50 protein-coding genes and 2 pseudogenes (1 of these 52 cut by a window edge) are annotated in these 57,073 nt (G+C 68.9%); 25 read left to right on the top strand and 27 right to left on the bottom strand.

All coding sequences use genetic code 11. The features are described from left to right. The 5 genes from ACIQD6_RS08540 to ACIQD6_RS08520 form a co-directional block, all read left to right on the top strand. On the top strand, positions 1-1,246 hold the 3' portion of the coding sequence (locus tag ACIQD6_RS08540; protein ID WP_401879824.1) for a jacalin-like lectin. It extends 155 nt beyond the left edge of the window; the window shows 1,246 of its 1,401 coding nt (coding positions 156-1,401); the start codon falls outside the window, past its left edge; it ends in the stop codon at positions 1,244-1,246. A gap of 401 nt (positions 1,247-1,647) precedes the next feature. Then, on the top strand, positions 1,648-2,133 hold the full coding sequence (locus ACIQD6_RS08535) for a lamin tail domain-containing protein (protein WP_401879821.1): 486 nt from the start codon (positions 1,648-1,650) through the stop codon (positions 2,131-2,133). Between the two features lie 143 nt (positions 2,134-2,276). Next, on the top strand, positions 2,277-3,155 hold the full coding sequence (locus ACIQD6_RS08530) for a phosphotransferase (protein WP_401879819.1): 879 nt from the start codon (positions 2,277-2,279) through the stop codon (positions 3,153-3,155). A gap of 398 nt (positions 3,156-3,553) precedes the next feature. Then, complete coding sequence (locus tag ACIQD6_RS08525) at positions 3,554-3,787, top strand: alpha/beta fold hydrolase (protein ID WP_401879816.1); 234 nt, start codon at positions 3,554-3,556, stop codon at positions 3,785-3,787. A 157-nt stretch (positions 3,788-3,944) separates the two neighbouring features. After that, entirely contained in the window at positions 3,945-4,346 is a 402-nt protein-coding gene (locus ACIQD6_RS08520) for a DUF6221 family protein (protein WP_401879813.1), read from the top strand. Between the two features lie 102 nt (positions 4,347-4,448). Here ACIQD6_RS08520 and ACIQD6_RS08515 read toward each other — a convergent pair whose 3' ends face one another. Then, positions 4,449-7,721, bottom strand: coding sequence for an amidohydrolase family protein (locus ACIQD6_RS08515; protein ID WP_401879810.1), 3,273 nt, complete (start codon positions 7,719-7,721; stop codon positions 4,449-4,451). A gap of 283 nt (positions 7,722-8,004) precedes the next feature. Between ACIQD6_RS08515 and ACIQD6_RS08510 the strand changes: the two genes are divergently transcribed. Beyond that, positions 8,005-8,082: a 50S ribosomal protein bL37 gene (locus ACIQD6_RS08510; protein WP_370443954.1), complete on the top strand. Its 78-nt coding sequence runs from the start codon at positions 8,005-8,007 to the stop codon at positions 8,080-8,082. Between the two features lie 179 nt (positions 8,083-8,261). Here ACIQD6_RS08510 and ACIQD6_RS08505 read toward each other — a convergent pair whose 3' ends face one another. From ACIQD6_RS08505 to ACIQD6_RS08490, 4 genes are all read right to left on the bottom strand, one after another. Further along, a complete protein-coding gene (locus tag ACIQD6_RS08505) occupies positions 8,262-8,849 on the bottom strand; it encodes a nitrile hydratase subunit alpha (protein WP_401879807.1) in 588 nt (195 codons plus the stop codon). Continuing rightward, entirely contained in the window at positions 8,846-9,211 is a 366-nt protein-coding gene (locus tag ACIQD6_RS08500) for an SH3-like domain-containing protein (RefSeq protein ID WP_401879805.1), read from the bottom strand. Before ACIQD6_RS08500 ends, ACIQD6_RS08505 begins: the two co-directional genes overlap by 4 nt. Next, entirely contained in the window at positions 9,208-9,519 is a 312-nt protein-coding gene (locus ACIQD6_RS08495; RefSeq protein ID WP_401879803.1) for a hypothetical protein, read from the bottom strand. Before ACIQD6_RS08495 ends, ACIQD6_RS08500 begins: the two co-directional genes overlap by 4 nt. Positions 9,520-9,781: 262 nt before the next feature. Then, positions 9,782-12,910: a glycoside hydrolase family 2 TIM barrel-domain containing protein gene (locus ACIQD6_RS08490; protein WP_401879802.1), complete on the bottom strand. Its 3,129-nt coding sequence runs from the start codon at positions 12,908-12,910 to the stop codon at positions 9,782-9,784. 217 nt (positions 12,911-13,127) lie between these two features. Here ACIQD6_RS08490 and ACIQD6_RS08485 point away from each other — a divergent pair, with 217 nt between their 5' ends. After that, entirely contained in the window at positions 13,128-13,721 is a 594-nt protein-coding gene (locus ACIQD6_RS08485; protein WP_401879799.1) for a hypothetical protein, read from the top strand. A gap of 93 nt (positions 13,722-13,814) precedes the next feature. Here ACIQD6_RS08485 and ACIQD6_RS08480 read toward each other — a convergent pair whose 3' ends face one another. The 7 genes from ACIQD6_RS08480 to ACIQD6_RS08450 all read right to left on the bottom strand — a co-directional run bounded on the left by ACIQD6_RS08480 (position 13,815) and on the right by ACIQD6_RS08450 (position 21,385). Then, positions 13,815-15,602, bottom strand: coding sequence for a nucleotidyltransferase family protein (locus ACIQD6_RS08480; RefSeq protein WP_401879796.1), 1,788 nt, complete (start codon positions 15,600-15,602; stop codon positions 13,815-13,817). After that, complete coding sequence (locus ACIQD6_RS08475; protein ID WP_401879794.1) at positions 15,599-16,843, bottom strand: hypothetical protein; 1,245 nt, start codon at positions 16,841-16,843, stop codon at positions 15,599-15,601. Before ACIQD6_RS08475 ends, ACIQD6_RS08480 begins: the two co-directional genes overlap by 4 nt. A gap of 7 nt (positions 16,844-16,850) precedes the next feature. Then, positions 16,851-18,356, bottom strand: coding sequence for a hypothetical protein (locus ACIQD6_RS08470; protein ID WP_401879791.1), 1,506 nt, complete (start codon positions 18,354-18,356; stop codon positions 16,851-16,853). Positions 18,357-18,851: 495 nt separating this feature from the next. After that, a complete protein-coding gene (locus ACIQD6_RS08465) occupies positions 18,852-19,574 on the bottom strand; it encodes an HAD family hydrolase (RefSeq protein ID WP_401879788.1) in 723 nt (240 codons plus the stop codon). A 187-nt stretch (positions 19,575-19,761) separates the two neighbouring features. Beyond that, complete coding sequence (locus ACIQD6_RS08460) at positions 19,762-19,944, bottom strand: hypothetical protein (RefSeq protein WP_401879785.1); 183 nt, start codon at positions 19,942-19,944, stop codon at positions 19,762-19,764. Positions 19,945-20,230: 286 nt separating this feature from the next. Further along, on the bottom strand, positions 20,231-20,389 hold the full coding sequence (locus tag ACIQD6_RS08455) for a hypothetical protein (RefSeq protein WP_401879783.1): 159 nt from the start codon (positions 20,387-20,389) through the stop codon (positions 20,231-20,233). 45 nt (positions 20,390-20,434) lie between these two features. Next, positions 20,435-21,385, bottom strand: coding sequence for a DMT family transporter (locus tag ACIQD6_RS08450; protein ID WP_401879781.1), 951 nt, complete (start codon positions 21,383-21,385; stop codon positions 20,435-20,437). 68 nt (positions 21,386-21,453) lie between these two features. On the opposite strand from ACIQD6_RS08450, the gene ACIQD6_RS08445 reads away from it, so the two are divergent. Both ACIQD6_RS08445 and ACIQD6_RS08440 read left to right on the top strand, forming a co-directional pair. Beyond that, positions 21,454-22,062 carry a TetR/AcrR family transcriptional regulator gene (locus ACIQD6_RS08445; protein ID WP_401879778.1) on the top strand — a complete coding sequence of 203 codons (609 nt, stop codon included), beginning with the start codon at positions 21,454-21,456 and terminating at the stop codon, positions 22,060-22,062. 331 nt (positions 22,063-22,393) lie between these two features. Continuing rightward, positions 22,394-25,156: an ABC transporter substrate-binding protein gene (locus ACIQD6_RS08440; protein ID WP_401879775.1), complete on the top strand. Its 2,763-nt coding sequence runs from the start codon at positions 22,394-22,396 to the stop codon at positions 25,154-25,156. A gap of 106 nt (positions 25,157-25,262) precedes the next feature. Here the strand turns inward: ACIQD6_RS08440 and ACIQD6_RS08435 are convergent, their stop codons facing one another. The 4 genes from ACIQD6_RS08435 to pabB form a co-directional block, all read right to left on the bottom strand. Then, on the bottom strand, positions 25,263-25,781 hold the full coding sequence (locus tag ACIQD6_RS08435; protein WP_401879772.1) for a DUF1203 domain-containing protein: 519 nt from the start codon (positions 25,779-25,781) through the stop codon (positions 25,263-25,265). Between the two features lie 151 nt (positions 25,782-25,932). Beyond that, positions 25,933-26,304 carry a hypothetical protein gene (locus ACIQD6_RS08430; RefSeq protein ID WP_401879769.1) on the bottom strand — a complete coding sequence of 124 codons (372 nt, stop codon included), beginning with the start codon at positions 26,302-26,304 and terminating at the stop codon, positions 25,933-25,935. A 154-nt stretch (positions 26,305-26,458) separates the two neighbouring features. Beyond that, positions 26,459-27,124, bottom strand: coding sequence for a maleylpyruvate isomerase N-terminal domain-containing protein (locus ACIQD6_RS08425; RefSeq protein WP_401879767.1), 666 nt, complete (start codon positions 27,122-27,124; stop codon positions 26,459-26,461). Positions 27,125-27,308: 184 nt separating this feature from the next. Beyond that, positions 27,309-29,540, bottom strand: coding sequence for an aminodeoxychorismate synthase component I (pabB, locus tag ACIQD6_RS08420; protein ID WP_401879764.1), 2,232 nt, complete (start codon positions 29,538-29,540; stop codon positions 27,309-27,311). Between the two features lie 682 nt (positions 29,541-30,222). On the opposite strand from pabB, the gene ACIQD6_RS08415 reads away from it, so the two are divergent. From ACIQD6_RS08415 to ACIQD6_RS08400, 4 genes are all read left to right on the top strand, one after another. Next, positions 30,223-30,774 carry a carboxymuconolactone decarboxylase family protein gene (locus tag ACIQD6_RS08415; protein ID WP_401879761.1) on the top strand — a complete coding sequence of 184 codons (552 nt, stop codon included), beginning with the start codon at positions 30,223-30,225 and terminating at the stop codon, positions 30,772-30,774. 4 nt (positions 30,775-30,778) lie between these two features. Next, positions 30,779-31,630 carry an RNA polymerase sigma-70 factor gene (locus ACIQD6_RS08410; RefSeq protein WP_401879758.1) on the top strand — a complete coding sequence of 284 codons (852 nt, stop codon included), beginning with the start codon at positions 30,779-30,781 and terminating at the stop codon, positions 31,628-31,630. A 414-nt stretch (positions 31,631-32,044) separates the two neighbouring features. Next, a complete protein-coding gene (locus ACIQD6_RS08405; RefSeq protein WP_401879755.1) occupies positions 32,045-32,839 on the top strand; it encodes a hypothetical protein in 795 nt (264 codons plus the stop codon). Between the two features lie 244 nt (positions 32,840-33,083). After that, complete coding sequence (locus tag ACIQD6_RS08400; RefSeq protein WP_401879752.1) at positions 33,084-34,700, top strand: MFS transporter; 1,617 nt, start codon at positions 33,084-33,086, stop codon at positions 34,698-34,700. 72 nt (positions 34,701-34,772) lie between these two features. On the opposite strand, the gene ACIQD6_RS08395 is transcribed toward ACIQD6_RS08400, so the two are convergent. Beyond that, on the bottom strand, positions 34,773-36,173 hold the full coding sequence (locus ACIQD6_RS08395) for a hypothetical protein (protein WP_401879749.1): 1,401 nt from the start codon (positions 36,171-36,173) through the stop codon (positions 34,773-34,775). A gap of 636 nt (positions 36,174-36,809) precedes the next feature. Beyond that, a complete protein-coding gene (locus ACIQD6_RS08390; protein WP_401879746.1) occupies positions 36,810-37,424 on the bottom strand; it encodes a dihydrofolate reductase family protein in 615 nt (204 codons plus the stop codon). A 212-nt stretch (positions 37,425-37,636) separates the two neighbouring features. Here ACIQD6_RS08390 and argG point away from each other — a divergent pair, with 212 nt between their 5' ends. Both argG and ACIQD6_RS08380 read left to right on the top strand, forming a co-directional pair. Beyond that, complete coding sequence (argG, locus tag ACIQD6_RS08385) at positions 37,637-39,085, top strand: argininosuccinate synthase (protein WP_401879743.1); 1,449 nt, start codon at positions 37,637-37,639, stop codon at positions 39,083-39,085. A 187-nt stretch (positions 39,086-39,272) separates the two neighbouring features. Further along, positions 39,273-39,815 carry a GNAT family N-acetyltransferase gene (locus tag ACIQD6_RS08380; protein ID WP_401879740.1) on the top strand — a complete coding sequence of 181 codons (543 nt, stop codon included), beginning with the start codon at positions 39,273-39,275 and terminating at the stop codon, positions 39,813-39,815. A gap of 167 nt (positions 39,816-39,982) precedes the next feature. On the opposite strand, the gene ACIQD6_RS08375 is transcribed toward ACIQD6_RS08380, so the two are convergent. Then, entirely contained in the window at positions 39,983-40,903 is a 921-nt protein-coding gene (locus ACIQD6_RS08375; protein ID WP_401879737.1) for a trypsin-like serine peptidase, read from the bottom strand. A gap of 544 nt (positions 40,904-41,447) precedes the next feature. After that, on the bottom strand, positions 41,448-42,488 hold the full coding sequence (locus ACIQD6_RS08370) for a vWA domain-containing protein (RefSeq protein ID WP_401879734.1): 1,041 nt from the start codon (positions 42,486-42,488) through the stop codon (positions 41,448-41,450). Positions 42,489-42,740: 252 nt separating this feature from the next. Here ACIQD6_RS08370 and ACIQD6_RS08365 point away from each other — a divergent pair, with 252 nt between their 5' ends. Beyond that, the gene (locus ACIQD6_RS08365) at positions 42,741-43,322 is read left to right on the top strand and encodes a hypothetical protein (RefSeq protein WP_401879731.1); all 582 of its coding nucleotides are present in this window, start codon (positions 42,741-42,743) and stop codon (positions 43,320-43,322) included. Here the strand turns inward: ACIQD6_RS08365 and ACIQD6_RS08360 are convergent. The 3 genes and pseudogenes from ACIQD6_RS08360 to uppS form a co-directional block, all read right to left on the bottom strand. After that, positions 43,313-43,447 (bottom strand): annotated as a pseudogene (locus tag ACIQD6_RS08360) (transposase); the annotation flags it as partial. The gene ACIQD6_RS08365 and the pseudogene ACIQD6_RS08360 overlap by 10 nt on opposite strands. Positions 43,448-43,921: 474 nt before the next feature. Further along, positions 43,922-45,385, bottom strand: coding sequence for an oxygenase MpaB family protein (locus ACIQD6_RS08355; RefSeq protein WP_401879728.1), 1,464 nt, complete (start codon positions 45,383-45,385; stop codon positions 43,922-43,924). After that, on the bottom strand, positions 45,382-46,068 hold the full coding sequence (uppS, locus tag ACIQD6_RS08350; RefSeq protein ID WP_401880742.1) for a polyprenyl diphosphate synthase: 687 nt from the start codon (positions 46,066-46,068) through the stop codon (positions 45,382-45,384). The genes ACIQD6_RS08355 and uppS overlap by 4 nt, the downstream gene beginning before the upstream one ends. A 390-nt stretch (positions 46,069-46,458) precedes the next feature. Between uppS and ACIQD6_RS08345 the strand changes: the two genes are divergently transcribed. Beyond that, on the top strand, positions 46,459-47,112 hold the full coding sequence (locus ACIQD6_RS08345; protein WP_401879725.1) for a M15 family metallopeptidase: 654 nt from the start codon (positions 46,459-46,461) through the stop codon (positions 47,110-47,112). 520 nt (positions 47,113-47,632) lie between these two features. Here the strand turns inward: ACIQD6_RS08345 and ACIQD6_RS08340 are convergent. Then, positions 47,633-47,914: a hypothetical protein gene (locus ACIQD6_RS08340; RefSeq protein ID WP_401879722.1), complete on the bottom strand. Its 282-nt coding sequence runs from the start codon at positions 47,912-47,914 to the stop codon at positions 47,633-47,635. A 422-nt stretch (positions 47,915-48,336) separates the two neighbouring features. Here ACIQD6_RS08340 and ACIQD6_RS08335 point away from each other — a divergent pair, with 422 nt between their 5' ends. The 7 genes from ACIQD6_RS08335 to ACIQD6_RS08305 all read left to right on the top strand — a co-directional run bounded on the left by ACIQD6_RS08335 (position 48,337) and on the right by ACIQD6_RS08305 (position 53,945). Next, the gene (locus tag ACIQD6_RS08335; RefSeq protein WP_401879719.1) at positions 48,337-48,711 is read left to right on the top strand and encodes a hypothetical protein; all 375 of its coding nucleotides are present in this window, start codon (positions 48,337-48,339) and stop codon (positions 48,709-48,711) included. A 52-nt stretch (positions 48,712-48,763) separates the two neighbouring features. Beyond that, a complete protein-coding gene (locus tag ACIQD6_RS08330) occupies positions 48,764-49,156 on the top strand; it encodes an SDR family NAD(P)-dependent oxidoreductase (RefSeq protein ID WP_401879716.1) in 393 nt (130 codons plus the stop codon). Beyond that, positions 49,051-49,311: a VOC family protein gene (locus tag ACIQD6_RS08325; protein WP_401879714.1), complete on the top strand. Its 261-nt coding sequence runs from the start codon at positions 49,051-49,053 to the stop codon at positions 49,309-49,311. Before ACIQD6_RS08330 ends, ACIQD6_RS08325 begins: the two co-directional genes overlap by 106 nt. Before the next feature lie 1,031 nt (positions 49,312-50,342). Next, positions 50,343-50,774 carry a hypothetical protein gene (locus tag ACIQD6_RS08320; protein ID WP_401879711.1) on the top strand — a complete coding sequence of 144 codons (432 nt, stop codon included), beginning with the start codon at positions 50,343-50,345 and terminating at the stop codon, positions 50,772-50,774. 244 nt (positions 50,775-51,018) lie between these two features. Next, on the top strand, positions 51,019-51,150 hold the full coding sequence (locus ACIQD6_RS08315; RefSeq protein ID WP_401879708.1) for a hypothetical protein: 132 nt from the start codon (positions 51,019-51,021) through the stop codon (positions 51,148-51,150). Positions 51,151-52,048: 898 nt separating this feature from the next. Then, positions 52,049-52,957, top strand: a complete 909-nt coding sequence (locus ACIQD6_RS08310) for a zinc-binding dehydrogenase (protein ID WP_401879705.1) — start codon at positions 52,049-52,051, stop codon at positions 52,955-52,957. A 70-nt stretch (positions 52,958-53,027) separates the two neighbouring features. Further along, on the top strand, positions 53,028-53,945 hold the full coding sequence (locus ACIQD6_RS08305) for a cupin domain-containing protein (protein ID WP_401880741.1): 918 nt from the start codon (positions 53,028-53,030) through the stop codon (positions 53,943-53,945). A 623-nt stretch (positions 53,946-54,568) separates the two neighbouring features. Here ACIQD6_RS08305 and ACIQD6_RS08300 read toward each other — a convergent pair. Together ACIQD6_RS08300 and ACIQD6_RS08295 are read right to left on the bottom strand one after the other, a co-directional pair. Continuing rightward, the gene (locus ACIQD6_RS08300; protein WP_401879702.1) at positions 54,569-55,363 is read right to left on the bottom strand and encodes a MerR family transcriptional regulator; all 795 of its coding nucleotides are present in this window, start codon (positions 55,361-55,363) and stop codon (positions 54,569-54,571) included. Positions 55,364-55,383: 20 nt separating this feature from the next. Then, positions 55,384-56,238 (bottom strand): alpha/beta fold hydrolase, encoded by an 855-nt coding sequence (locus ACIQD6_RS08295; protein WP_401879700.1) that lies wholly within the window; start codon positions 56,236-56,238, stop codon positions 55,384-55,386. A 215-nt stretch (positions 56,239-56,453) separates the two neighbouring features. Here ACIQD6_RS08295 and ACIQD6_RS08290 point away from each other — a divergent pair. Next, a pseudogene (locus ACIQD6_RS08290) lies at positions 56,454-56,702 on the top strand (helix-turn-helix domain-containing protein); the annotation flags it as partial. Positions 56,703-56,715: 13 nt separating this feature from the next. On the opposite strand, the gene ACIQD6_RS08285 reads toward ACIQD6_RS08290, so the two are convergent. Then, entirely contained in the window at positions 56,716-56,922 is a 207-nt protein-coding gene (locus tag ACIQD6_RS08285) for a hypothetical protein (RefSeq protein WP_401879698.1), read from the bottom strand. Between the last annotated feature and the right edge of the window lie 151 nt (positions 56,923-57,073).

Genomic DNA, 57,073 nt, shown 5'->3' with positions numbered 1-57,073 from the left:
TGCCGCAGTCGCCCCCGAATCCGGCTCGTTCAATGTCCTCACGTACAACATCGCCGGACTCCCGCTCGGTCTCGGCGACGGCAACCCCGAGGTCAACACCCCGCTCATCGGGCAGCGACTGGGCTCGTACGACATCATCAACGTTCAGGAGGACTTCAACTACCACGCATCGCTCTACGCCAACGACACCCACCCGTACCGCACGGCCACCAGCGGCGGCGCCGGGTTCGGTGACGGCCTCAACACCCTGTCGGACTACGCCTTCGACGACTTCGAGCGAGGCGACTGGAGGGACTGCACCAACGCCGACTGCCTCACCCCGAAGGGCTTCTCGCTCGCCCGCGTCCGGATCGCCGAAGGCGTCTTCGTGGATCTGTACAACGTCCACACCAACGCCGACACCACGGACGCCGCGCTGGCCGCCCGCCGGGCCAACATCGAGCAGCTGTCGGACTTCATCCAGGCGTACAGCGCCGGCAACGCGGTCATCGTGATGGGCGACACGAACACCCGGTACACCCGCACGGGCGACAACATCCGCACCCTCACGAGCGAGAACGGCCTCACCGACGCCTGGGTGCGGCTGGTCAGGGGCGGTTCGGCGCCGGCCGCCGGCAGTGACGCGCTGGTCTGCGACGAGACGGCCCCCACCAACACCTGCGAGGTCGTCGACAAAGTCCTCTACCGCGGCGGCCCGTTGGTGAACCTCAACGCCACCCGCTACAACAACGAGTGGCGTTCCTTCCTGGACTCCAGCGGCGAACACCTCTCCGACCACTACCCCCACACCGTCGACTTCTCCTGGTCGCTGCCCGCGAACCGCCGCGCCAGCGACACCTTCGGCGGCCCGCACGGCACCGCCTTCAACGACGGCGACAACCTTCCCGCCACCCCGGCGCCCCGCACGCTCACGCTGCGTGGCGGCTCCCGGCTCGACGCGCTCTCCCTCACGCTCGACGGCGGTACGGTCCTCGGCCACGGCGGTACGGGCGGTACGGCCGCCTCGCTCACCCTGGCCTCCGGTGAGCATCTGACCTCGGTCAAGCTGACGCGAGGTCAGAAGGACGGGGAGACCCGGGTGTTCTCCGCCGCGTTCACGACGGACGCGGGGCGCACCCTGGCGTCCGGCAGCGCCACCTCGGACGCGGTCACTCTTACGGCGCCGGCCGGCTGGCAGATTGTCGGCTTCACCGGCCGCTCGGGCGACGAGATCGACAAGCTCGGGGTCATCTACGCGCCGAAGTAGTCGTCGGCAAGCGTCAGTAGCCGTCGTCCCGGTCGAACAATGGGGCCGAGGAGATTCGAACGCGGCAGGAGACGGCGGGCGTTCGCCGTTATCCGAGGCCGGTCGGCCGGGACGTCGGCGCGAGCGGAGTACGCGTGTGGGGCCCTGTGGCCGGTAAGCGGTTGCCGGGTTCTGGGGACCGGATCGGTGTCCTGTACAGGGGTGTCACGGCACGGGCACCGAGGGATGGTTACGCTCATCAGATGATGGTTACGGACATGTCCGTGTTCAGTAACTCGGTCTCGTTCGCCCGGTGATGGGCACGGGAGCGGGCCAAGGTGGTGGCCTCGGCATCCCGCCGGGGAAAACCTGTTTCGCGCACCGGCTCCGGTCGGAATCGGTGCGCCTATGGAGGGGACACCATGTCTGCTTCTCGTACCGCTCGCCGACTTGTCGCCGGCCTGCTGGCATCCGGCGCTCTGATCGGCGCGGCGGCCCTGCCGGCCTCGGCGGACGACGGCCACGGGCACCGCCCGCCGGCCCCGCGTTCCTCCGTCTCTCTCGGCGAGATCCAGTACGACAGCCCCGGCAGGGAAGACCACTCCAACCGCAGCCTGAACGCGGAATGGGTGGAGGTCGTCAACACTGGTCGCGGCGCTGTGGAACTGAAGGGCTGGACGCTCTCCGACAGCGACGGCAACCGCTACCGCTTCAAGGGCCTGCGGCTGGCCGGCCACTCCACCGTCCGCGTCCACACCGGGCACGGCCGTGACACCCGCCGCGACGTCTACCAGGACCGCCGCGAGTATGTCTGGGGCAACAAGGGAGACAGCGCCACGCTCCGTAACGAGCACGGCCGCACCGTCGACTCCGAGTCCTGGGGCCGCCACCACGGTGGCCGCCACTGACCTGCGCTGACCTGACGCCCCTCGGCCCCTCGCGCGACCGGGACACGGGGATGTGACCGCACCACACGGCGTGCCACGGCCAACCAGCCGTGGCACGCCGTGCCCATGGTGGGGGAGGGGCGGCGAACAGCGATAATCGTGCGGTGAACACATCCGCGCGGGGATGGGGGCGCGCTGAGCGCCTCGACGCAGACCGGCTGGCAGACGGCCTGTACGCCGAAACCGGTGTCCGGCTGGTGGTGGAAGGCCCGTGCCCCGGCGGTCAGGTCGGTGCGGCCTACGTACGGTGGCCGGACGGCCACCGGTCCGTGCTGAAATGGCGGCCGCACACGAAGCTCGCCGATTTCCGGGCAGGGCCCCTGGCGGTCTCCGAGGTTCTTCGCAACGCGGGATATCCCTGCCCCGCGACGGAGTTGGCGGCGCAGGTCCAGCACGCGGTGGTCCTGGTCCAGGAACTGCTGCCCGGTGCGAAGACCGATCGGCTGGATCACGACGGTCTCACCCGGGCGCTCGCCCTCAACCAGGAGCAGGCTGGCCGGCTGGCCGACCGGCCGGACATCCCGCGGCTGGACCTGTATCTGCGCGAGGACGGCCCCGGCTACTGCCTCCACGAGCCACTGCGCCGCCACAACCTCCGTACCGCCGCCCTGGAACGCAGGGTCAGCGCGGCCGGATCCGACCACCCCGAACCGATGGCCGGGAACGACGCCGTCCATCAGGACTTTCACCCCGGCAACATGCTGGCCGTCGACGGTGCGATCACCGGCGTCATCGACTGGGACGGGGCCGGCCGGGGGGATCGCCGCTTCGACCTGGTCACTCTGCGCTTCGGCCTGCACACGCAGGAGTCCGCCCCGGGTGTGACGAACCGGCTCGACGAGATCCTGGACCGTATGCCCGACGATGTTCTGCGCCCTCTGTGGGCGCATATGAGTCTGCGCATGGTGGACTGGGCCATCAGACACTTCACCCCGGCCGAGGTGGAACACTGGCTCGACCTCGCCGAGCGGCGCGCCTGGTGACCCGTCGCCGGTGCGTACCATGTCGGTCTGCGCATCCCGGTGTCCCGCCCTTCCGGACGTGCCCGAACCCCGTGACGCCAGGCCCCTGATGCCAGGCCAGGGAGCCCGACGATGCCTCCCGAGTCGTTCGTCCGTCTTGGCGAACGCCGCTTCGCCTACCTGGACTTCGGCGGCCCCGGCCCTGTCCTGCTCGCCCTGCACGGCCACTTCGGTCGTGCCCGGACCTTCGCCCCGCCGGCCGAGGCCCTGGCCGGGCGATACCGCGTTGTCGCGCTCGACCAGCGGGCCCACGGACTCTCGGACAGGGGCGGCGACCTCACTGCCCAGGCGTACGTCACCGACGCGGCCGACCTGCTGCGCACTCTCGGTCTCGCCCGGCCGCCGTCCTGGGGCACTCGATGGGAGGTACCACCGCCCACCTCCTCGCCCGGCGCCACCCCGAACTCATTACCGCACTTGTCGTCGCCGATACGACCGTACTCAACGAGGAGCCCGAGACACACCCTGTTCTGGACGTCCCGGCCCGGCGGATGGCGCGTGCGAGGCCGGGCACCGAGCTGACGGAACTTCCCTCTTGCGGGCACTGGCTCCACCAGGACGACCCGGACGGGTTCGCCCGGGCCGTCGGCTGATTCCTGGACCGGCCCCTCGCGCCCGCGACTCGCCGCCGCCCTGCCCGATGACCCGGCCGTCGCGTACGGCATCCTCTGCTGGACGAGTAGAACCGGCCCGCGGCGATAGATCGACCCGTCGGCCCGGGAGCCGTGACGACAGAGGAACCGGAACCTGATGACTGACCACAACGCTGACCTCGTGGCCTTCGTACGGGCACGTCTTGACGAGGAGGAACAGATCGCCCGAGCTGCCGGGGGAGACTCCTGGCGATGCCCGCCCGAGCTGCCGGGCGAAGTCCACGACCGTACCGGCGGCGTCTCCTTCAGCGTGCGGACGCAGGGCTACGACGGGCACATCGCCCGTCAGGACCCCGCGAACACACTGCGCCGGATCGAGACGACCAGGGTCCTCCTCGACGAGTACGAGGAGGTGTCCGAGCTGGACACCGACCGTCCGGTACACGACTTCCCGTCCGGCCGCGCCGTCGGCCTCGGCTTCGTCGTCCGGCAGATGGCCGCCGAACACGCGGGCCACCCCGGCTACCAGGTGAAGTGGCTGCCCAGATTCGCGCGATGACGCGAGCGCCGGTCCCGTATACTCCCGTCGGCTCCCCGTCCCCGAGAGGGGCGTGGAGCCGACGGGGCGGGAGCCACGCGAGCCCCCGCCACAACAGCGCTGCTACGGGTGGAACAGCTGCTCCGCGCAGCACGGTTCACGGCGCAGCTCCCGGCTCACGCCCAGCCAGTCCGTACGGGCCACGGCGCGTCTTTCCGCCGCTCCGGTGGCGAACTCTCCCACCAGAGCGTCCTGTTGGTACACGATGCCGTCGCGCATCACCCAGGACGTGCGCACCAGGTCCTTGAAATCCTGGAACGGGTTCCCGTCGATGACCGTCAGGTCGGCGAGTTTGCCCGGCTCCACGGTGCCGAGGTCGTCACCCACCCCGAACAGCCGCGCCGGAACCACGGTCGCCGTGCGCAGCGCCTCGGCCGGCGAGAGACCACCGGCGTAGTGCAGGGCCCGCAGACCGAGATGGACGGAGAGGCCGGTGGGGCTCAGCGGCGCGTCCGTGCCCATCGCCAGTGTGCCGCCGTCGGCCAGGATCTTCCGGTAGACGGCCATCTCGTTGTCCAGCGCGAGGGTCTCCACGGCGGTCGGCGGCTTCGCGGCCTGGCTCGTGACCAGAGCGGCGTCCCACGGCGCCATGAGCGTGGTCACCCGGGGATCCTCGGCCAGTGAGGGATCGGCGCCGATCAGAGGGGAGGCGGTGAAGGTCGTGATGACGAGCTTGAAGGCGCCGCCCCGGTACGTCTCGTGGACATCCTGGTACGTGTGGCCCGTCGGTGAGAGCGCGCGCCCGTACTCCGACCGCTGGGTCGCCTGGAGATGGGTCGTCAGATCCTGGCCGGCATCGACGCCCGGGGACAGAAGATGGCTCCCCGACAGCACGCCCAGCCGCTCGTGGGCGGTGCGGGCGGCCTCCCGCATGATCCAGGCCGGGGCACGGACATAGGTCTTGACGAAGTCGTAGTCGAGCGCGACCGCCCGCTCCAGGGAACGCCGTACACCGTCCCGGGTCCGGTGGGCCCGGCCCATGCTGTACGCGACCCGGCTGCCGTCGATCAGCTCGCCGGTGGCGAACAGCCGGGGCCCGGCGAGCCCGCCGTCGGCCACGGACTCCCTGATCCGTACGGCCTCGTGGGCGAAGCCGCCCAGCGAGACGTTGGTGGTGACACCGTAGGCGAGCATCAGGCTCGTCTGCCGTCCCCCGTACGTGTACTGCCACGGGTGGGTGTGGGAGTCCCACAGCCCCGGAACGACCGTGGACCCGGAGGCGTCGATGAGCTTCTCCCCGGAGCGCCCCGCGCCCGTACGGTGCGGTTCCACGGCCCGGACACGGTTGCCGCCGATGACGATATCGACGTCCTCGCGCACCGTCTCGCCGGTGCCGTCCCACAGCCGTCCCGCGTGGACCCGGGTGACGTCGGAGCGGGCCGGCAGACGACGGGAGTACTCCAGGGGGACTCTCACCGCGCGCCGTCCGCCGCCGTCCCGGCGGATCAGCCGCAGTTGTCCGCTCGACAGGTAGAGCAGCGTGCGGGAATCACCCGACCAGGAGGGATGGTCCGCCGCCTCGTCGGTGATGCGCCGCGGCTCCCCGGCGGGCGTGCCGTCGGATCCGACCGGCATCACCCACAGCGCGGACTCCATGATGAACGCCATGTGCGAGCCGTCCGGCGACCACACCGGGCCGGCGTTGCCGCGATCGGACAACGACGCGTGCGGCAGGGGCTGGTGAGCGGTCCACTCGCCGTTGGTGGTGTCGATCACCCGGATGATGTTGTAGCCCTCGCGGAACCGCTGGTTGAGGCGGTTACGGTCACAGATCGCGATGTACCGGCCGTCGGGAGACCAACTGGGCTTCCCCGGAAGGCCGTTCGCTCCCAGCGGGGTGGCGAGCTTCTTCTCCTGGCCCGTGGCTAGGTCACGGATGATCAGGTTTCCGGTCGAGTCCTGGCAGGCGAGCCGCGTCTGGTCGGGGGAGAGCTCCGGGTTGAGACGTCCGCCGGTCGCCAGCACCTGTTCGTCACCGTTGTCGATCCAGTGGCGGCGCACACCGATCAGACCGTCCCCGCGGTCGTCGCCCCGGCCACGGCCTTCACCTTCACGGCCCTTGCCCCCGAAGCGGCCGCCGCCGTCGTACGCGTAGAGAACGCTCCGCCCGTCCGGTGCCCACGACGGCATCTGGACATAGGCGGAGGCAACCGCCCGCACCAGCCTGCGGGGGCGGCCACCGATCGGCATCACCCACAGGGAGTTGAGCGCGGTGAACGCGACCGATCGCCCGTCCGGGGAGAGCGCCGGAAGATGAATCCCCCGCACCGGGCGGGCGGCGGTCGAGTCGAAGTCGTACGTCTTGCGTGAAAAGCGCGGTTCGGGCACGTTCAGCGAAGCGGAGAAGGGAATCTCCCGCGCTCGGGACCCCGACGACTTCTCTCCCGGACGCCGGGCCCGTAACCGGCCGTCCGCCAGGTAGAGAAGCGTGCCGTCGGAAGTCCAGCACGGCGGCAGCGGGGAGACGTCCTCGCCATCGGTGACGGGCGCGCCGTCCAGCAGCACCGTGACGCTCGGCGCCTTCGCGCCCTGCGCGGCGGTCACCTGGACACAGGCAACCCGGCCGTCGGAGGACACCGCGGGGCCGACCAACGTCCCCGTATCCACGGTCCGTTCGACCGTCACCGCACCGCCCCCGGCCGGGACCGAGGCGATCGTACGGCCGCCCGCGCTCCCGGCCCTCACGAACAGCACCCTGTCGCCGTCCGGATGCCAGGTCGGGTCGTAGTCCTCGACGCCCGAGTCGTCGGTGAGCCGGACCAGTTCACCGGAACGTATGTCCACCGTCCAGATGGTGTACGAACTGCCGGCCGTGGGGTCCCCGCCGCGCTCGGAGGAGAAGGCGATACGCGTACCGTCCGGCGACCAGGCGGCACCTCGGTCGTCCCAGGGACCGGAGGTCACCTGGCGCAGCCGGGAGCCGTCCGGCGCCATGGTCCACAGATGGAAGCCGCCGCCCTTGTAGGCGCACACGGCGATCGAGGAGCCGTCCGGGGACCAGGTCGGCCGGGTCGGTTCCAGGTCGGGGGTGGTCAGCGCGGTCGCGGTCCCGCCGGCGCCCGGCAGTGACCACAACACGCCCTGAACCTCGACGATCAGCCGGTCCCCGGTAGGTGAGGCGGTCACCGAGGCGTTGGTGCCGGCGGTGAACGTCAGCTCTCTGGTGTGTGTGGTGTCCGCGGACCGCTCGGGCGGTCCATGGAGCTCGGCGACCCGGTCGGAGAAGGGGGAGGCGGATGCCGGGGCCCCGGGCAGGGAGAGCGCGCCGGCGCTCACGCCCCCCAGTGCCGCGGCCCTGACAAAACCTCGACGAGACAAGCCACTGAATCGTTCCATGGAGAGAACGTATGTGTTGCTGTCCTGCGGTACCCGGACTTTGGCCGGGCCGCCCCGGACGGCACGGGCGAAGTCGGCTCCTCTTTGCCGGTGCCGGAAGACGGCGTCGGTGCGATGGTGTGTCGTGAGGTGTTTCACAGAGGGGGATGGCGCGTTGGGGGCGGGGTACACGCGGTCCCGGGACCGGAGCGCGCGGTACCGGATCGCCGGATGGGACACCGGTGTGAAAGGGTGGAAACGCAGTGAAAAAGCATCACCGGTAACCCCTGGAACAGGAGGCGGCATGTCGTCGAAGCGACGTCGTAAGAAGAAGGCACGTCGTAAGAACGGAGCCAACCACGGTAGTCGTCCTCAGTCCTGATCTGAGGACCGGACCGGACTGACCGGACTGGCCTGATCGGATCGGATCGGACTGATCGGATCGACCGGACCCGACCGGGCCCTGCCCACGGTCTCCCCGTATGTGGCGCGCTGCCGCGCGCGGACGCGGGGAGACCCTGGGTGCCGGCAGGGGAGGCGCTGGCCAGCCGTCGAGCAGGCTCAGACGGCCGCCGTGCCGATCAACCCGGCCCGTGTGACCAGGCCGCGCAGCTCTTCCTCCCCGAGACGCCCGCTGTCCGCCGGCCGCCGGGGAAGCACCATGTAGCGAGCCTCCGCGGTGGCGTCCCACACCCGGACGCGCACATCGGGGCCGGGCCGGTACCCGAACTCGGCCAGTACGGCGCGGGGTTCACGCACCACCCGGGCGCGGTAGGAGTCGCTGCGGTACCAACTCGGCGACGGCCCGAGCAGCAGCATCGGATAGCACGAACACAGCGTGCACACCACCACGTTGTGGGTGTCCTCGGTGTTCTCCACCACCCTCAGGTGTTCGTCGTCGGCGAGCAGTCCGTCCAGCCCCGCGGCCCGCAGCGCTTCCTGCGGCCGGCCGACGAGCAGCTCCCGGAAGTCCGGGTCGCACCAGGCACGGGCCACCAGCCGCGCCCCGTTGAACGGGGTCGCCTTGTACAGGTGTTCCTCCAGAATCGCGTCCAGCTGTGCGTCGGTGACCAGCCCCGCCGTCACCAGCGTCGCCTCCAGCCGCCGGACCCTGGCCGCCACCGGCAGATCGACGTGCTCTCCGCTCACGTTCTCTCCTTCTTCTCGTCGTGGGACGCCGCGCCGTCGGACCGGGAGGGCCAGGAAGCCTTCAGGGGCTCCCAGGCCGGCTCCAGATAGCACTCCCACAGATCGCACAGCACCTCGTGGGCGGGTGCGCCGGGCTGTCGCCACAGCGCGTGCGAGGTGAAGGCGATGGTGTACACACGTAGTTGCCGCACGGGTGCGGCGTTCAGTGCGATGTCGTCCGGCAGCGGCGCGGGCGGCTGGATCACCCTTACGCGGCCGGTGTGACCGCGCAGGTAGCCCGGCATCCGGGTGTGGTGCGGCGGCGCCCCGGTCCGGACACGGACACGTTGTCCGATCCGGAAGGCGCCCGCCGAACCGGTCATCCGGCCTCCAGCAGCCCGCGCTCCCGGAGAATCCGCTCGATGCCCATCACCACGCGCTCGTAGTAGGAGGCGGCCAGGAAGTCGTGGGGCGCCGCCCGTTCCTCGGCATCGCGCAACTCCGAGGCCGAGCAGACCCCGTTGATCCCCAGAGCGATGACCAGGGCCCAGATACGGGCCTGCCAGTCGGCCTCCCAGGCGGTCCGGCCGTCCGGCCCGTACGCCTGCGCCACCGGTGCCACCGATGTCTCGTCGATTCCGGTCAGCGGTCCGAATCCCTGGACGCCGCCGATGTCGTTCAACCGGGTCATAACCACTCCTGCCGAGTCATGGGCATTCCTCCTCGTAGCCGTCCGTAACTGTCGAGCAACCGTCGGCGATCACATGCTGTCCGTGCGGCTTCGGTGCGTACATCACGGTCGGGACCGTGCTCTCCTCGTGTGAGAGACCGAAGTGTCGTCGGCGCGCGTACCGAAGTGTGGACCGGGAGGTCTTGCCGGAGCGGTTCGTTCGGGCGGGATCGGGGACGTACGGGAGGGAGTCCGGGCTCGGAGACGTACGGGGAGGGAGCCGTCAGGCGTCCGGCACCGTGAGTGTGGTGATGCGTTGGGCGCCCTCGGTGGAGCCCGGGTGAGCACTGGTCAGGTCCAGCCGGAGCCGCGAGCCGGTGACACGGTCGAAGGCGATCACCGTCGGTGCGCCGGAGGCGGTGGCCCAGGTGACGGTCTGGTTCCGTACGGCGACGAACCGGTCCCCGTCCCAGTAGGAGGCCCGGACCGAGGCGGGCAGGGTGTGGGTCGCGTCGACCGTGAAGGAGACCTCGGCGGTGTCGAAGGTACGAGGGCCCGCCCAGGTCACCGATACCCAGTCGGCGGGCCGGGCGCCGTCGAAGGCGGGGAGCAGGGCGGTGGCGGTCTTGACGTAGGCGTTCGACCAGCCGGTGCCGGGGTCGCCGTCGAGCATGGCGGCGGGCAGGGTGTCCGGTGCTCCGGAGTAACTGGCGTCGGCCCGGGGGTGGTCCGGCGAGCCGGCGCCCGGATCGGGGGCGACGGGCACGGGCCGAACCGTCGACGGTCTGCGCACCGGTGTGGCGCGGACAGTGGTGGTGGCGGGGCGCAGCCCGGCCGCGGTCGCGGTGAGTGTGATGGTCCCGGGGTCGGAGCCGGAGCGGACGACGGCCAGGGCCTTGCCGCGAAAGGCGCTCCGGGTGCTTGCCTGGTACCGCTCGGCGCTCTCCTGGCGCCCGTTGTCCAGACCGGCCAGCGAACCGCCGGTGACGTCGAAGGCGATGAGGTGGTCGGCGCCGGGCACCAGGGCCCCACGCGCGTCGATGACCTCGGCGGTGACGAAGCAGAGCGCCCGGCCGTCGGCGTCCACGGTGGCGCGGTCCGGGGTGAGGCGCACGGTGTGGGCCGGGCCGGCGGTGCGCAGCACGTCGGTGGCCACCGACCGCCCGCCGCGCCGGGCCACCGCCTTCAGCACACCCGGTGCGAAAGGGACCCGCCAGGTCAGATGCAGTTTGCCGGCGCTGCCGTTGGGGCTGGTGTAACTGCCGGGATAGGGGCCGGACGTGACAGTCTTGTCGTCGCCCGTCGCCTCGGTGGTCTCCAGGTAGGTCCGGCCGTCGGTGGTCCTCTTGGTGTCGAATCTCCGTATGCCCAGGGACTTTCCGTTGAGGAACAGCTCCACGGTGTCCGCGTTGGAGTACGCCCAGACCTCGACGGTCTCGCCGCGCCGGTGGTCGGTCCAGTTCATGGGCACCAGATGCACCATCGGCTCGCTCGTCCACTGGCTCCGGAACAGGTAGTACATGTCCTTGGGGAAGCCGGCCGTGTCCACCGCGCCGAAGAACGACGCCTTCACCGGGAACACGTCGTACGGCGTGGGTTCGCCGATGTAGTCGATGCCCGTCCAGAGGAACTGCCCTGTGAAGAACCGGCGGTCGCGGTCCTTCTTCAGCGAGTACTCGCCGCTCATCGTCCAGCGGGCGAGGTTGTTGTCGTACGAGGAGGTCTCGCGCTTGCCGGGGGTGTGGTTCTCACCGGTGTTGAGGCTGCCGGGCTCCTGGTACGCCCCGCGGGTGGCGGTGGCGGCGGACGACTCGGACTCGAAGAGGAACAGATGCGGGTGACGCGCGTGCAGTGCGTCCACCGAGGCGGCCGTGTTGTAGTTCAGGCCCAGGCCGTCGAGTTTGCCCAGCATCAGGTCCGCCGGTGAGCCCACGGCGGGCAGGGCGCGGTACTTGTCCGAGCCGATCACGACCGGACGACTGGAGTCGAGCGCGCGGACGCCGTCGATGAGGCGCTGAGCCGTGGCCGGCCCGGCGGTGCTGGTGGAGTCGGTGATCTCGTTGCCGATCGACCACATGACGACGGCGGGGGAGTTGCGCGCCGCCCGGACCATCTCGGCGATGTCCGCGTCGCTGTGGGCGTCGAAGAACCGGGCGTAGTCGTAGGTGGTCTTACGGGTCTGCCAGCAGTCGAACGCCTCCACGACCATGAGGATGCCGAGCCGCTCGCAGGCCTGGATCATCTCGGGGGAGGGCGGGTTGTGCGAGGCCCTGAAGGCGTTGACGCCCATGGACTTCATGAGGGTCAGCTGACGCAGCAGGGCGTCCGTGTGGAGCGCGGAACCCAGCGCGCCCAGGTCGTGGTGGAGGTTGACGCCCTGAAGCTTGGCGTACTCGCCGTTGACGGTCAGCCCGTTCGCGGGATCGATGTCGATGTACCGGATACCGAAGGTGGTGCGGTAGGTGTCCACGATCGTGCCGCCGGACCGTAACTCGGTGTCCAGGGTGTACAGCCGCGGGCTGTCGAGGGACCACAGTGCGGGCCGGGCGACGGTCATCTCCAGGGTCGCCGTACGGGGGGCCGCCGTGGTGAGGGAGAGATCCGTACTCGCCCGCGCCACGACACGGCCGTGCGGGTCGCGGACCCTGGTGACGACGGTGACCGGCCGGGCGCCGCCGGATTCGTTCTCGACCTCCACCTGCGCGCGTACGGTGGCCCGGCCCTCGCCGATGGTCGTGACGAGGCCGGGCGTGGTCACGTACGTCCCCCAACGGCGCAGGTGCACCGGGTCCGTGACGACCAGCCGGGCGTGCCGGTAGATTCCGCTGCCGGAGTACCAGCGGCTGCTGGGCAGCCGGTTGCGTACCTCGACGGCGATGACGTCGACGGTGGTCCCGTCGGTGTGCAGCAGGTCGGTGAGGTCGTACGCGAACCCGGTGTAGCCGTAGGGGTGGTTGCCGACGAGCGTGCCGTTGCAGTACACGTTCGAGTCCATGTAGACGCCGTCGAACTCGACGGAGATCCGCCGGCCGGCGAGCGTGGGCGGCAGTGTGAACGAGGTGCGGTACCAGCCGAGGCCGCCGGGGAAGAAGCCGGTGCCGGAGGTGGTGCCGGGACCGGTGGTCGGGGTGAGCTCGACACTCCAGTCGTGCGGGATCTGGACCGGTCGCCAGCCGGAGTCGTCGTATCCGGGATCCGCCGCGTCGGCGTAGGCGCCGGTCGGATCGGTGACGCCCGCCGGATTGACGAGCGCGAACCGCCAGCCGTCGGCCAGTTCGACGGTCCTGCCCGAGGTGGCACGGGGGCGTCCGGCCGATGGGACGGACTCGGCGCTCGCGGTTCCGGGAGCGAGTGCGCCGGCCAGCGGGGCGGCGGTGCCGGCGATCAGGAACGACCTGCGGTTGACCGTCATCGCGATCCTCCTCATTGAGGCACGCACGCGGATGCCGGGCCTGGCGCGCACCATAAGTAACCAGTAACGAACAGAACTCACCAGAGCCATCGGATTCTCGCAGGGGAGTGCCGACAACGGTCAAGAGCTGTGCGCGATGTTTCCCGTGTGACGGGAACGGCCCTGTCGTGATCGTCGGGATCACACATGACAGGGTGGCTCCCGAACAATTCCTGGCATGAACACGGGGGAACAGATGCGCCGCACGGGTCTGGCTCTGGCCACAGCCCTGCTCATCACCGCGAGCACCGCAGCGTGCTCCACGGACACCGCCACCGGCCGCCCCGGCGGGGCCGACTCAGGTGCCACGGGCACCCGGAGTCCCGAAGCGCCCGCTCCGGTGAGCGTCGGCACCACCATCACCAAGGACCTGGGGAAGGACCTGGGAGACGGGTCGAAATTCGCCTATACGGTCAAGCGTGTGATCGATCCCGCCAGACCGACGGCGAAATCCCAGGATCAACTCAAGCCCGGAACCCGCTGGATCGGGGTCGAGCTCAGCTTCTCCAACGTCGGCTCGACCTTCGTCGAGGAATCACCCTGGCGGACACAGCTCCTGCCTCCAGGAGACGGCGAACCTCTCCAGGCTGCCGCCTGGCTCGACCACGAGATCGTCGACGGCCCCGCCGTGCCCTATTTCATGAAGTTGCGGCCTGGTCAGAGCGCCGAGGGCTTCTTCGTGTTCGAGCTTCCCGAGCACACGAAGTTCGACCGGGTCCAGTACACCCTCCTCGGGAACGAAAGCATCAAGCTGCGATGGACGGCGAACTGACCGCTGTGACCGGGGCGTTGCCGGTCGCCGGGCATCACCGTGTCCGTCCGTCGACCGGCAACCACCGCGCTGTCCGTCGACCGGCCACGGCTGTCATTGGAGGCGGGCCCTGCCGAAATAGGCCGGATGACGAATAGCGTTCCGCCCGCCGGACCACTGCAGCACGGATCGCTTCTCCTGTCCGGGCGGGCCGCTCTCGTACACCACCACATCGAACCCGAACCACTCTCCCCGTTCGAGTCCCGGGAAGAGCTCACTCTTCGGCAGTTGCGCCGATACGCGATATCCGGCGTCCGAGAACTCCGCCGTGGCCGAGGAGCCGGCGACCAGCTCCGTACCTGCCCGGTCGAACCCCGCGTAGTGCCGTACGACCGCCGGCCCTGGCAGGTCGGCGGCCTTCGGCACGAGGAAGTAGCTTTTGATCCTGCCGCTGCCCAGGGGGTACTCGAAGAGGAGCTGCACCGAGTCCTGCGCGAAGTAGAAGCCGTTCACCTTGTCGAACACCTGGGTAAGGTCCTTGACGCTCGCGCAGACCCGGACGTGCTCCTCGGAGTGCTCGAAGGCGAGCACCGCGCTGAACTCCTCGTCACTCGTGGGACGGACTCCGTAGGTGACGTGCGTGCGGAAGAACTGCCATGCGGGGGCCGCCGAGGCACCGCTCAGCTCGATCCTGGCTCCTGTACCCGTGCCCATATCGATACCCGTACCCGTACCCGCGCCCGCGGACGTGCCGCCGCCGCGAGGTATCTCGATCCTGCCGCCGGCCTCTTCCGCGTGCTGCATGCGCTTGAACCGGCGTTCGTCCACCTGCGGGTCGAACAGACGCTCCCGGAACGTGCTGGCTCCGTCCAGGAATTCCCATACGTCGTCGAGGACGGCTTCCGGGGAACGCGAAAGGAACCGCGGAGGCTCCAGCAGCGACTCGGGAACCACCTCCGGATACAGGCGGCCGAGGTGTACGAGGGCGAAATAGACCTGGTCGCATGCGCGGAGCGCGTCGGCGCGCTCGTACAGAGTGCGCCATGCCGTGGCCTCGGGCCGGGCCAGAAACATCTGGCGCAGATCGCAGAAGGAGATGAGAAGGGCCGAGGACGCCTTGCCCTCGGGTGAGGCGACGTATATGTCTTTCCACAGATGGGCCGCGCTGTAGATCGCGGCGTCGACCGGGTCGAGGGACCGGGCCCGTGCGGAGGGAAGCCGCCAGGGGCCGGCTCGCCGCAGAAAGCAACTGTTGTCCGCATGAGGAAAGTTGGGATCGAAACCCGGGCCGTGCAGTTCGACGGCGAAGACCGTCTTCGACTCCTCGTCGACGCGCAGGAACGGCGCCGCGTGCCGTCCCGTGGCGATGGCTCCCGTGATACGCCCCTCGGGAAGCGGCCGCAGCGTGCCCTCGGACGGATCGTAGGTGGACTGCGAATATCCCAGCGAGAGCAGGGCGTTGCCGTAGTCGTCCAGTTGGTCTGCGCCGATGAGCAGGTCGATATCGCCGAAACCTCTGTCCTCCGGCTTCGGATAGTAGGCGGTCGCCCAGGCGGGCCCCTTCAGTACCAGAGGCTCCAGCCCATGGCCGTTGAGGCCTTTCAACAGGGCTTCGCATTCTTCCCAGAGCGCCGCCATGGTCCGCCGCTTCTCGCGCGTCGCGCGCGCCAGGGCCAGGACGAAAGCCTCCGGCACCTCGTGTCCTCGCTCCCGCAGCCCGGTCAGGCTCGTCTCCACGAGGAGCGGCACCTTGTGGCGTACGGCCTCCGCGGCGGCCAAGTCCCCGTCGAAATCCTCGCGTCGGACCATCCGCGCCAGCCGCTGCTCGTCGCGCTCGGTGACCGGCGCGCCGGATGCTCCGAGGAGAAACTCTGGAAGCCACTCGGGAGAACCTTCGTTCATACGCGTTCACCTCTCTCGGTATCAGCCCCGGTGAAACTACGGAGAATCGCGGTGGACGCCTTCTCCGGCCAGAAGCCTTCCATCGCGCCCACCGGGTCGGATCCGCTCGGTCCGAACGTCAATTCGCAGGCTTCCGGATCGCTTGCCAGCAGGGAATCCGCCGTAGCCGAAGCGAGCGAGCGGAACTCGGCCGCGGACATGAACGGCAGCCAGTCCGGCAGGGGAGGATCATCGACCAGGGTGTGCAGAACCCGTTCCCGCGTTTCATTTCTCGGCAGCACACGCACAGCCGCCACCGTGCGTCGTTCGTCGAAGGACGGGAAGACGATCAGATCGAGTGGCGCGCTACGGCAGAGCGGGCTTCTGCCCCAGATCCGCTCAAGTACCGGAAAGTAGAACTCTTCCTTTCCTCCGTTGAACACCGGAGAACTCATGTAGTCGCCGGTTCGCTCTTCGTACTCCAGCGCATCGTGCAGCGTCCTGTTGTCGTCCACCGTGCCGCGCGCCACACGGGTAATGTGCGGAAACGCGATCATGTCCCAGGCGCCGTCCGGCGTTCGCAGCGCGAACGACAGGTCATTGGACACCTGTCGAGCGCCACGGCTCATGAATCGGCACAGCAGGGTGGACTTTCCGCTCCCCTTGTGTCCCATGAGCAACAGGCCTCGCCCCCGGAAGGTGCACCCGGCCGCATGCATCTGGGCGGCTCCCGCCTGCCGTAACGTCACGCGCAGCGGATATTTGAGCACGTGCTCCGTGTGCGAGACATCGTAGGCGTTGCCCGGGCGCAGATAGCGCATCGTACGCTCATCGCGGGAGAACACCGTCAGGCCGAGGAACGGACGCCGGTGCACCACGAGGGATCGGCCCGCGGAGAAGTCGTAGCGGTCCGAGGCGAAGTCTCCCGGCCAGCGTCTCATCGGCACCGGCGATATTCCCGCCGCCGTGAAAACCTTCAGCAGGCGGTCCACCGTCGCCGAATAGTCGGGCAGCCGATAGCTGTGAACGGTCCAGTGACGGTCGGCTCCGTGCTCCGCCGACGCACCGTTCTCGATATCGCAGTAAGGACCCAGAATTGTCCGGGCAACTCGCAAGCCCTGCTGAACGTCCGACCAGAACCGGACCCCTTGCCCGGCGAGTGTGAGCACCATGCGATGCGCCAACGGATATGGCGGTCCGGTGAGTTGCCTGACTTGACCGATGATGTCGCTGATCTCGAATACCTCTCGATCGGACGTCACTGTGACATCAGGCCGACGACACGGAGCCACGCGATGCCAGTACGGATTCGGCCACAGAGACGAACCCCGTCAGAACGGCTCGGGCACAGCTCAGGACGAGTGCCGGAGTTCCGGTGTCGCCGCGTGCGGTGGTCCCGTCTGTCGCTCCTGCTCCCTCTCTTGTCTCTCCTGTGCTCAGTGCGCGAAGCCTCATGAGCTGTCCCGACTCCTTGAGCCGTTCGAGCCCCGTTTCCCAGTCCGTCCGGCTCCGACAGGATGTGAGTGCGTGTACGGAAGCGAGCAGGGCGGCACGCTCGGCCTCCTGGAGAGGGGCGCACAGCTCCTCGATCCAGGTGGTCGACGCGGTTGGCAGGGAAGCCGTCACCGGCGAGGCAGCCTGCTGTTTCCGCCGACTCGACAGGTACTGGAGGTGGCCGCGCAGAGCCGGGAGACGCAGTGCCGCTTCATACTCGGTCGTGACCTCGTGGACCGGAACGAACCGTCCACGCCAAGGAAAACGGGCCGGATCGGCGAACCTGACGAAGTCGAACATCCCGCCGTGGACCGCCGTCAGATGTCCGTACGCGAGGTCCACCGCGTCCGCCGGCAGCGAGCCGAGCGCCTCGGCCATCCGTTCCGACCGTACTTCCAGCGCGGAAGCCAGGAACCAGCCTGCCAGCGTGGTGACATATTCGGCGGCGGACCGCCGCTCGCCCGGTTCATCGAACGTCCCCGCACGCAGAAAATCCGTGAATGCCTCGTGCAGCTCCCGCACGTGAGCGTGGACAGTCTCCCGGACCCGAGGATCACGGTCCCAGATCCAGGCCACCACCTGGCCGTGCACCAGCAGCGAATAGAGCTCCAACGTCGCGATTCCAGGAGTCTCCCGCTCCGGCGTGTAATGCGCCGGGAGCGCTTCCTGTGATCCCTCGTGCCACGCGTCGACCTCAGGCGGATGCCGCCGCTCGGACGCGATGGCCGCGTATGCGGGCTTGAGGTTCTTGACCGGTGGGAACCAGTTCAGCACCGTGGCGTGCACGTAGTCGTGGGAACCGAACAGGACCAGTTTCCTGAGGGTTTCGAGAATACGCAGCAGACTCGCCACGGCCTGAGGTCCGCCCGTTCTCGCCATCGCCGGCCATCGCCGGTCGAAGACGATGACCGGTCGAATGACCTGCCAACCGAGACCGACCGAGTCGTCCTTGTACTGGACGGACAGCGCGTACCGGAAACGGAATCCACCGACCTGGTACGACGAGATCGCCTCCAGGCGCACAGTGTCCCGGACTTCGTCCGCCTCGTAGACATGAATTCGTTCGTTGACGCCCGTTGCGGCGAATGTGTCGACCGGAATGCTGTCCGGCAGGAAGATCGGAGCGGACAGGTAAAGGGCGCGCTTGCATGTGCTGTTACGGAGAAAGAGCTCGCTGGTGTCCGTACCCGAGATCGCCGTCCATGCCTCGTGATAAGGGGAGATCGCCTGAAGTTCCTCCATCAGGAGGGCTTCGACGGAGACGTGCGAAGGAATCCGCATGGCTTCGATGATGTCGTTGTCGGACGCGTCCGGATCAATGATCGAGCGGGCCGGATCGATCTGTCGTGATCGTAGGCCCTCGTTCAATAACGGTACCGGTAACCCCATGTGCGCCCTCCGGCCGACAGCGTTCAGGGCATCCAACGTCAGGAGTTTATCGAATGTGATTATGCAGCAGCGGGGCGCGGGTGCGCAACGGTGCTGACACTCCAAGAGCTCTTCGGACGAGTCCGATTGACCCATTGATGGTGGTCACAGGTTTGGTCGAGCCGGGCCAGTTGTTGCGTATGTTCCGCCGGTTGCTTCCGGTCGCTCGTCGCCACAAGATCGGGCGGTCGGGAGGATCTTGCCCATTCTGAAATTCGATCTCTCTTCTGACGAGGCGGACAGCGGACAGGCGCGCACGTTGATCCCGGAATTCAGTACGCCCGGACCGGCCGCGCTGCGCGCCCGATCATCGCCACGTGTCCCATCACGCGAGGAGGTGCGCGCGTCCTATTCACGCCAGGGAGTGCGCGCGACAGATACCTGAATTCCGCCGCACACCCGGCCGGCCGTCCCTGCACGGGAGGCGAGCAGCTCCACGACCTCGCGCGGGTTCCGGGCCGTCAGGGCGGCCTGCTGTCGTGTGTCGGCCGGGCCGCCCCACGACGCGTGGATACCCAGCGCTCCGGCCGCCTCGGCGCACCTGAGATCCACCTCGGCATCACCTACGTAGACGGCTTCGCCCGCGGCGACGCCCAGCTGCAGACAGCAACGGACCAGCCCCTCGGGGGCGGGCTTGGGGGCTCGTACCTCGTCGCCTCCGACGACACAGGAGAAGTACCCCTCCAGGCCCGCCGTCGCCAGCATGAGCGTCGCCGCACGGCGGGTGGCGCTGGTGAAGACCCCGAGAGCCCGGCCCTGGCTGCCGAGAGTGTCCAGCATCTCCACCGCGCCAGGGAACGCTTCCACGTCGGCAGTGGTCACCGCCAGACAGCGATAGAAACACTCCATGTCGTCGGGGGAGACGGCCCGGCCCAGAAAGTGCTCCAGAACCACGGAAGTTGACCCCATGTGCCAGACCGCCATGACCTCGGACGGCGAGATCTCGCCTCCGCCCAGGGTGCGGATCGCGTCGGTGTAGGCCTGGGGAACCGACCTCATGGTGTCGACCAGTGTTCCGTCGAGATCGAAGACGACGGCTCGGTGGCCGTGCGCGTAGGTCGGCGTTGGCATGTCTGCTTTCTGGCGGGAGCGGGTCACCGCGGTACGGTGGCGGGCTCAGGCAACCGTTCCCCTCACCTTGTGCACGAGGGGCTACCTTAGCCGCGCGGCACCGACGCCGGAATTCGGCGTCGGTGCCGCGTCTTGGCCCCTCGGGCGGGCATGCCGGACTTGCTTGCCCGGTCGCGGATATGCGCGCCTACGGGAAGAGCGCGATCCCGGCGAGCGGCAGCATGATGATGGCTATGACGATGGCGCAGGCGATCCAGAGCCGGCCGTGTACTACGGGTGCCGTTGGGCCTCCTCCGCGGGGGCGGTCCTCCGGGAGGATCGGGTGCTCGGGCCGGTCGTGCGCATAGAAATCGGTATCGGTGCTGACCATGAGAACCCCCTTCGAGGTCCGCTTGTCCCCGGCAGGGCCAGATCAGGCCCCGTATCTAAACACCTTCCCCCAAATGGGTCATATACACATGAAAGCAAAATCTCGCTCAAATGGGCGGGGCTGCGCTTTGACGAATTCGAGTGAGTCGCCCGATAGGGAGTGAGTCGCCCGATAGGGAAGGAAGGGGGGCGGCTTGTCGATGCGCGCGAACCAGCGGGTTGGGCCGGTCCCTCCGTGACCGCGTCCAGGGCTCGTGAGCCCGCTTGCCGCGCTCGCTCCATGGCTTTTACCGGCGGGCGGATTTCCAGCTCGCCCAGGCGAGGCAGGCGAGGACCGCGGCGACGGCGAAATCGTCGATGCTGCCGGCGCTCTCTCTCGCCGAGGCGACGGAACCGATGGCGAGCGCCGCGAAGAGCACGGCAAGGACAGTCCAGAATTTCTTCACGGCAACCCCCAGATGCTGTGGACGCGAGCCTAGCGGGCTGGCCGTTCAGGTCGATTGCCACGGTCCATGAGGGCGGGTGGCCGGTCTCGCGGCCTCGCCCCCGACCGTATCTCCCGCGCGCACCCTGGTGGATGAGGTGGCACCGCGATGGACGACGACGACAGCTGCGAGGCCGAGGGCCAGGCCGAGGGCGGTCTGCGGACCGAACGATTCACCGAACATGAGGGCTCCCCAGACTGCCGTGACCGGGGTCATGAGGAACATGAGCGTATTGACCTTGGTCACTCCGGAACGCCTCAGGATGAGCCAGTACAGCCCGTACCCGCCGAAGGTCGACAAGGCCACGAGCCAGGTGATCGCGACCCAGAACGAGAGCTCGGCGGGCGGCGTCGCGGCTCCGGCGCTCACGGCGAGTGCCACGAAGGCGACGGCGCTGGTGGCGCAGTGGACGGTCATCGACACCGCGGGCGCGACCCGCGCGCGGGAGCGGCTTTCGAGGAACGTGGCGGCTATCAGCGAGAACATGCCGAGGAACGGGATGAGGTAGGCCCACCAGGCCACACCGGTGCGGGCCGCGGCATCGGCCATGGTGACGACGGCGGCGCCGCTCACCCCCAGGCACAGCCCGAGCCACTGCTTGCGCGAGACGTATTGACGCAACAACGGTCCCGCGAGTGCTCCGGCGACGAGGGGCTGGACGCCGTCGATCAGAGCTGTGGTGCCGCTGGAGACGCCGAGTTGAATCGCGTAGTAGACGGTGAGCAGATAACCGCTCTGCGACAGCACGCCGATCATGGCCTGCCGGGCCACATCCCGTACCGCGAGGCCCCGCCACGACGTTCTGCGGACGGTGGCGACGACGATCAGGATCACGGCCAGCGGCAGGAACCGCCACATCAGGATCGTGACCGCGGACGCGCTGCCCGCGCCGAGCTTGGCCCCGATGAACCCGGAGCTCCAGCAGAGCACGAAGGCGATCGAGAGCAGGAAGTTCACGTCTCGTCCTCCAGTAAACAGATCGGTATACTCGCCCCTCACTATACAGATCGGTATACTCTTGAGTCATGGGCACTTCTGAGGGGCCACGGCGGATCACGATGACGCCTGCCGCGCGGCGCGTCCTGGAGGCCGCCACGAGGCTGTTCTACGAGCGCGGCATCCATGCCGTCGGGGTGGACCTGATCGCCGCCGAGGCCGGGGTGACGAAGAAAACCCTCTACGACCGGTTCGGTTCCAAGGAGCAGATCGTCGAGGAGTACCTCGCGGACCGTGACGAACGCTGGCGGGTCTTCCTCGCCCAGCACCTCGACGCCGCGCGGCCGGTGTCGGCGGCGCGTGTCCTGGCCGTCTTCGACGCCTCACGCGCGTGGTCGGAGGAGAACAGTCCCAAGGGGTGCAGCATGGTCAACGCTCACGCCGAGATCAGCGATCCCTCCCACCCGGCCTACGCGATCATCACCGGGCAGAAGCAGTGGATGCTCGCCCTGTTCACCGACCTCGCCGGGGGCATCACCCCGGACGGGGCCGACCAACTGGGCCGGACGCTCATGCTGCTTCACGAAGGAGCGCTCGTCGCCCACGGCCTGAACATCTTCGCGGACCCCATCGTTCATGCCCGCGAACAGGCGCGAGTTCTCCTTGCCGCCCCTGGGGACTCCGCAGCGAAGCGGTAGACGCCGCGCAGCCGGCTCTTACACCGTGTGCATGATCGAGGAGCACGATCCCTGAATCTTCACGTGATCGTGTGCTGGGTTCGTTCTTTCGACGGCAGGGCCGTTGCTCGGCTGGGATCATCTGCTGGACTCTCACGGGGCACCCTCGCCGACTGTTGCCTCTCGCTGCCCGGGAGCCCGTCCTGACGGTCCGGGCACCCGCCAGGAGAACCCGGAGCACGGCAGTGGGGGGGGCATGGCCGGGGAGCGTTGTCGGGGGAGGCGGTTGTGACGGCATGCGCCGCGTGTCCCGCTGTCGAAGCTGTGCTGGGTGCAAGGTAGGGGGCCGCTCATGACCGCAGGGGATCCACACAGCCGCATTCCCGCGTATACGGGCGTGGAACGCTTCGTCGACGCGTTCGACAAGCTGGTGGTGCAACCCCGGCGCAGCCGCAGCAGAGTGCCGGTCGTCCTGCTCAGCGAGCCGGGCGGAGGCGACGCGGGACGCCGGATCGTGGCGGGACTCCGCTCACGGATGCGTGGCCGCAGCGAGGTTCTGGCCCCGCACGCGTACATCCCGCGAATCCCGGACGGGGCCGACCGGCCGCCGCTCGAACTCTTCGAGCATCTCACCCTTCAGCTCGCCGAGACCATGCCGCCCGGAACCGGCGAACTGCACCTGCACAGCTACCGGTTGCTGCGCTCCGTCGTCACCGCGCCGGCGATCGAGGGCCTCATGGAGCGCCGCCACGCCGAGTTGCGCAACCACTGCTACGCGGAGCACCGCAACTGGTCGCGTACCGCGCAGAGCCTGTGGTGGCTCGGGGGTCGTGACCAGGCCAGCGGCGGCACACTGCTCGAACTGCTGTGGAACTTCGTCGCGGGCCCGCTCTTCCAGCGGCTGCCCCGCGCGCTCTTCGGCTGGCGTGCCAACCGCCGCATGCTCGGGCGCGCCCGCAGCCGCAGTTGGTACGCGGAGTGGGTGCGCCGTCAGCACGGCAGCCCGCCCACCGACTTCTTCCGCTCGGCGCTCGACCTCGTACACGGCGAGCCCGCCCATGAGCCGGAACGGATGGACCGGGTCCTCATGCACGCCCTGCTCGCCGACCTCGATCAGGCCTGCCGGGCCCGTCTGCTCAACCCCTGGCGGCGCCGGCGTACTTCCCGCTTCGTGCTCCTCTTCGACGAGGCGGGGCCCGCCGACTCGCGCGCCCAGCGCTTTCTGCGTGAACTGCGCTCCGCCATGGAGGACTTGCGCTGTACCTCGGTGTTCGCGGTGGCGGGCGGCGTACGCTCGCTGGCTTCACGTCTCCCCGACATCGACTCGTCGGGGCTCGCCCACGCCGGCGCCGAGCTGATCAACATAGAGCGGCGCGGTATGACGCCCGGTCAGCCGACCGGCATCGTCGTGCCGGTCTGCGAGGGGCCCGAGGACGACCAGGCGGCGGTGTACTGGCTCGGCCGCTGGCCCACACTGGTCACACCGTCGCCACGCTGGGGCCCAGGCGCCGAGGCGGCCGGAGTGCTGGGCATCGGGGTACTCGCGCCGGCACTCGTCGCCGTCGCCGCCCTCGCACCGAACCTCATGAGCCCCGAGGCGGACAACCCCTGCCAGGGCTCGGCCTTTCTCGGCACGGACGGGCAGTGCGTCGGTGTCGCGCAAGGCGCGACCGGCTTCGGAGGCGAGCCCGGTGAGCAGGCGGTACGGGCCGTGCTCCAGCAGATCGAGCGGCAGAACAAGGAGGTCGACACGGCGCTCGCGGGCCGGTCGGGCCAGGACCCCCGCCCCGGCCGCCGCACCCTCGTCTACTTCGGCCCGCTCACCGGCGGCGAGGACGCCGAAGACCCCGTGCGCGGCGGCACACTGGCGGAGCTGCGCGGCATCGCACTGGCACAGCGGCACATCAACACCCAGGCCCTGCGTTCCGGCGAACGCGTACCGCTACGGGTCCTCGCCGCCAACGCCGGTGACCGCTTCAAGGACGCACCCGCCGTCGCCGACCGGATCGCCGAGCTCGCCGCGAAGGATCCGTCCATCGTCGGTGTGGTGGGCCTCGGACAGAGCCGCCGTAAGACGTACGACGCGATACGGATCCTCGACGCGGCCGGCATCCCGATGGTCGGCACCTCGGGAACCGCCGACGAGCTCCTCCGGCTGGGCGAGCACTACTACCAGATGGCCCCCACCGATGAGAGGGCCGCCGAGATGATGGCGGTGTTCGCCTCGAACGCCGGGATGACCGCGGACGGACGCACGGCACGCCGCGTGGCGCTCGTCGCGGACGTCACCGACGCCTACAGCAACAGTCTCGCCGCGTCCTTCCGCGCCTCGTACGGGCCCGGGCGCACCGACACACTCCTCTACACCCCCACCGACGCACCGGAGCCGGGGCCGGTGTCCGGTGCTCTGGGCGGGCGGTCCGTGCCGACCGTGGAGGACCTGGCCCGTGAGGTCTGCCAGGCCGTACGGGAGGAGCCGAGGACCGCGGTGGTCTGGTCGGCGCGGGCCAGCCAGCTACAGCTGTTCCTCGCCGAGATCGCCCGGCTCTCGGGTGACTGCCCGGAGATCAGTGTGCTCGGTGGCGACGATGTCACCAACACCATGACCGAGGAGCAGCGCCTCTGGGACGAATTCAAGGGCCTCACCCTCTTCTACGTCGCCCACGGCTACGCCCCCGCGCAGGCGGGACGGAATCCGGAGGCCGCGGCATTCCTCTCCGCGTACGACCGTGCCTACGGCGGTGACCACAGCACCGGGACGAAGGCGATGCGCGGGGACGGCCATGTCGCCCTCGCCTGGGACGCGTTGCGCTATCTCGCCGAAGGCGTCGACCAGGCATGGCGGACCACCGGCGGACGTGACGGCCAACTGGATCGCACCCTGCTGCAGGGCGTGCTCTACCAGGGTCTGGGCGACGGGGGGTTCGACGGGGTCACCGGCCGTATCGACGCCCATGGAGTCGCGGGCGGGGGTCGGTTGACGGAGGACAAACTGCTCGCGGTATTGCGGGGCAGCGACGGCGAGCCGGTCACCGAGCTGTTGTGCGGCACGGTGGCGCGCGGCGACCGGCGTACGACCTGGGGGCGGGAGGGGGAGAAACACGCCTGCCCGTAATCGCCCCCACCCGGAGCGGCCCGACGCCGCCCCGTCGAACCCTCGCTCCTTCAGAACGCGTTGACACCGTGTGCCCCTGAATCCGGGCGCATCCCCCGGGCACGGTCTACGGTCGCCGAACCTCGAACTGAAAGCAGCCGTACTCCAGGGCCCGTACGTGCACCAGTGCCACCTCCGGCTCGGCGAACGCTTCCCCGAAGACCCGGTCGAAGCCGGCCTCGGCATCGTCCGGGATCTCGAAGAAGCGGCCCCCGACGATATGTCCCTCGGCGTTGTAGCGGCGGATGGTGCGCAGCGCCCCCGGTCGCGCGAAGGGGTAGCCCCGGGCCTCCCGTGGCCCTCCGCATTCGTCGGCGTGGATGAATACCGGCCCCGCCTCGTCATAGGCCCCGGGCTCGGCCCCCGTTGCCGTCGCCCAGCGGCGCAGCGGCGCGTAGGAGACGAGGGCGACCCGCTCGCCGGGATCGATGGCCCGCAGACAGCAGCGAAGCGGGCTGCCCACGCAATCGAGGGGTACGCCGTCCTCGCGTGCGGTGTACGCCTTCAACGGCCGCCCGGTGTCATCGATGTTCCGGAGTTCCTTGAGCGCGGCGGGAGGGATGGGGAGAGGTGTGTACACGGTCATGGGTCCAGTGTCGGCGCCCGCCCTTTGACCGGCTGGCGGAATCCGGACGTGCAGGTCACCGGCACCGCCGTGGCGCCCGTTGTCCGGCGCCCGCTGTCCCGCACACGCGGACCCCGGCACGGGACTGACGCGCCGGGGTCCGACGACATGCTCAGGACGTGGGGGACAGGGCGAGCCTGGCCTTGTGGCCGGAGACCGACTTCACCCAGATCTTCAGGTTGTTGAGCCTGACGGTGCCGCCCGGACTGGTGCTGCCGCTCAAGTGTGCTCCGCCCGTCGTGGTGGCCGACAGCTTCACTGACCGGGAGCTGATGTGCGTGATCTTCAACTGCCCGAACCCGAACCGCCTGCTGTTGACCTTGATGGTCCTGGGCTTCGACACGGTGATGTCGCACCGCCCGTCGTAGCAGGGCCCCTGGCCGGCGCCGAACGCCACCGGTGTCATCAGGCCGAACCCCAGTGCGCCCGCCATGGTCAGTGTCACGGCGGTCGTCGCGGCTCGCCGGCGCATTCCCGTACTCATCAGTTGGACCTCCTGTGTGAAGCGGATTCCCGCTCGGCATTTCTAACCTGCCGGTTCCGGGACCCCTCCCGAGGAGACGCCTGACCGCCGCCCCGCCCCTGCCCCCTGACGGCCGGGCGGAAAGCGCCGTCGCTCTCTCCTGGATCCTCGACGATCATCCAAGGAAGAGCGGGAGTTTCGCGGCCAGTTCGGGAAGCCTGCCCAGTTCGGCCTTCTCCGCCTCGGTCGGCGCACGCCGTCCGGTGCCGACGAGCAGCGCGTCCTTGTCGGAGAACGATGCGGGGAACACGCTGTCGGCGATCTTCTCCAGCATCTCGCGGGACCGGGCGAGCCCCTCCGCGGGCGGTTCCGCCGCGTCCGGGAGGTGCGCGATCAGGTCGAGGTGGTGCAGCGTCCACTCCAGGACGTATACGGAGAGGTAGTCGCCCGCGGCGAGGACCTCGTCCCGGGTGCCGACCCGGAGGCCGGGGGCGGCGAGTTCGGCGGCGCGGCCGGCGGCGGAGCCGACGTCGTCGAGGTGGAACTTGAGCAGTCGAGGCTCCTCGTACGCGGCGGCCAGCCGGACGGTCAGCGCGTCGAGCGGGTCGTCGCCGGTCGGCGGCGTTTCGGCGAGGTCCCAGTAGGTGACCGCGTCGCGGGTCGGTTCCGTGTCGGCGGGGGTGACGAGGGTGATCAGGACGTCCTGGGCGTCGATGACCAGATGGCACACCAGGTCTCGCACGAGCCAACCGGTACAGCCGGACGGCCGTGCGAAGTCCTCGTCCGGGAGCTCGGCGACCGCCGTACGCAACGCCGTCCAGGACTGTGAGAAGAGATCCATGTCGGCAAGGTAGTGCGGTGCCGCAACGGCGGACAATCGCCATGTGGACGGTCGGTCCGCGTACTCGGCCGGTCGGCCCGTGTCAGAAGTCGCCCGTGCTGGGTGGGGGAGTCGGTGGAACTCTTCGGCCCGGCGCGCTCTCTCGTCCGCTGCGGAAGAATTGACTGCCGGGCGGGCCGGGGCGTCATCGGACCGGCTCCTCCATGGGCGGAGCGGCTATGGGGACAGCGGGCCGCTCCGCGGTCCCCGGGACCGTGTGGGCCCGGTAGGCGCGCATTGGTGCCGCGGTCTTGAGCAGCATTTCGTCGTACTCCGCCGCCGGATCGGAGCCGAGGACGATGGCCCTGCCCGCTCCGAGGCGCATCCGGCCGCCGCTGAACACGGCCGTGCGGATGACGATGTTGAGATCCGCCGCGCCGTTGCAGCTCAGATAGCCGAGGGCACCGGAGTGGACGCCACGGGCCCGGGTCTCCAACGAGTCGATGATCTCCATCGTCCGAGCCTTCGACGCTCCGGTCACCGAACCGCCGGGGAAGCAGGCGCGTACGCAGTCCACCGCGTCCGTGTCCTTCCGGAGCCGCCCCTCGACGGTGGAGACCAACTGGTGCACGGTCGCGTAGGTCTCGGTCGCCATCAGCCGGGGCACCCGTACAGTCCCCGTCTCGCAGACCCGGCCCAGGTCGTTGCGGAGCAGGTCGACGATCATCAGACTCTCGGCCCGGGTCTTCTCGTCGTCGGCGAGCGAGGCGCGCAACAGGGCGTCCTCCTGCGGCTGTTCACCGCGTGGCGCGGTGCCCTTGATGGGTTTGGCCTCGGCGGTGCCGTCCCGGGTGATCCGCAGGAACCGCTCGGGGGAGGAGCACGCCACGTCGACCTCCCGGAACTTCAGATAGGCCGCGTACGGTGCCGGGTCGGAGCGGCGCAGCGTCCGGTAGAAGTCGTACGAGTCACCCGGAGCCGGCAGCAGGGCGGCATTGGTGAGGCAGATCTCGTAGCTGACGCCTGCTCGCAACTCCCGTTGGCAGGCCTCGATGTCCGCGATGTAGGCCGTGCGGTCCCGGATCAGCCACGGTTCGGCGGCGTCCAGGACCACCGCGGCCGGGGGTGGCGCGGCCGGCGCGGGAGCCGACGGGACACAACTCAGGTTCACCACCGCGTTGTCGAGCCATTCGGTGGCCTCGCGCAGCCCGCTCGGGGTGTCCTCGGCCAGGCAGACGGCGTACGTGGTGTCCTCCTGGTGGTCGATCGCCACCAGCCGGTCGGCGAAGAGCCAGCAGGCGTCGGGGGTGTCGGCGCGGTGGCGGTTCGGGGAGCCGCAGTCGGCCTTGAGCTCGTACCCGAAGTAGCCGACATAACCGCCGGTGAAGTCGAAGGGCAATTCGGGGGCGTCCACCGTGCGCACCGCCAACTGCCGCTTGAGATAGTCGAATACGCTGCCCCGGACAGGGAGAAGGGGCTGCCCGGTCCGCTCGACCTCGGTCCAGCCCGCCTGGACGTCGTAGCGTACGAACTCGGACAGCGGGCCCGTGCCGTCGCCGAAGAAGGAGAAGCGGGACCGCCCCTCCTCGACCTGGGAGCTGTCCAGCCAGAAGGCGCGGGGCGCGTCGGCGCTCATCCGGGTGAAGGCCGTCTCGGGATCCACCGCGGTGTCGATCATCCTGGTGTGCAGCCGGTAGCCGCCGCCCGGCGCGGCGGCCGGCACGGCGTGGGCCGGAACGCTGATGGCCGGAAAGGCGGTTGGGCCCGGAGTGGCGGGGCGGGTTTCCCGGGCACCGGAGGCCGCTGTGGTCCGGCGCCACGCGTCCCGGCGACGGGCCGGTGCCGGGGCCGGCCGGGGCCAGGCCGTCGTCAGATCCTGGAAGTTCGCGAGCATACGGTGGCCGAACTCCGTGAGTACGGACTCGGGATGGAACTGCACGCCCCACAGTGGACGTGTCCGGTGCCGCAGTCCCATCAGCACGCCGTCCTCGGCCCAGGCGGTGGCCTCCAGAGTGGGCGGCAGAGGTTCCCGTACCGACAGCGAGTGGTAGCGGACCGCCGTGAAGCTCTGCGGGAGTCCACGGAACAGCCCCTGGCCGTTGTGCCTGATCGTGGACAGATGTCCGTGCCGGGGCCGGGGCGCCGAGTCCACCAGCGCCTGCTCACCGATCGCGATGGCCTGATGCCCGAGGCACACACCGAGTACGGGGATACCGGACCTGGCCAGCAGCGCCGTGCCGATGCCGAAGTCGCGCGGCGTACCGGGGTGTCCGGGCCCGGGGGACACCACGACATTGTCGAACATCCACAGATCCAGCTCCTCCAGTGCCGGTGCGTCGTTGAGCATCACCACCGGCTCCTCGCCGTTCACTTCGGCGAGCAGCTGAAACAGGTTGTACGTGTACGAGTCGTAATTATCGATGAGCAGAGTGTTCACCCGGCCCACCTCCCTTTCGTCTTTCCGGCGCTTAACGGGCCGGTCGTTACGCGGCCCGTCGCCTGTGCCGCCCGCGCAGCGCCCCGAGCGGCGGGTGCAGCCATTTCTGGAGGAAACGCTGTAGGTGCGGCATGAGCACCCACGTGACAATCGCCGTCACGGTCAGACAGAGAATCAGGGGCCTGACGAGGACGTTGAGATTTCCGAGACAGGGATCACCGTCAGGCTGAAGATGAGTACCGGCGGGGATGACATGCCATGCGGAACCGGATTCACCAGGGGGAGAAATCCGCCACCGGGACAGCCCGGTATCCGGGCTGCCGCACCCCGTACGGCCATTGCCGGGAACGGAACTCACTCTCGCGTCCCGGCGCCACATGGCAGGCGGTCGTGACGGTCGTCGGTTCCCTCCGCACTCCGGCTACGACCTCCTTTTGGCATCGCGATGCGGGTGATCCCCGTCCTTGGAACCGGACGTCCTTGGATACGTGAATGCTGCACAACCTGTTCAACTGTTGTGGGCAGATTTCCGCGAATCCTTCACAGCAAGTCCGACTCCACCCCGCAGGCCACCCCGCCGGCCGACCCGGCGCCCGGCCGGTTCCCGGGCGCGCGTGTCACATTCCTGACGGCTGCCCTGTCCTACCTCCAGAAGCACCTGTCCGGAGCCTGGAGGCCCGAAATGACCGCCCGCATCTCACTCACCCCGCCCCGAACCCTGCTGAACCGCATCGGCTCCTGGTACTCCCGCCGGATGTACGGCGAGGTACTCGACCCCGGGCTCGCGATGGGCCACAACCAGAAGGTCCTGCTCTCGTACGTCAAGCTGGAGCGCTCCGTCGCCAAGTGGAACGCTCTGGAGCCCGGCCTCAAGCACCTCGCCGTCACGGCAGCCGCGGCCCGGATCAACTGTTCCTGGTGCATGGACTTCGGCCACTGGGAAGGCGGCGAACTCGGTCTGCCGCTCGACAAGATCTCCAAGGTGCCCCGGTGGCGCGATCACCGGGACGCCTTCAGCGAGTTGGAGCGCCTGGTCATGGCCTACGCCGAGGCGATGACCGAGACCGAGCCGGCCGTCACCGACGAACTCGCCGCCGCGCTACTCCAGCCGTTGGGCGAGGCCGCATTCGTCGAACTCACCCTGATGGTCTCGCTGGAGAACTTCCGCTCTCGCACCAACAGCGCCTTCGGCCTCACCAGTCAGGGCTTCTCCGACGCCTGCGCGGTACGTTGAAGCCGTGATCGACGTAGCAGAGTTCGAGCAGCATCGCCCCAGGTTGTTCGGCATCGCCTACCGGATGCTCGGTAGCGTCGCCGACGCCGAGGACCTGGTTCAGGACACCTGGCTCCGCTGCAGCCAGGTGTCCGAGCCAGTGACCAACCCGGGTGGTTACCTCTCCCGTACGGTCACCAACCTGGCGCTCAACAAGCTGACTTCAGCCGCGGCCAGGCGCGAGCAGTACGTCGGCCCCTGGCTGCCTGAACCACTGGTCACCCTGCCGGACGCCGCCGGGGAACTGGAGCTGGCCGAGTCGGTCTCGCTCGCCATGCTGGTGGTGCTGGAGACACTCTCGCCGCTGGAGCGCGCGGTCTTCGTACTCAAGGAGATCTTCCGCTTCTCGTACCGGGAGATCGCCGAGACCCTCGACCGCACCGAGACCTCGGTGCGCCAGGTCGGCTCCCGGGCCACGTCGCACGTCCAGGCGCGTCGACCGCGCTACGAGGCATCGGCCGAGGTGAGGCGCCAGGTCACCGACGAGTTTCTCGCCGCGTGCCTCGGCGGCGACATGAACCGGATGCTGGAACTACTCGCTCCCGACGTCACCGCCTGGAACGACGGTGGCGGAAAAGTCAGGGCGGCCCTGCGCCCGCTGCACGGCGCCGAGAAGGTGGCCCGCTTCCTCACCGCCGTACTCGCCCAGCCGATCGAGGCTCCGCGTCTCGTCGCGGTCGACGTCAACGGCCGGCCCGGCCTGATGCTCACATCGGCCGGACGGCCCGACACCGTCGCTTGCGTAGAGGTCGAGGACGGCCGGATCACCGAGATCCGGGTGATCCGCAACCCCGACAAGCTCCACCACCTCGCCTGACCTGTCGGCCCCCGGACGCTGTGGCAGCGAGGAGGCCCACGACGAGCCACCAGGAACGGCACCAGCGCCTCCGACGGCAGCAGGACGGCCGCCGCGGACGCGGCACACCACAACGTCCACAGTCCACCCGCCCAAGCCATGGCGCGCACACGGGTACGGCGGCGACGGACGAAGCGGGTGAGGGTGGCCGTACAGGTGGCCAACACCAGTGTGTTCAGGGCCGGTAGAGGGCCGGAGCCCAGTCCGGTCATCCCGGTCCGTGCGAACCAGTGGTCCTTGGCGTCCGCTCCCTCGGCGTCCGCCTGGTCGGCGATGAGCGTGAAGACCGACTACCAGTAGACCCGTAAGCCGAGGGGCGTCACCAGGACGGCGACCACCAGCGAACTCGCCCCGGATACCGCCAGGTAGAGCAGGATGCCGAGCCCAGAACGCCATCTCGACGGCATGGAACCGGGCCCAACGCCGGGCGCGTTCGCGCTCAAGTTCTGCGGCCTCGACGAAGACGTCCAGAGTGCGGTGGGCACTAGAGTGATCCGCATGCCGACGTGTGTGCACCTGTTCGCCTATCGGCCGTTGACCCTTGATGCTGTCGCGGAGTTTGTTGGCCTGCCGACGGCACGGCGGGTCACCGAGGACGCCGACGCTGTCGACGCGGAGCTGCGGGGACGTGGGTGGAGCTGGGAGAACGACCTGGTCTGCGACTCCTTGCGCACGAGGTACGGGCACGTACTGTGCAGCGACGAACTCAGTCCGTTCGGGCACCCGGACGCCCGGAACTTTCTCGTGTTCGGCGAGCTGTATCCCCTTGATCCGCAGGACGAGCACATGACGAACGAGGCATGGCTGCGGGGGCACATGGACGACTGGTGTCAGTTGCCCGGCTGGGAGAGCCGTGAGGCGTGTACCGACAAGGACTGCGAAACGGTCTTGGCCCAGGCCGCACAAGCGGTGACCGAGTACCTTGGCACGGAACCCGAGCGGACCCTCCTGTCATCCGCAGCCGTAGTCACCGGCCCTGACCTGAGCCACCGAATCTGGCGCACCTCCACCCACGCCCTGGTGCTGGGGCCGGCGGCCGACAATGGGCCCTACGGCTATCTCACTCACCTGCAGCTCTCCTGCACCCCGCTCTCCTGCGGTCCCGCCCTGCCGACCGCGGACGACGAAGACGCCCTGGCCGACTGGATCACCGCGCACGTCGACTGGTGACCGGCCACCGCGGGGCAGGTGTGTTTCGTCTGCCAGGGTTGTACGCGGACCGGGTTGGTTCGACCGGCGATGCCGGCGCCATGGTTGCGGAGATGTCCGTTGTGGGCTCCGGCCGGGCACATCGCCCCGGACACTCGACGGGGCTGGTCCGGCCGGCGATGTTCCCAAGCGACCATCCGCCAACCGGCTGATCTCCGTGGCAGGTCATGGACCGGTTGTCCATGACCGTGGCGACAATACGGTCATGACCCCCAAGGTGGACACACGCGGGAGCTCGACATCGACGCGGGTCGTCCTGCTGACGCTCGCGGCAGGCCAGTTCCTGATGGCACTCGACAGCTCGGTCATGAACGTGTCGATCGCGACGGTGGCCGACGACGTGGGCACCACCGTGACCGGCATCCAGGGTGCGATCACCGCGTACACCCTCGTGATGGCGATGCTCATGATCCCCGGCGGGAAGGTCGGCGCGCTGATCGGCCGCAAGCGGGCGTTCATGATCGGCTGTGCCATCTACGGATGCGGTTCACTGACGACGGCGCTCGCCCCGAACCTGCCGGTGCTCCTGGTCGGCTGGGCGTTCCTGGAGGGGGTCGGGGCGTCGCTGATCCTTCCCGCGATCGTGGCGCTCGTGGCCGGGAACTTCGCCGTGGAACGCCGTCCCAGCGCCTACGGACTCGTCGCCGCCGCCGGGGCCATGGCGATCGCGGTGGGGCCGCTCATCGGGGGTGTGGCGACGACGTACTTCTCCTGGCGCTGGGTGTTCGCCGGTGAGGTCGTGCTCGTACTCGGCATCCTGGTGCTCGCCCGGCGGGTTGTCGACGCGGCGCCCGACAGGCGTCCGCGCGTCGACTTCGTCGGGGCCGTGCTCTCCGCCCTGGGGCTCGGGATCTTCGTGTTCGGTGTCCTGCGCTCGGACCAATGGGGCTGGTTCCGGCCGAAGCCCGACGCTCCCTCGTGGCTGGGAGTCTCGCCGGTCGTGTGGCTGATGCTGGCGGGCCTGTTCCTGATCTGGGTCTTCCTCCATTGGGAGGCCCGGCTCGTCGTACGGGGCAGGGAGCCGCTCGTGGACCCCGCGCTGCTGGGAAACAAGCAACTCACCGGCGGCCTGACGATGTTCTTCTTCCAGTACCTCGTACAGATGGGCGTGTTCTTCGTCGTGCCGCTCTATCTGTCGGTGGCGCTCGGCCTCTCCGCGCTCAACACCGGCGCGCGCATTCTTCCGCTCTCGCTGACGCTGCTGGCCGCCGCGATCCTGATCCCGAGGCTTTTCCCGGGCGTCTCACCGCGGCGGGTGGTGCGGCTCGGGATCCTCTCCATGCTCGTGGGGGCCGTGGCCCTGATGGCCGCGCTCGACGCCGACGCGGGCGCGGAGATCGTCACGATTCCGCTGCTGCTGATCGGACTGGGCATGGGCGCGCTGGCCTCCCAGCTCGGCTCGGTCACCGTGTCCGCGGTGCCGGACGAGCAGAGCGCGGAGGTCGGCGGCATCCAGAACTCCGTCACCAACCTCGGGGCCTCGATCGGTACGGCACTCGCCGGGTCGATCCTCATCGCCACACTGACCACGTCGTTCCTGACCAGCATCGAACAGAATCCGGCGGTCCCGACCGAGGTCAAGAGCCAGGCGAACGTCCAGCTCCAGAGCGGTGTGCCCTTCCTGTCGGACGCCCAGCTCAAGACCGTCCTCAACGACGCCGACGCGAGCGCGGAGGTGACCGCCGCCGCGCTCGACGCGAACGCCGCGGCGAGACTCGACGGTCTGCGCGCCGCACTCGCCGTGCTCGCACTCAGTGCCCTCATCGCACTGTTCTTCACCCACCGGATCCCGAGAGCTCAGCCAGGTTCGGCCAAGCTGTAGCGGCGGACGGCGCGGTTGTCGGCGCGCATACCCGGACTCTGGTCCGTATCCCGGCCCGGGGCTCCGGTAGCGCTACTTCGCGGGAGAGCAGGGTGTGCAGCAGATGGGGGCTCGTTCAACGCAGACGGTGACGGTGTCGGTGTTGTTGCCGGGGGAGGGATCGCGCTCGTTGCCGGTTACGGTGGCGGTGTTGGTGACCGGGCCGCTCCGGGTGGCCTTGGCCCGCAGGGTGAGGCTCGCGGTGGCGCCCTCGGCGAGGCGGTCTACGGTCCACTGTCCGGTGGCCGGGGCGTAGGTGCCGGAGGAGGCGTCCGCGGACAGGAAGGTGAGGCTGTCGGGAAGCCGGTCGGTGACGACGACTCCGGTGGCCCCGTTCGGGCCCGCGTTGCGGACCGTGATGCGGTAGGTCACGGTCTGACCGACGGTGACGGTGGTCGCGTCGGCCGCTTTCACCACGGTCAGGTCGGCTGCCGGCCTGACCTCGGTGACCTCCTCGTTGGACGTGGCGGTGAGCTGCTCCGCCGTGGGACCGAGCCGGTTTTCGTAGCCGGCGGTGGCGGTGTTGACGAGCCGCCTGCCGGCGCCGGCAAGCGTGATGGTCACTCGGTACTCCACCGTGGTCCCCGCCGGCAGGGTCTCGGTGTTGGGCAGGCTTCCCCCCTGCACGGCGGAGGCGCCGTTGCCGAGTCGGAAGCGGACCTCGTTCGTCTCGTGGTCGTAGGACGCCTGGTCGTCACCGCTCCGGTCGCTCTTCGGCCCGGCGTTGGGGCCGTCGACGATGCGCAGGGACCCGGGCAGGTACGTCGTTCCCTCCGGGACGGCATCGGTGAGGGTCAGGGCGTCGGCACCGCCACCGCCTTCGTTCCTGGCGGTGATGCGGTAGGTGATGACATCGCCCACCTCCAACGGGCCGACGGGAATGGCGGACTTGGTGAGAACCACGTACGGGGCGGTGCCGAAGAAGATGCCGTCGAGGAAGTTTCCGATACCGCGGTTGCCGCCCGCGGCGGAAATGGAGCGGAAAGCGAAACGCGTCAGTGTCTGGCCGGCCGGGACGGTATAGGTACCGGTGTAGTAACCCCAGGCCGTGTTGCCGTCGGTGCACCTGCGCTGCTCGACCGCGGAGCCCGGCGCGCCGATGTCCAGCGCCATGGTGTCCTGCCCCTGACGGCCGCGGTGGTACAGGCGCCAGTACAGCTTGGTTCCCGGAGTGGTCGGCAGATCCTGGTACAGCGTGGCAACCTCGTTCGCGTTGAGCTCGGCGAACTGGGTACCCTCGGCCGCCGGCACACCGTTGAAGCCCGACCGCCATAGTTCGATCATGTGGTCCGTGGCGGTGGTGCGCCAGCCCGGAACTCGTTTCGGTGCCTGCGTCTGCGAGGCGTCCGGCAGAATCTCGTAGCCCGTGACGACGGGCTGTTCGAAGCCGCCGTTGGCCAGTGCGACCCGCAGCGGCGCGGAAGGTGTGGACACAGTTCTCTCCCCTTTTGGTTTCGGTCCTGTTGAGGCGTGCCGTCACACGACGTCACGGATGTGAGTCGCAGCGGCCCCGTGACCGATGGGAGCCGGGTCTCGCCGAATCCGGCATGCGCGCGGGGGAAGTTGTCCCGGCGCAGGCGCTGAGGCTGTGTTGCAGTGTCTCCGCCCTCCCCCCGGTCCGGCTCCTACTGAGAGTTGTTGCCTCCGACGCGCTGGGCAACCACCCTCGTGGAATCACTCGTCTGCCGTCGCGCCCCCAGCGCACGACAGATGCAGGCAACTGCGATCGCGTTCGCCACCGATTCACTCGTAGGTGTGGTTTTACCTCGGTGGTTCACTCCGTAGGCAGCGGCATGGTGAACTGACGTACGAGGTATGCGAGGTGGGCTATGGGCGCGGCGGCCTCTTGGCGTCCGGATGTGGCGGCAAGGACATGGGTCTCCGGTGCGGCGACGGCGCAACTGCCGCTTACGGCGATCCGGAAGCACCGAAGCCCGCCGGTAGGAGAGTGCCCGGCAGCGGCAGCGTCCGTGGGGAATGCCGATGGCCCCGTCACGCGAAACACATGAAACAACGGCACCCTACCGGGGCGCCGTTGACTGTTCGATGTGAAGTTCCGCAACGACGTCGTCAGAGGACGTCGTAGGTCAGGTGCGTCGCGGTCGATGTCGAGATCACGCTCCGCTGCACCAAGGAGCGCGGTGCTGCGCCGGTGAACAGGGGCGTCCCGGCACCGAGCACGACGGGCGCGAGGTGCAGGCTCAGCACGTCGACCAGCCCGGCGTCGAGCGCCGAGCCGATCGTGGCGCCGCCGCCCATGAGGACGACGTCCAGGTCCTTGCCGCTGTCCGACGACGCCGCCTCGGCGCGTTCGCGCGCGGCGGTGACGGCGTCGGGCAGGCCGGTGGTGACAAACATCCAGTCGAGGTCGGTGAGCCGCACCGAATCCGGCTTTGAACTCGTCACGACGACGAACGCGGGCTTGCCGACCTCGCCGGCGCCGTAGCCGGTCTTGTCGTCCCAGCCGTTCGGCCCGTCGACCATGTCGAAAAGCCGGCGGCCGAGGACAACGGCGCCCGAGCGGGCGGTCCCCTCGCGCAGAACCCGGCGGTCGTCGGGGTCGTCGGAGAACGCCCAGGCGTGCAGGGCCTCGCCACCGGTTCCCAGACCGTTGTCCGGGCGGGGATCGGGCCCCGTGACGAAGCCGTCGAGGGAGACCGAGATGTCAGCGATGATTCGAGTCATGCCAGGGCAGACCAGATCCGCCGCCCAAACTCATCGCTCACCGCATGAGGCCGGACGAGTCGGAAGGATGCCGTACCTACCGTGTTCGGTACCGCTGTGTCGCATGCTCGAACACGGATAGGGGCGTCCCTCTGGGGATGCGGACGATGGCTGGGGGGACGACTCAAGCGTTCGGCTTTGCATGATCATGCATTTCACTGCATACTCTTCCCATGTCTAAGGTCCTCACCTCCCTGCCCACCGGCGAGCGCGTCGGCATCGCCTTCTCCGGTGGCCTCGACACGTCGGTCGCAGTCGCGTGGATGCGCGACAAGGGCGCCGTCCCGTGCACCTACACCGCCGACATCGGCCAGTACGACGAGCCCGACATCGCCTCGGTACCCGGCCGCGCGTCGACGTACGGCGCCGAGATCGCCCGCCTGGTCGACTGCCGCGCGGCGCTGGTCGAGGAGGGCTTGGCCGCGCTCACCTGCGGTGCGTTCCACATCCGCTCGGCCGGGCGCCCCTACTTCAACACCACGCCGCTCGGCCGTGCCGTCACGGGGACCCTGCTGGTTCGGGCAATGTACGAGGACGACGTACAGATCTGGGGCGACGGATCGACGTTCAAGGGCAACGACATCGAACGGTTCTACCGGTATGGCCTGCTCGCGAACCCGCATCTGCGGATCTACAAGCCTTGGCTGGACGCGGACTTCGTATCCGAGCTCGGCGGCCGCAAGGAGATGTCGGAGTGGCTGCAGGCCCACGGCCTGCCCTACCGGGACAGCACCGAGAAGGCCTACTCGACCGACGCCAACATCTGGGGCGCCACACACGAGGCCAAGACCCTGGAGCACCTTGACACCGGCATCGAGACCGTGGACCCGATCATGGGCGTGCGATTCTGGGATCCTGCGGTCGAGATCGCTGCCGAGGACGTGACGATCGGCTTCGACCAGGGCCGCCCCGTGACGATCGACGGCAAGGAGTTCGCCACCCCGGTCGACCTGGTGAGGGAGGCGAACGCGATCGGTGGACGGCACGGCATGGGCATGTCGGATCAGATCGAGAACCGGGTGATCGAGGCCAAGAGCCGCGGCATCTACGAGGCACCTGGGATGGCGTTGCTGCACGCGGCGTACGAACGGCTGGTCAACGCGATCCACAACGAGGACACCCTGGCGCACTACCACAACGAGGGACGGCGGCTTGGCCGGCTGATGTACGAGGGCCGCTGGCTCGACCCGCAGGCGCTGATGGTGCGGGAGTCGCTGCAACGCTGGGTCGGCACAGCGGTCATCGGCGAGGTGACGCTGCGGCTGCGGCGTGGTGAGGACTACTCGATCCTGGACACCACCGGCCCGGCTTTCAGCTACCACCCGGACAAGCTGTCGATGGAGCGCACCGAGGACTCGGCGTTCGGTCCGGTGGACCGGATCGGCCAGCTCACCATGCGCAACCTCGACATCGCCGACTCGCGCGCCAAGCTCGAGCAGTACGCCGGCCTCGGCCTGGTCGGTACCGCCCCTCCTGCGCTCATCGGTGCCGCCCAGGCAGCCTCGACAGGACTGATCGGCGCGATGCCGCAGGGTGGCGCCGAGGTCATCGCCTCACGCGGCGAGGTCTCCGGCGACGACGAGATGCTCGACCGCGCCGCGATGGAGTCCGGCACCGACTGACTGACCGGCGTGTCGAGGTAGATGCTGCGGTCCGACGAGTCGGAGCGTCGGCCGGCAGCACTGCCGGCGGCGGGCGCTGCTCCGGGACGCGGTTCCGCTCGTCCTGTCCTCGTCAGCCCAGGAAGGTTCGCAACTCGTGATCCGCCGGACGCCGTCCCTCAATTGCCGGTCGGTCTAAGCTTCCGCCGTGAACGGCACCACACAGGGGATACGGATCAGGCCGGGCAGCCTGGCCGACGCACGAGCCGTGCTGGACATGCTCGACTCGGCGGTGGCCTGGATGAACGATCGCGGCAATACCGAGCAGTGGGGCACAACACCGTATTCGCGCAGGCCCGGCGGGGTGATGCGGGTCGAGCGGTACATGACCGAGAACGCCCCACACATCGCGGAGTTGGACGGAGTACCTGTCGGAGCCCTGGTGTTGGACTCTGGGCCCAGCCCTCAGATGCCGATCACGCCGGCCGAGGAACCTGAGCGGTACGTCCGGCTGCTGGTCTCCGACCGGCGGCACGCAGGTCTGGGCATCGGGGCGGCGCTGCTGGCCCATGCCGTCGAGGAGACCCGGCGGGCCGGTGCGGAGTTGCTGCGGGTCGACTGCTGGGCGGGTGGCGGGGGCGAACTGGTCGCGTTCTACGAGCGCAACGGTTTCACTCCCACCGATCGTTTCCTGTCCGAGGCATGGCCGGGACAGGTATTGGCCCGGCGGGTCGGCCGACGGCGCGTGTAACGCCCGGCGACAGGCTCGTCCGGCGGTCTCCGGGGCGAGATGGAGTCCGGGGCGGATGGCGTGGTGCTGGAGTGCCGGGACGGTCTGCTGGAGACGGGCGCCCCCCAGGGCAGGGCGCCGGCCGGCCAGTCGGTACCGGTGTTCCTGCGTCAGCCGTGTTGGGCACGTCAGCCGTGTTGGGCCCGGTCGTACACCTTCCTGGCCGTGGCTCCCAGCACTTCTCCCTGCATTTCGGTCGGTGTCAGGGAGTCCAGCGAACTGTTGACCGAGACCAGGACGCCGTTGCCGGTGGTGGTGTTGAAGTCGGCCAGCCACGGGCCGCCGCTGGATCCGCCGCTCATGTCGCAGGGGATGGCCTGCAGGCCATCCTGCTTCTTCGCCGTACCGACGCAGTGAAGGAGTTCCTCGCCGAGCTGCGGGCGGGTGGCGGAGTAGCCGAAGGAGGAGATGGTGCCGCCGACGGGGCGGTTGAAGGCGATGTCCTGGCCGCCCACGACGTCGGTCAGCTTGCGGCCGTTCTTGTCGGTGTCGACGACCAGCGCGGAGATGTCGTCGGTGGAATCCGTCTCCCAGCTGCGTGGGGTCACGGCGGTGCGGACCGTGAACGCGCCGTGTGGTTTGGTGCCCTTGTTGTAGCCCGGGACGAACACCATCGACATGTTGGTGTTGCCGGGGGAGGAGCCCCGGCGCACGCAGTGTGCCGCGGTCATCACGGCGGAGCGATTGGCGCTTTTCACGGCGCTGGCCGTGCACCAGGTGTCGGCGCCGTTCGCGTTGACGAAGAAGAGCCGCCCCACGGTCTTCAAAGCGGTCCCCTGCCACGGTTTGGCCTTCGGTCCGGTCGGACCGAGGTCCACGGACTTCCCGACGGCTTTCATACGGGCGGGAGTCCAGTAGGAGAGGGCTTCCTGGCGTTCCTTGGCGGTGTACGTCATGACGGAGACGGGGTCGGCGGAGGTGGCACGGGCCTGGCCGGTGGCGGCTGTCGCCGGGATCGGGGCAGCGAGAGCGAGGGTCGTACCGGCCACGGCTATTCCCATGGCCCGGCCACGGAGACGCCGGATCATGGAGGTCAGTGTCTCGGACATAGCGGATGGCTCCTCGGCTGGTGCGGGCTGTGGACAGGGGCTGTCGTTCCGCTCTGCAAGAGAGTCGAACTCGCCTGCTCGGTTGCGTTGTCGACGATCTGTGACACAAGTGCGCGGTACGTGCCCCCCGATCACCTCGTTCCCGGGCAACTCCGCAGTGGCTTCTCGGTGTTCCTGGGTGCTGGCGGCGAACCGACCCGACTTGAGGAGGGATGGCGGCCGACGTTCCGATACCGGTCCGGACAGTCGGCGCGGCGACGCTGGTACGGATGGCCCGGACCCTGGGTCTGGGCGATGACGGATCCGGTCGCCTGACAGCTTTCCGGATCATGACCGGGTCTTGGGGCTTGGCGCGGACTGGCTTCCTTTGTGGGACGTCTCCCTGGACGGGGCGCCGATCGAGTTCGCCGCTGAACTCGACGGAGCCCGCCCGCGCGCCCGCTCGGACTGGCCCTGCCCCTCCTCCACGGCGCGGCGAATCTCGCGGAGTTGGTGGGATGCGGGGACGACGGAGCCTCCGGGACCCGACGGGGTTTCCAAGGCGTCAGATCATGAGCAGGAGCCGCGTGTGCGGTACGAGCTTCCGGTTCACGCTGGTGCTCTGGACGAAGATCGTGAAGTCGTCGTTGTGGTCCGGTTTGACGCGCACTTCCACGTCCGGCAGGCCGAGCAGGGCGCGGGCCTCGGGCCCCGTGTACACCTGGTCCGTCTTCTTCTCCAGCACGGCAATCTGCTTCCGTGCCTGGATCTTCTCCGACTTGCTCAGCTGGTAGAACGCACCACCGGTACGGTAGGTGTGCCCGCATTCGATGACCCAGTCCCGGATCGCCGTGTCACGAGCCACCGAAATCAGCTGGTACTCCGACGGATTCACCGGGGTGAGACCGGCCGCCTTGACGGTGTCCTTGTTGACCGCTTCCGCGCCCACGGAGAACACCGCCCGCGATCCCCGGATGCCCTGAGCGCGGCCCACCATGAATTTCTCGGTGGCCTCCTGGATGACCTGCCCGGCCTCCTCCAGACCCTGGGTGCTCGTGGCGTCCCAGATGGCGATGTTTTCCTTCGGGAAACCGCACCGCATGGCCTCGTGCTTGCCCATCTGGTCCGGCACGAGGACGGCCAGCGTCCAGTTGTCCTCCTGTGTCTCGATCATCTCGGCCACGGCCTCGACCAGTTCACGCGGATCCCTGGCAGGGGCATCCGGGCAGCGATGACTTGCGTTCTCCTGGCCGTCGGTGAGTACGAACGTCAGGAAGCTGTGGTCGCCGTACAGTTGAGCTGTCTGCGCCAGCTCTCGCTGTGACTTCAGTGCCGCCGCCAGCAGAGCCGTCATACCGCCGACTCGATACAACTCCTTCAGCGACGGCATCCGCAGCACGTCCTTGTCGTAGATGACGCACTCCACCTTGTTCGCGAAGACGTACACCGTGACGCGGGTTTCCTGGTCCAGTTCCCTCGATCGGCGGGCGAGATAGGCAATCTGCTGGTCGGCGACTTCGACGACCTTGCGGCTCAGGTGCGACATGGACGAACTGGCATCCAGTACAAGAGCAACGTGATTGATGTAGTTCTGATTTCCGGACATGACAGCTCACTCTCTTCCCGACTCGATGTTCCTACCGTCTCACCCACCACTGACAATCGATCTTGGCTCCCGGACCGGATGAAGAGCCATGGGGCATGGCCGGGTCCAGCAGCTGTATGTCCTGCTGTTACATGGGCACGTTGGCTCACACTGCGACTTCCCTCGGTGATGTGAACTCTCGCGCTGTGCCCCGATGATGCTTGAGTACTCCGACTCATGTGTCTGCCCGGCCGCGCTCGTAGTCTCGCTTGCATGACCGACACCGCAGCCGCCCCGGCTCCCGCTTCCGAAAGCCGCAGGCCCGGCCGCCGTGGCATCGTTCTGTCCGCTGTGGCGATCGCGCTGACCTTTGCCGCGTTCGCCGGACTCCAGCGCCTGTGGGCGGGAGAGCCCTACCGGGAGGCGGATCCGCGTGCCGAGGTCACCCGGATCCAGGACACCGCGCGGCGGGCGCACGACCTGATGGCACTGCCGGAGGCTGCCCGCCTTGACCACGAAGAGATCGACACGGGCGACTGTTACTACCGTGGGATGGAGTACTGGGCTCACTTCGACGAGTCGCAGCCGGGGGTCAACAGTTTCCACACCGCGTGGGCGGCAGAACCCGTCACCCGAACCGACGCCCGTACTGCCCTGACCCGCCTGCGCGAGCGCCTCATCGCGGACGGTTGGAAGGTCCGGGACGACCGGAGCGGGCAGGACTTCCTGACACTCCGCCTCGAACGCCCCGGCACCGAGGACACCCTCGTAGCGGACTGGTACGGCACGCGCAGCCCCGTGCGCCTCGCCGTCTACACCGAGTGCGTACGCAAGAGACCGACTGTGAGCCCGTAGTGGAACTGGGTGAGCAGGCCGCGTATGCGGTTGGAGGTGCGGGTGCCTTCGGCCGCGAGGTCCTGGTCGAAGCCGGTCAGTACGGTCAGCTCGGCGGTGATCTCGTCGGTCAGATCCGGCGAGCGAGTGGTCGCCGCCCTGGTCCCGCCGACCGGCGTGTCCACCGTGCTCGGGCGGTGCCCGGTACGTGAGCCTGGCCGTCCAGTGGATGCCGAGCGCGCCGCCGTGCTCGCGGAGCCGGTTCGTGGGTCCCCAGGATTGGTGTCAGATCTGGCACACCGGTCCCGGTGGGGAGTCTGGGAGATAGGTTGCGTGTTCTTCTGTTGTGAGGTTACGGCCGACGGCCCGGCAGATCTTGCGTTGTGCGGCAGTAGGGCCGGGTAGTTGTACGTCCCACAACTGCACAGTTTTTCCGGCTGTGATGGCCAAAATGCGCCCGTCCGGGCTGAAAGCCGCCGAACCCGGATACGCCACTGTGTCTCCGCTGCCCGCCAGTGTGGCGCGAGTCCGTCCGGTAAGCGCATCGCGCAGCACGGTGCCGCCCCTGCCCGATGTGGCCAGGGTGCGACCTTGTACGCAGCGTGGTGCCGCGCATGAGCTCAGGCGTCGGCGAGGAGGGGGTCGTACGGGGTGCCCGTGCGGCGGCCCGCCATGAAGGAGAGGAAGTCGCCCACGAAGGCGCTCCGGCCGTAGGCGCCGTCGGTGCTGGTGAGGTCGCGGTGGAAGGCGGTGCGGAAGAGGGTTCGGTACTCGTCCGCGTCGATGCTCCCGTTGCCGTCCTTGTCGGTGGCGTCGAAGAGGACCTCGGCAACGTGGATGAGCGCGGGTCCGGCGAGGGAGGGTACGGCGGTGGCGTACTCATCGGCGCTGACGCGACCGTCGCCGTCCGTGTCGAGGGCGGCCTGGAGCTCGCGCCACCAGGCGGCGAAGGCGTCGTAGAGCCGGGTCTCCTCGGGTTCGTCCAGGTCGAGGCGGGTGGAGAGTTCGCGTGCCATGGCGGCGAGGTCAGGCCAGTCGAGGTGGCCGTCGCCGGTCTGGTCCAGCACTCGGCGGAAGAACTCCTCAGCCGAGCGTCGGTTCTCTTCTGCGCCCGCCGAAGGTGCCGGGCCGGGGCTGGTGTCGCGGCTCAGTGGCGTGAGGAGGCGGAGCAGGGCCGATGCCCGCTTCATGCGGGCGCGCAGGGCGGTTACGGTGCGGGCGCGGGGGTCGTCGCTGTCGGGCGAGAGTGAGAGGGCTTCGATGATGCTTTCGGCGTTGATCCAGCCCTCGGGCAGGAATCGGGCGAGCCCGGCGGTGAGGTAGGCGCCCTGCATGAGGGTTGGGGCGCCGGGCATCTCGGGCAGGCCGGCCCGGCGCCGGTAGGGCTCGGGGAGCGAGGCGACGGTGATCGCGCCGAGGAGCGGACCGGCGACAGCGCGGCCGGCCGCCCACAGTGTCGGCGCGTCGTCGAGCAGCGCAGGGGCGGGCAGGTGGTCGAAGAGCCGGTAGAGGATGACGCGGGCCGCCTCGGTGTTCTCCAACTCGTTTTCGACGACCCGGTCGAAGTATCGCCAGAAGTCGTTCAGGTCCTCCGGGAGTTCTGTGGCGTCGCCGTCGAGCGCGGCGAGGTACGCGCGGTACTCGGCGTACATCTGCTCCATCGTGTCCTGGTCGAGCGGCTGGCCGCTCAGCCGGCACATGGTGACGGCGCTCTCGAAGAGCGTGGCGACCACCCAGGCGCGGGTCGCGCGGTCCATCGCGTCGTAGGCGCGGCCGCGGGAGTCGGAGCCGCTCATGCGGGCGTGCAGCCGGTTGAGTCGGGCGGCCTCCCGTTCGCGTACCGCTGGGTCGGCGCCGAACATGCGCCGCATGCTGAGGAAGGTGTTGCGCAGCCGGCGCCAAGGGTGGGCGACGAAGGTGGAGTTGTCGACGAGGGCGGCGCCGATCTGCGGGTGAGCGGCCTCCAGCACGGTGGCGCGGATGATGGCCAGGGCCCAGCGCGGGTCGTCGAAGAATGCGCTGAACTGTGATTCCGGGCCGAACAGGGATGCCTCGTCGGCCGTTCCCGTGGTTTCGGTGGTCATGATGGGTCTCCGTTCGCGTGGGCGGGCACGCCGCCGAAGCGGCGGTCGCGGCGCCGGTAGGTGTGCAGACAGGCGAGGAAGTCGGGAGCCCGGAAGTCCGGCCAGAGCACCTCGGGGAAGACCCACTCGGCATAGGCGACCTGCCAGAGCATGAAGTTGGATATGCGCTGCTCACCGGAGGTACGGATGACCAGATCCACATCGGGAGTGTCGGGGAAAGGCAGGTGGTCCGCGAAGAGTTGCTCGGTCACCTCGTCGGCGGGCGTCCCGCTGCGGATCAGTGACCTCGCCGCCTCGACGATGTCCCGGCGCCCGCCATGGTCGAAGGCGACGGTCAGCGTCATCCCCCGGTTGTCGGCGGTCAGCACCGCCAAGTCGTCGAAGTCCTGGGCCAGTTCACGGGGGATGCGCGGGTCGGCGACCCCGAGGAAACGGCAGCGGATGCCGCGCGCGAGCAGCAGAGGCGCATGCTTGCGCACAACCCGGCGCACCAGACGCATCAGGAATTCGACCTCGGTGCCAGGGCGGTTCCAGTTCTCGGTGGAGAAGGCGTACAGGCTGAGCCACTCCACGCCGCTGGCCCGTGCCGCCTCGATGACGTCGATGACGGCGGTCTCCGCGGCCCGGTGACCCGCCGTACGGGGAAGCGAACGCCGTTGCGCCCAACGCCCGTTGCCGTCCATCACGCAGGCCACGTGCCGCGGCCCCGCACGCGCCGCCTCCTCGTCCCGCCGCTGCCCGCCGGGTCCGCCACCGCACTGTCGCCCGCCCGGTCCGTCCCCCGTCACCGCGCGTGCGCGCGGGACACCGTGGTCTGTCACGCCCGGCCTCGCCCTGTCCGGAGCGGCACGGTGGCCGAACCGCGCTCGGTCACGCCCACTCTGCCTCGCCGCTCCCGTCTTGCCCACGCCCCACCGGCGCGTTCCCTCCCGGGAGTCTGACAGCGCGAAAAGGTCCTGACCGGCCGAACGAGTGACCGTCACCCTTGACTTGTACGTTCGAATCCGTCCGAGTGGTAGAGCGCCGGACTCGTGCGCTTCGCGTAAACCGAAGCGCCGGGAGATGATCGGCGTATGACGGAGATCATTCTGATGTCGGATCCGAGGGTTGCCGCCGTGCCGGTGGAGGAGTGCGGAGAGCGCCTGGTGGATGTCAGGGCCGACGGCTCATTGCTGGTCGATACGCGAAAGGAAGACCAGGCGGGAACCTTCTGTTTCCTCCGCGACGGGTTTGTCGACCGTCTCGTCAAGGCTCAGGAGTCGCTGCCACGGGGGTTGCGGCTGCTCGTGGTCGAGGGATACCGGCTTCCCTCGGTCCAGCAGCGGTACTTCGTGGAGTATGCCGCCGAGCTCCGGGCAGCCCACCCGCACTGGACCTCGGCGCAGATTCGCTCAGCCGCCAGCCGGTACGTGTCACCTCCGGAGATCGCGCCGCACACCGCTGGGGCGGCCGTCGATCTGACCCTCGCCGGCGCGGACGGCCGTGAACTCGACCTGGGCACCCGGATGAACGCGAGTCCGGAGGAGAGCGACGGCGCCTGCTACACCGCCGCCGGAAACATCAGTGAGAGGGCGCGCGCCCACCGCGAGATTCTGGGTGCGGCTCTGACGGCTGTGGACCTGGTGAACTATCCGACGGAGTGGTGGCACTGGTCCTTCCAGGACCGATACTGGGCCATGACCACCGGTGCGGCAGCGGCCCGCTACGGCCCCCGGGACCTCAGCTGAGACGGGCGCCGTGTTCCTGTTTACCGAGGACGACTCCGCGGCCGGCGAAGAACCGGCCTAGGTCCTCCCACCCTGCGAACCACGGTGTTGCCACGCGTGACGGACCACGAACCGGACCGGCGCTCGCAGCCCCCGCCGAGGACGCCTTCGAGGCGCTGCTGCGCCTGCCTGCCGTACGGGAGTGGGCGCTGACCCGGCGCGGGCTCGTGCATGAGGACGCGCCCGCGCCGGAGACGTCGCTGCGCGCCTCGCTGAGCAATGACACCGGCTGAGCGCGACGGCGCAGGCTCTGGGGGTGTCGGTGACGGGAGCCCGTAAGCGGCTGATCCAGCTCCGCGTACGCGCGTCATGACCTCTGGCCGACCGTCGAGATCCTCGACCGCGGAACACCCCGAGCGGGGCAACCGCAGTGACTCCCACCCGGATCACCGCTGCGGCACTGTTGCTGCGCCTTCTGCGTGGCCTGGCGTTCAACTCGGCGGCGACGGGGCCGAGCTGAACCCGGGTGTGAGGTGGCTGGTCAGCGGTTGTAGTTCAGTTCCTGGTGCATCTGGGGTTGGTCGTCCTGGTCGTGCGTCAGGGCGTGGCGTTCGACATCGTTGAACGCCTTCGAGGCGAGGCCGATGACCTCCTTGTACGGGTTGACGCCGACTACGTTCTTGGCGGTGCCGCCGAGAAGTCCGCCTGCGGTGCCGCTGAGAAGTCCGTGGCCGGTGGCGAGGGGTTTTCCGGCCGCATCGAGGACGCTGCGCTTGAGGCCGGCCATATCGGCGTACTTGTCGGTGAACGCGGTACGGACCATCGCGACGTACGCATCGTGGATGCCAGGCCCCCACGAAGCCGTGGGCGTCGTCGCGGGAGACGTCCAGGCCCAGATTCCTCATCGCCTGGAGGATCTGGGTGCTGAAGACGCAGGCGGCGCCGGTGGTGCACTTCTGCGAGACGGGCCCCCCACTTCGCGTAGTCCCACACACCGCTCTTCTTGTGCAGTTGACGTATGGAGGCGTGGACCAGGCGGACCTTGGTGACGGTCGCGGCCAGGCTGCCGTCCCGCAGGGCGTTCTTATTGCCCATGTCGATGAACAGCCGCGAGGACTGTGAGAGCCGGCGTCCGGGGCCTTCGATCCCGCCGAGGCGGCCGGTGGTGCGCAGGGTGAATGCACCGGTGGGGGAGAGGTAGGTGCCGATCGGCCCGACGGTGCCCTGGAGTATGGATGCCTCACCGTGGTGGTGGGCGAAGAATCCTTCGGCCACCTTGACATCGGCCTCGCTCCAGTCCAGCGGCGCGACCGCCGCCTCTTGCATGTCGCCGCCGCACTGGCTGCGGTCGGCTGCGGCCCATGTGACCTGTTGAAGAACACCATCCACGTCGTGGGACACCGCCCCGAGCTGGTCGAGCCGATCTTCGCGGCGGGCCGGCGGGCCTTCGGCGGCGACTGGCCCCGCACGGCGAGCACCCTCATCGGCGTCCAGGCACTCGGACGGCCCGAATGGCTCATCGAGGTCGACGGCCTGGCCGTCATCCCCGCGAATTCCCCGCTCACTCAGCGTAGTTGGGGAACCCCAACCGGCACCGAGGAACGCAGGGGCACGACATGACAGCCGCGAAGACATGGTTCATCACCGGCGCGTCCAAGGGGTTCGGCGGGCAGTGGACCGAGGCGGCACTGGAACGGAGCGACCGGGTCGCCCGAGCCGGGCCCCCGACGCGTTCGACGACCTGATCAAGACCCACGGCGACAACCTGCTGCCGATCCAGCTGGACGCCACCGACCGCGCGGCCGTCGATGTCGCGGTACGTCAGGCCGCCGACCGCTTCGGCCGCCTCGACGTCGTGGTCAACAACGTCGGCTACGGCCTGTTCGGCATGGTCGAGGAGATCAGCGAGGAACAGGCCCGGGCGCAGATCGAGGTTGAGGCACTCCCTGCGATCGTGCGGTGGAGGACTTCGACGTTCTGCCTGACGGCTCTTCTGTCACGGTGGAGCTGGCAACCGGCCCCTCGGTGGCCGACCGCGGGGCAGGAGCCGCGCTCTATGTGGTGAGCGAGGACGTGGACGCGGTGCATCGGCGGGTGGTTGACGCTGGTGGCGAGGTCCTCGAACCGCCACACGAAACGCGGTTCGGGCCGGGTGCTGAGGCGTACGTGTGTACCGTGCGGGATCCTGAGGGCAATCTGTGGACCTTCGGCACATATTGAGGGCCGTCGACGGCGTAGGACATCGAAAACAGAGGACCCCGGCCGGTTGGGCCGGGGTCCTCCGGCGCGGCATCGGTGTGATCTGTGCGTTGTCGAGACGCTGGTGATCATGTCAAGGCCGCGAGGGTGAGTTTCCTGCCCGACGCTGTCCGCGTCGAGTCCCAGACCCTCTCCGGCCTCAGCAGGGTGTCGCGTCGGGACTGCGCGGTGGCTCTGCTGAAGCCCATGGCGCGCCCCAGCGCGCCGTGCCCGGTCGTCATCACCCCTGGAGGGGGCGCAAACGCCTGCCGCGCCAACGCGCGTGCGCACGACCCGTATGTCGTCATTACCCTTGGAAGGGTCGCAGGCGAGTGCCGTGGTGTCGTCGACCATCAGGCCGCTCCAGTGCAGCATCTCTTGCGCGATCCAGGCGAGGATGCGGCGGGTCCAGCGGGCTGTGAAGTCCGTGGTGTCCAGCCCTGCCCGCGCGCACCGCGCCTCGGCCTCGACTATCCGCTCCCGGGTCACGTCGCATGCGTACGGCATGAGGGCCCGCAGCACGCATCGGGCCTTGCCCCAGTAGGGCAGGGCCTCCCTCTCGCCGAGGTCCTTCGCACGGACCTCGGGGGCGGCTCCGGCGCGCCCGAGGTCCTTCGCACGGACCTCGGGGGCGGCTCCGGCGCGGCGAGGGGTCCCGCCGGGAAGCAGACCTCCAGTACGGCGCGGGCGAACGCGAAGTTCTCAGCGCTCTCCACGGTCTCCGGCGGGGCTCTTGACGGGCGGGCCGCCGAGCCGGTTCCGGGGTCAGCCGGCCTTGGCGGGGTTCTCGGCTCGTGTTCGGGAACTCGAGCGCAAGGCAGCGTTGCTTGTGTGCCAGGGTGCTCGCTATGAAGTCTGAGTCGGGCCGTCCGCCGCGTCACATCGATTCGGGACGGTGGCTGGCGCAGTTCACCGATCGCGTTCTGGTGGTGTGCCCGCGGTGCGGCAGCCGCGCTCTCGTGGTGCCCAGGCCGGATCTTCGGGAGGCTCGGTTTTTCAGTGAACTGATGTTCATGCCGCGCCGTCTCGTGTGCGCGACGTGCGGCGCCACCGACGAGTGGGAAGCCGAGGTGGAGGGCGCCGCGCTTGTGGGCGCGGCGCTGGGGGGCACCGAGGACCCGTTCTTCCGGCAGCCGCTGTGGCTGCAGACCCGGTGCGCCGGGCACATCCTGTGGGCGTACAACGAGAAGCACCTTGATGAGCTGGGCGACTACGTCGGCGCCGTACTGCGGGAGCGTGTCGCGTCGCCGACGATGGCGATGTTCTCGCGGCTTCCCGTGTGGATGAAGCGGGCCGACAACCGCCCCGAAGTCCTGGCAGGCCTGGGACTGTTGCGTGCTCTCGCCGAACGCTCAGCACCGGAGGACCGTTCTGATGCCGCTCATCGAAGAGACGACCGGCCGCGTTCGCGCGGGAGCACGCTCTTTCGGGGAGGCCCTTACTAGCGCCGCATCAGGCAACGTTCGCCTGTGTTGACGTGTCGTCTGGTTGCCATGCCGGCCGACACTGAGGTGTTGACCGGACTACGAGAAGACACGCCGGAGGCGTGTGCCTCACCCGCGTGGCCTAGCCGGTACACGTTGCGCATCCGAACGACGAAGGAGCGCAACGGACTTGGACGCGACATCACGTGACATGCCGTCGATCAGCCTGCCGAGATGGGGACGGGTAGCTGAGGGAGTTGGGGCGGTGCCCTGGCTGGTCTTCGATGAGGAGGGCAGCGCAGTGGAGCCGATCCGGAGGTTCCTGGTCGACCTCGGCATGCCCGTCTTCACCGACCCCGCACCCCCGCCAGGAACAGGAGAACCCGAACTTGCCTGATACGCCTGATCTCGTTCGGCTACCTCCACCTCCCCGCCAGCCCGGACGTCACTCAGATCCCGCCGGCCGCTGACCGCGTCGAGGACGTCCGCGAGCGGCTCCGTGCCCCGGCTGTCGCCCGCGACATCTTGGGGGGCGAGACTGGTGGGCTCGCATGTTGAGGTGTCGCGTATTCCTCGTTGAGGCCGTGCCTGGTGTCACCGTGTGTGGTCGCCGGAGGCGTATCGGCTCCAGGTTCCTCCGGCTTCGGTGACCAGGCGGGTGGCTGTCTTGTCGTGGTAACCGAGCGTCTTCGCGATGACGGGGCCGGGGCTTGGAGGACGAGTTGGCGGATCGCGGAGATTCTGCCGCGCTGTGGCGGGACGCCGATCTCCCGCAGGTAGGCTTGCGGACTGCCCGGAACCCTGGGGGCGGAATCGGCGATTGTGCTCCCCTGCCGTCCCCATCGCGGTCATTGACGTTCCGTCGCTGCTGGAGGCGCTGGCCGAACGCGCGGCTGCCCGCGCGGAGCGGCACCTTCACCTCGATGCTCCTGGCCCGCTCCTGCCACATCTCCGTCCCCTCCCTGGAGCGGAACGCACGCCCCGGCGTCGACGCTGTCGCCCGGCAAGTCGCCCGGCCCGACCCCGCCGCCCGACGGAAGCGCTGACGCCTCAAGATCATTACATTGCCGGGCGTGTCTGTGCCCGTCACAGCGGCATCCACCGGGCGGGTGCAGGGCTCGACGCGCCGCGAGTCGCACTGACACAGATCGTCAACTGATTGATTCTCACGGGTCTGGTCGCTGTCCCGGTCCTGCGTAGGGTTTCAAGAAGACGGCAGTGCGGCATTCGCGCACTCGATCTGCTGCAGCGCCGAGTGTTCAGGCGCACCCAGGAGAGAAGGAAACACACCCCTTATGCGCGCCCTTGTGGTCGATCACAGTGAGGCCGGACCCGTCCGGTTCGCCGATGTCGATGAGCCCGTACCGTCCGCCGGTGAGACGTTGGTGGAGATACGGCACATCGGTCTCAACTTCGGAGAGCTGAATTACGTGGACCAGTGGCCAGCCGGCGCTGTACACGGTCACGACGCGGCCGGCGTCGTGGTGCGCGCCGCATCCGACGGCTCGGGGCCGCCCGAAGGTACACGTGTCGCAGTGGGAATGGCTCCCCACGCGTGGGCGGAGCGGGTGGCAGTCAGCCCCGCCTCGCTCGGCACCGTCCCCGAGGGCGTGGACCTGGCCGACGCCGCCGCGCTGGGGATCGCCGGAGTCACCCCATTCCGGGTGCTGCGCAAGCGTTCCCTGCTGGCGCGCAACGTTCTGATCACCGGCGCCAGCGGGGGCGTGGGGCACTTCGCCGTCCAGCTGGCGGCGCTGGCGGGCGCCCGGGTGACGGCACTCGTCGGTTCGCCGGAGCGGGCCGCCGGACTCCGTGAACTCGGCGCCGACAAGGTCCTGACCGACTTGGCCGAGACCGGGGACCGGTTCGACCTCGTCCTGGACACGGTCGGCGGACCACTGGTGGCCCAGGCCTGGAGTTCCCTCGCCGAGGGCGGCACCATCCACCTGGTCGGTTACTCCTCGGGGCAGGAAACCACGTTCCCGTCAGGGACCTTGTTCGGCTTCGGCGAACCCCGCAGCATCGCCACCTACGGCGACATGACGCCGACCAGCGGGGAGCTGACGGACCTGCTGGGCCTCATGGCCGCCGGGAGGCTCTCGGCACCGGTCGGACTGCGAGGCGACTGGCAGGACGTGGACGACGCCGTCCAGGCGCTGTTCGCGCGGAAGGTGCACGGAAAGGCCGTTCTTGACGTGGCCTGACGCTGTGGATGAGGACACATGCGCCTCGCCCGCCGGTGGGCGGTTCGCCGTGGTGGACGAGAATGGACCCATGGATGTGCTGGCGGAGGTCTTGCGTGTTTCGGGGGCGCGTGGGGCGCTCGGGATCATGCTGAAGGCCGGAGGAACCTGGGGCCTGCGGCTGGACTCCTCTCCAGGAGCGGCACTGCACGTGGTGTCCCGCGGCACCATGTGGCTCCACGTCCCAGGCGGGAAACCTCTTCAGGCGCAGGCCGGAGACGCCGTCCTGGTGTCGCCGGGCACCGCACACGGGATAGCCGGCGGCGCCAGCATGACGATGGGTTCCTGCGACCGTGAGGCGGCGGCCCGGTCTTTTGGCGATGGCCGAGCCCTGCGTCTGGGCTCGGCGCCGGTACAGACGGAAGTGATCGTCCTGCACTACGAGCAGGACCCGGAGGTGCGCACACCGGTGCTTACCTCCCTCGCTCGGCCGATGCACGTCACAGCCCGGGAGAACGCGCAGCTCAGAAGGACCGTCGAACTTCTCGCTGCGGAGCTCGCACAGCCGCAGATCGGCACCACCGCCGCCATCAACAGCATCGTCGACCTTCTGCTCGTCCAGTTCGTACGCGCCTGGCTGGCCCGCCACCCGCAGGAACAGTCCGGCTCATGGCTGGGAGCGATGCGTGATCCGGTCGTGCGCGACGCTCTGGCACGTGTCCACGCCCGACCGGAACACCCCTGGACCACGGAGACCCTGGCCGCTGCGACGAGCGTCTCCCGGGCGACGCTGTCCAGGCGCTTCCGGTCCGCCCTCGGACAGACGCCGGGCGCGTACGTGACGCAGTGGCGCATCGACCTGGCGTCCGTCCGGCTCCGCGATACCGATGAGCCGGTCGAGTCGATCTCCGGCGCGGTCGGATACGGCTCTCCGCACGCTTTCAGCCGTGCCTTCAGACGTGCCCGAGGCACGGCCCCTGGCGAGTACCGTTCTCGACTTCGCAAGTGATCCGGCCTCGGGACTGGTGGGATCGCATGTTGAGGTGTCGCGTATTCCTCGTTGAGGCCGTGCCTGGTGTCACCGTGTGTGGTCGCCGGAGGCGTATCGGCTCCAGGTTCCATCGGCTTCAGTGACCAGGCGGGTGGCTGTCTTGTCGTGGTAACCGAGCGTCTTCGCGATGACGGGGCCGGAGCTTGGAGAACGAGTTGGCGGATCGCGGGGGCCCTGCCGCGCTGTGGCGGGATGCCGATCTCCCGCAGGTGGACTTGGAGACTGCCCGGATTCATCGCCTGTCCGGGCCGGCGGCCGGGGAAGAGCCACTGTGAACTTCTGCCGCTGACGTAGGGCAAGTGCTGGCAGGACTGGACGGATGCCCGCATGAGGTCAGCGAAGGGCTCCGGAAGCGGAGATGGCGGGTCTCCCAGCCGGACGGCGACGGTGAGCCGTCGTCGACAGTGAGGCGGCACGACGTCGAAGTCGAGCACCTCCCACGTCCACCTTCCCCGGGTGCTGAAGGGGGCCACTTCGTGATCAATTCCTTGGTCCGGAAAAGAGTCGTCGCCAGCGCCCTCGCCCAGCAGGACCCCGCCCCGCCGCCACCGTTGACGTCGGGATCGCTGCACCGCAGCGTCTTACTGCCGTTTTCCGGCCGTGCCCTGTGTTGGGTCCACGCGTTCGAGTTTGGTCCAGCCGGTCCAGCCTCGCTTCTTCAGCAACTCGATCAGTCGACGGGCCGGCGGCGCGGCGTCGAACGCCAAGGTGTCCATCAGTTTGACGAACGGTGGCTCGATGTCGGCATCGTCGATGTAGTCCTCGCCCTGCTCCTCCGCCATCTGCGTGATGTAGGCGGCCAGCTTGTCGGCCAGTTCCACCAGTCGTGGGTCGTCGGGGCGGTGGAGAGCCTGACCCAGGGTGAGATAGAAGTCGATGAGCTGTGAGTCGGCGATCTGCTCCCGCTTACGTGCCATCCACTCCGGGACTCGTTCGGGTGAGTGCGCGGCCAGCGGGATCCAGCCGTCGCGTTCGACCTGGACGATCCGCTCGTCGACTCCGACCGACCGCAGCCGGTCGAGAAACTTGACCACTTCCGGGGGCAGCGCCAGATTGTCCCCGGCGGCGAGCTGGGCTATCCGCTTGCGGTGCCGCTGCCGCTCCCGGATCTCTGCCCGCAGCCGCTTGTCGATGTCGGCGACCGCCGCGGCGAACTCCTCCTCGTCGGCCTGTAGCAGCTTCCGCACGCGTGCCAGCGGGACCCCGGCCTCGGCGAGGGTCCGGATCTTGATCAGCTCGACCACGGCGCCGGCGTCGTATCTCCGATAGCCGGAGTGGTCCCGCTCCGGCTCAGGCAGTAGCCCCTCGGCGTGATAGTGCCTCACCGCGCGCACCGTCACGCCGGCGTACGACGCCAGCTCGCCGATCGTCAGCACCGGGCCAGTCTCCTAGATGTTTAAGAAGTCAGCCTGCCGGCTGGGTTGGTGTGCCTCCGGATGATTTCCGTGATTTCCGGGGCGTGGGTGAAGACCAGCCGGTGGTCGGCGTCGATCCAGGACGTGGAGATGTGCGGCCGCTCGTGAACGAGCCGCTCGATGCCAGCACGCCAGAGCTGGTTGCGCCGCGGCGCACGCCCTTCGGTGCCGTCGCCGGCGATCGAGGTCGAAATGATCATGCTGATCGGGTGGTCGATCTTCCGGTACCGGTCGAGGATTCGGGACCGAACCACATCGATCTCGAGGTTCAGGTCGTGGATGTCCTGGGCGGTGAGCGACACCTGACGCGCCGTGCCTCTGGATCGCTCGGCCTCTTGCTGCGTCGCCATGTCCTCCGCCATTGCGCGGAACTCCGCCAGATCAGCGTCAGTGATGAACGGTTCGGGCAACGCGTTCGCCCCGTCGATGAGGACGAGCCCGGCGACGGTGTCAGGATGCTCGGAGACATAGTGCACGGCCAGGTCCGCGCCCAGCGAGTAGCCCACGAGCACAGGCGCCTCGGGCAGGTCGAGGCGATTTGACTCCGCCAGCACGGCGACGAGATCGCTCAGAAACCCGTTGAAGGAGTACCGGTCGGCGGCCGAGGAAAGGCCATGGCCCCGGAGGTCAAAGGTCACCACGTCGTGGTCGCGTCGAAGGAGTTCGGTCAACTCGTGAAGGTCGGCCTGTGTCGAGTTGAGTCCAGGGCACAGGAGCAGAGGCCGTCCCCGGCCACAGCGGGATACCGGGATCGTGCCGCCGTCGTGGTGGACCGTGAAGTGCCGCATCGCCCTGTCCCGTCTCTCGTCCCGCTCTCCGTCGTCGCCGGTCGGCATGTGGGTGATCGTCCGTGAGTGAAGTCTCTGGTCGACTCCGGCGACCACCTCATGGTCGCCGTACGACTTGCCCAGTCCGGCGACCTCGATCGCACTGGTTCTCGTAGTCATGCCAACCATGCTGAGAGGTTGCCCCTGCGTCAGGGTCAACCGGCGAGGCGACATGCCCTCCGCACACCCGCGGCCGCTGACCTCTGGGCGGTCAGAATGCCCACGTGGCTGAACGTGTGCGGGTCCGTGAGATCGATGACGATGAGGGACGACGGTTGCTGCGGATCGTCCGCCGGGGCACCGGGTCGGTGGTGACCTGGCGGTGGGCCCGGATGGTCCTGCTGTCCGTCCAGGGTATGAATGTGAACAAGATCGCGACGGTCACGTTCGCCAGTCCGGATCGGATCCGCGACGTACTCCACAACTTCAACGCGGACGGCTTCTCCTCGCTCTACCCGAGGCACAAGGGAGGCTGACCGAAGACCTTCAGTCAGGACCGCAGGACGACGGCCGGGTCGGGCTGATGGCCGAGTTCGTCGTCAGCCGCAGCACGCCGTGTTCGAGCGGGTGCAGCCCCGTGATCAGGCTGGTGATCGAGGTACGTGGTGTCTGTGAGTTGTCGGCGCGGGCGATGACAGCCTTGGCCCGGCGGCGCGTTCCCGGGCCAAGTGCATCTTGCTGCGGGCTGCCCACGAGTGTCAGCGGGGACGGGAGGCGGCCTCGGTTAGGGAACTACGGCGGTGGGGCCCGCCCGGGGCCCGGGGCCCCCCCCCGGTGTTGAGGAGGGGGGGGGGGGGGGCCGCGCGGGCCCGGCGCGGGGGGGCCGCCGGCAACAACAACGGGG

This window comes from Streptomyces sp. NPDC088400 (assembly GCF_044753355.1).
GTDB lineage: Bacteria > Actinomycetota > Actinomycetes > Streptomycetales > Streptomycetaceae > Streptomyces.
The sequence above is the reverse complement of the archived record's forward strand: the minus strand, read 5'-3'. Positions and strand labels throughout refer to the sequence as shown.

What these genes read in the sequence shown, in the direction of transcription:
- ACIQD6_RS08520 (WP_401879813.1), top strand. Translation starts at nt 3,945, where the DNA reads ATGACTGACCACAACGCTGACCTCGTGGCCTTCGTACGGGCACGTCTT.
- ACIQD6_RS08390 (WP_401879746.1), bottom strand. Translation starts at nt 37,424, where the DNA reads ATGACTCGAATCATCGCTGACATCTCGGTCTCCCTCGACGGCTTCGTC.
- ACIQD6_RS08485 (WP_401879799.1), top strand. Translation starts at nt 13,128, where the DNA reads ATGAACACGGGGGAACAGATGCGCCGCACGGGTCTGGCTCTGGCCACA.
- ACIQD6_RS08535 (WP_401879821.1), top strand. Translation starts at nt 1,648, where the DNA reads ATGTCTGCTTCTCGTACCGCTCGCCGACTTGTCGCCGGCCTGCTGGCA.
- ACIQD6_RS08365 (WP_401879731.1), top strand. Translation starts at nt 42,741, where the DNA reads ATGACCGACACCGCAGCCGCCCCGGCTCCCGCTTCCGAAAGCCGCAGG.
- argG (WP_401879743.1), top strand. Translation starts at nt 37,637, where the DNA reads ATGTCTAAGGTCCTCACCTCCCTGCCCACCGGCGAGCGCGTCGGCATC.
- ACIQD6_RS08490 (WP_401879802.1), bottom strand. Translation starts at nt 12,910, where the DNA reads ATGACGGTCAACCGCAGGTCGTTCCTGATCGCCGGCACCGCCGCCCCG.
- ACIQD6_RS08525 (WP_401879816.1), top strand. Translation starts at nt 3,554, where the DNA reads ATGGGAGGTACCACCGCCCACCTCCTCGCCCGGCGCCACCCCGAACTC.
- ACIQD6_RS08425 (WP_401879767.1), bottom strand. Translation starts at nt 27,124, where the DNA reads ATGGATCTCTTCTCACAGTCCTGGACGGCGTTGCGTACGGCGGTCGCC.
- ACIQD6_RS08310 (WP_401879705.1), top strand. Translation starts at nt 52,049, where the DNA reads ATGCGCGCCCTTGTGGTCGATCACAGTGAGGCCGGACCCGTCCGGTTC.
- ACIQD6_RS08495 (WP_401879803.1), bottom strand. Translation starts at nt 9,519, where the DNA reads ATGACCCGGTTGAACGACATCGGCGGCGTCCAGGGATTCGGACCGCTG.
- ACIQD6_RS08405 (WP_401879755.1), top strand. Translation starts at nt 32,045, where the DNA reads ATGCCGAGCCCAGAACGCCATCTCGACGGCATGGAACCGGGCCCAACG.
- ACIQD6_RS08355 (WP_401879728.1), bottom strand. Translation starts at nt 45,385, where the DNA reads ATGACCACCGAAACCACGGGAACGGCCGACGAGGCATCCCTGTTCGGC.
- ACIQD6_RS08370 (WP_401879734.1), bottom strand. Translation starts at nt 42,488, where the DNA reads ATGTCCGGAAATCAGAACTACATCAATCACGTTGCTCTTGTACTGGAT.
- ACIQD6_RS08500 (WP_401879805.1), bottom strand. Translation starts at nt 9,211, where the DNA reads ATGACCGGTTCGGCGGGCGCCTTCCGGATCGGACAACGTGTCCGTGTC.
- ACIQD6_RS08465 (WP_401879788.1), bottom strand. Translation starts at nt 19,574, where the DNA reads ATGCCAACGCCGACCTACGCGCACGGCCACCGAGCCGTCGTCTTCGAT.
- ACIQD6_RS08430 (WP_401879769.1), bottom strand. Translation starts at nt 26,304, where the DNA reads ATGAGTACGGGAATGCGCCGGCGAGCCGCGACGACCGCCGTGACACTG.
- ACIQD6_RS08440 (WP_401879775.1), top strand. Translation starts at nt 22,394, where the DNA reads ATGACCGCAGGGGATCCACACAGCCGCATTCCCGCGTATACGGGCGTG.
- ACIQD6_RS08415 (WP_401879761.1), top strand. Translation starts at nt 30,223, where the DNA reads ATGACCGCCCGCATCTCACTCACCCCGCCCCGAACCCTGCTGAACCGC.
- ACIQD6_RS08295 (WP_401879700.1), bottom strand. Translation starts at nt 56,238, where the DNA reads ATGCCGACCGGCGACGACGGAGAGCGGGACGAGAGACGGGACAGGGCG.
- ACIQD6_RS08375 (WP_401879737.1), bottom strand. Translation starts at nt 40,903, where the DNA reads ATGTCCGAGACACTGACCTCCATGATCCGGCGTCTCCGTGGCCGGGCC.
- ACIQD6_RS08320 (WP_401879711.1), top strand. Translation starts at nt 50,343, where the DNA reads ATGCCGCGCCGTCTCGTGTGCGCGACGTGCGGCGCCACCGACGAGTGG.
- ACIQD6_RS08340 (WP_401879722.1), bottom strand. Translation starts at nt 47,914, where the DNA reads ATGGTCCGTACCGCGTTCACCGACAAGTACGCCGATATGGCCGGCCTC.
- ACIQD6_RS08305 (WP_401880741.1), top strand. Translation starts at nt 53,028, where the DNA reads ATGGATGTGCTGGCGGAGGTCTTGCGTGTTTCGGGGGCGCGTGGGGCG.
- ACIQD6_RS08445 (WP_401879778.1), top strand. Translation starts at nt 21,454, where the DNA reads ATGGGCACTTCTGAGGGGCCACGGCGGATCACGATGACGCCTGCCGCG.
- ACIQD6_RS08470 (WP_401879791.1), bottom strand. Translation starts at nt 18,356, where the DNA reads ATGCGGATTCCTTCGCACGTCTCCGTCGAAGCCCTCCTGATGGAGGAA.
- ACIQD6_RS08435 (WP_401879772.1), bottom strand. Translation starts at nt 25,781, where the DNA reads ATGACCGTGTACACACCTCTCCCCATCCCTCCCGCCGCGCTCAAGGAA.
- ACIQD6_RS08515 (WP_401879810.1), bottom strand. Translation starts at nt 7,721, where the DNA reads ATGGAACGATTCAGTGGCTTGTCTCGTCGAGGTTTTGTCAGGGCCGCG.
- ACIQD6_RS08460 (WP_401879785.1), bottom strand. Translation starts at nt 19,944, where the DNA reads ATGGTCAGCACCGATACCGATTTCTATGCGCACGACCGGCCCGAGCAC.
- uppS (WP_401880742.1), bottom strand. Translation starts at nt 46,068, where the DNA reads ATGGACGGCAACGGGCGTTGGGCGCAACGGCGTTCGCTTCCCCGTACG.
- ACIQD6_RS08480 (WP_401879796.1), bottom strand. Translation starts at nt 15,602, where the DNA reads ATGAACGAAGGTTCTCCCGAGTGGCTTCCAGAGTTTCTCCTCGGAGCA.
- ACIQD6_RS08400 (WP_401879752.1), top strand. Translation starts at nt 33,084, where the DNA reads ATGACCCCCAAGGTGGACACACGCGGGAGCTCGACATCGACGCGGGTC.
- ACIQD6_RS08345 (WP_401879725.1), top strand. Translation starts at nt 46,459, where the DNA reads ATGACGGAGATCATTCTGATGTCGGATCCGAGGGTTGCCGCCGTGCCG.
- ACIQD6_RS08510 (WP_370443954.1), top strand. Translation starts at nt 8,005, where the DNA reads ATGTCGTCGAAGCGACGTCGTAAGAAGAAGGCACGTCGTAAGAACGGA.